The organism is Massilia sp. Masssp94 (assembly GCF_059491305.1).
On the sequence record NZ_CP168501.1, the window covers coordinates 2,449,149 to 2,506,819 of the forward strand.

At 69.1% G+C, this 57,671-nt stretch carries 41 protein-coding genes (2 of these 41 cut by a window edge); 17 read left to right on the plus strand and 24 right to left on the minus strand.

Going from position 1 to position 57,671, the window contains the following annotated elements; translation table 11 throughout:
• The 8 genes from ACEN9G_RS10820 to ACEN9G_RS10855 all read left to right on the plus strand — a co-directional run.
• Positions 1-692, plus strand: partial view of an ABC transporter permease gene (locus ACEN9G_RS10820; protein ID WP_413338242.1) — the 3' portion only. Its footprint begins 544 nt before the window's first position; only the last 692 of its 1,236 coding nucleotides appear in the window; the start codon falls outside the window, past its left edge; its stop codon occupies positions 690-692.
• Between the two features lie 24 nt (positions 693-716).
• Positions 717-2,051: a sigma-54-dependent transcriptional regulator gene (locus ACEN9G_RS10825; protein ID WP_413338240.1), complete on the plus strand. Its 1,335-nt coding sequence runs from the start codon at positions 717-719 to the stop codon at positions 2,049-2,051.
• On the plus strand, positions 2,048-3,379 hold the full coding sequence (locus ACEN9G_RS10830; RefSeq protein ID WP_413338238.1) for a sensor histidine kinase: 1,332 nt from the start codon (positions 2,048-2,050) through the stop codon (positions 3,377-3,379). Before ACEN9G_RS10825 ends, ACEN9G_RS10830 begins: the two co-directional genes overlap by 4 nt.
• A gap of 231 nt (positions 3,380-3,610) precedes the next feature.
• A complete protein-coding gene (locus ACEN9G_RS10835; protein ID WP_413386073.1) occupies positions 3,611-3,991 on the plus strand; it encodes an energy transducer TonB in 381 nt (126 codons plus the stop codon).
• Positions 3,991-4,761: a spermine/spermidine synthase domain-containing protein gene (locus ACEN9G_RS10840; RefSeq protein WP_413338234.1), complete on the plus strand. Its 771-nt coding sequence runs from the start codon at positions 3,991-3,993 to the stop codon at positions 4,759-4,761. Before ACEN9G_RS10835 ends, ACEN9G_RS10840 begins: the two co-directional genes overlap by 1 nt.
• Positions 4,762-4,801: 40 nt before the next feature.
• Positions 4,802-5,314: a GNAT family N-acetyltransferase gene (locus ACEN9G_RS10845; RefSeq protein WP_413338232.1), complete on the plus strand. Its 513-nt coding sequence runs from the start codon at positions 4,802-4,804 to the stop codon at positions 5,312-5,314.
• Positions 5,315-5,416: 102 nt separating this feature from the next.
• On the plus strand, positions 5,417-6,514 hold the full coding sequence (locus ACEN9G_RS10850) for an NAD/NADP octopine/nopaline dehydrogenase family protein (protein ID WP_413338230.1): 1,098 nt from the start codon (positions 5,417-5,419) through the stop codon (positions 6,512-6,514).
• Entirely contained in the window at positions 6,507-7,826 is a 1,320-nt protein-coding gene (locus tag ACEN9G_RS10855) for an AMP-binding protein (protein WP_495605539.1), read from the plus strand. The genes ACEN9G_RS10850 and ACEN9G_RS10855 overlap by 8 nt, the downstream gene beginning before the upstream one ends.
• On the opposite strand, the gene ACEN9G_RS10860 is transcribed toward ACEN9G_RS10855, so the two are convergent.
• The 10 genes from ACEN9G_RS10860 to ACEN9G_RS10905 form a co-directional block, all read right to left on the minus strand.
• On the minus strand, positions 7,807-8,835 hold the full coding sequence (locus ACEN9G_RS10860; RefSeq protein WP_413338226.1) for an MBL fold metallo-hydrolase: 1,029 nt from the start codon (positions 8,833-8,835) through the stop codon (positions 7,807-7,809). The genes ACEN9G_RS10855 and ACEN9G_RS10860 overlap by 20 nt on opposite strands.
• A gap of 72 nt (positions 8,836-8,907) precedes the next feature.
• Positions 8,908-10,422 (minus strand): hypothetical protein, encoded by a 1,515-nt coding sequence (locus tag ACEN9G_RS10865; protein ID WP_413338224.1) that lies wholly within the window; start codon positions 10,420-10,422, stop codon positions 8,908-8,910.
• Complete coding sequence (locus ACEN9G_RS10870) at positions 10,419-12,407, minus strand: hypothetical protein (RefSeq protein ID WP_483126639.1); 1,989 nt, start codon at positions 12,405-12,407, stop codon at positions 10,419-10,421. The genes ACEN9G_RS10865 and ACEN9G_RS10870 overlap by 4 nt, the downstream gene beginning before the upstream one ends.
• Positions 12,391-13,260, minus strand: a complete 870-nt coding sequence (locus tag ACEN9G_RS10875; RefSeq protein WP_483126640.1) for a BatA domain-containing protein — start codon at positions 13,258-13,260, stop codon at positions 12,391-12,393. The genes ACEN9G_RS10870 and ACEN9G_RS10875 overlap by 17 nt, the downstream gene beginning before the upstream one ends.
• On the minus strand, positions 13,257-14,141 hold the full coding sequence (locus ACEN9G_RS10880; protein WP_483126641.1) for a DUF58 domain-containing protein: 885 nt from the start codon (positions 14,139-14,141) through the stop codon (positions 13,257-13,259). The genes ACEN9G_RS10875 and ACEN9G_RS10880 overlap by 4 nt, the downstream gene beginning before the upstream one ends.
• 3 nt (positions 14,142-14,144) lie before the next feature.
• The gene (locus tag ACEN9G_RS10885; protein ID WP_483126642.1) at positions 14,145-15,140 is read right to left on the minus strand and encodes an AAA family ATPase; all 996 of its coding nucleotides are present in this window, start codon (positions 15,138-15,140) and stop codon (positions 14,145-14,147) included.
• Positions 15,141-15,143: 3 nt separating this feature from the next.
• Positions 15,144-15,764: a DUF4159 domain-containing protein gene (locus ACEN9G_RS10890; RefSeq protein WP_413339020.1), complete on the minus strand. Its 621-nt coding sequence runs from the start codon at positions 15,762-15,764 to the stop codon at positions 15,144-15,146.
• A 5-nt stretch (positions 15,765-15,769) separates the two neighbouring features.
• Positions 15,770-17,407, minus strand: a complete 1,638-nt coding sequence (locus tag ACEN9G_RS10895) for a TldD/PmbA family protein (RefSeq protein ID WP_413339022.1) — start codon at positions 17,405-17,407, stop codon at positions 15,770-15,772.
• A 46-nt stretch (positions 17,408-17,453) separates the two neighbouring features.
• Entirely contained in the window at positions 17,454-18,791 is a 1,338-nt protein-coding gene (locus tag ACEN9G_RS10900; protein WP_258853648.1) for a TldD/PmbA family protein, read from the minus strand.
• Positions 18,792-18,808: 17 nt separating this feature from the next.
• Positions 18,809-20,446 carry a TldD/PmbA family protein gene (locus tag ACEN9G_RS10905; RefSeq protein ID WP_413339023.1) on the minus strand — a complete coding sequence of 546 codons (1,638 nt, stop codon included), beginning with the start codon at positions 20,444-20,446 and terminating at the stop codon, positions 18,809-18,811.
• A gap of 373 nt (positions 20,447-20,819) precedes the next feature.
• Here ACEN9G_RS10905 and ACEN9G_RS10910 point away from each other — a divergent pair, with 373 nt between their 5' ends.
• Together ACEN9G_RS10910 and ACEN9G_RS10915 are read left to right on the plus strand one after the other, a co-directional pair.
• Positions 20,820-22,373: a S1C family serine protease gene (locus ACEN9G_RS10910; protein ID WP_413339024.1), complete on the plus strand. Its 1,554-nt coding sequence runs from the start codon at positions 20,820-20,822 to the stop codon at positions 22,371-22,373.
• Positions 22,373-23,287, plus strand: a complete 915-nt coding sequence (locus tag ACEN9G_RS10915; protein WP_483126643.1) for a hypothetical protein — start codon at positions 22,373-22,375, stop codon at positions 23,285-23,287. The genes ACEN9G_RS10910 and ACEN9G_RS10915 overlap by 1 nt, the downstream gene beginning before the upstream one ends.
• Before the next feature lie 123 nt (positions 23,288-23,410).
• On the opposite strand, the gene ACEN9G_RS10920 is transcribed toward ACEN9G_RS10915, so the two are convergent.
• A complete protein-coding gene (locus ACEN9G_RS10920) occupies positions 23,411-25,033 on the minus strand; it encodes a serine hydrolase (RefSeq protein ID WP_413339029.1) in 1,623 nt (540 codons plus the stop codon).
• 93 nt (positions 25,034-25,126) lie between these two features.
• On the opposite strand from ACEN9G_RS10920, the gene ACEN9G_RS10925 reads away from it, so the two are divergent.
• Positions 25,127-25,702, plus strand: coding sequence for a TMEM165/GDT1 family protein (locus tag ACEN9G_RS10925; protein ID WP_413339035.1), 576 nt, complete (start codon positions 25,127-25,129; stop codon positions 25,700-25,702).
• Here the strand turns inward: ACEN9G_RS10925 and ACEN9G_RS10930 are convergent.
• The gene (locus ACEN9G_RS10930; RefSeq protein ID WP_413339031.1) at positions 25,699-27,336 is read right to left on the minus strand and encodes a CehA/McbA family metallohydrolase; all 1,638 of its coding nucleotides are present in this window, start codon (positions 27,334-27,336) and stop codon (positions 25,699-25,701) included. The genes ACEN9G_RS10925 and ACEN9G_RS10930 overlap by 4 nt on opposite strands.
• Before the next feature lie 56 nt (positions 27,337-27,392).
• Positions 27,393-35,423 (minus strand): glycoside hydrolase family 94 protein, encoded by an 8,031-nt coding sequence (locus ACEN9G_RS10935; RefSeq protein WP_495605540.1) that lies wholly within the window; start codon positions 35,421-35,423, stop codon positions 27,393-27,395.
• Positions 35,424-35,475: 52 nt separating this feature from the next.
• On the opposite strand from ACEN9G_RS10935, the gene ACEN9G_RS10940 reads away from it, so the two are divergent.
• The gene (locus tag ACEN9G_RS10940; RefSeq protein WP_495605541.1) at positions 35,476-35,670 is read left to right on the plus strand and encodes a hypothetical protein; all 195 of its coding nucleotides are present in this window, start codon (positions 35,476-35,478) and stop codon (positions 35,668-35,670) included.
• A gap of 87 nt (positions 35,671-35,757) precedes the next feature.
• On the opposite strand, the gene ACEN9G_RS10945 is transcribed toward ACEN9G_RS10940, so the two are convergent.
• Entirely contained in the window at positions 35,758-37,680 is a 1,923-nt protein-coding gene (locus ACEN9G_RS10945) for an aminotransferase class V-fold PLP-dependent enzyme (RefSeq protein ID WP_483126645.1), read from the minus strand.
• A 152-nt stretch (positions 37,681-37,832) separates the two neighbouring features.
• On the opposite strand from ACEN9G_RS10945, the gene ACEN9G_RS10950 reads away from it, so the two are divergent.
• The 3 genes from ACEN9G_RS10950 to ACEN9G_RS10960 all read left to right on the plus strand — a co-directional run bounded on the left by ACEN9G_RS10950 (position 37,833) and on the right by ACEN9G_RS10960 (position 41,408).
• Positions 37,833-38,318 (plus strand): Lrp/AsnC family transcriptional regulator, encoded by a 486-nt coding sequence (locus ACEN9G_RS10950; protein WP_413343381.1) that lies wholly within the window; start codon positions 37,833-37,835, stop codon positions 38,316-38,318.
• Between the two features lie 68 nt (positions 38,319-38,386).
• Positions 38,387-39,520, plus strand: a complete 1,134-nt coding sequence (locus tag ACEN9G_RS10955; protein ID WP_413343376.1) for a branched-chain amino acid ABC transporter substrate-binding protein — start codon at positions 38,387-38,389, stop codon at positions 39,518-39,520.
• Between the two features lie 79 nt (positions 39,521-39,599).
• Positions 39,600-41,408, plus strand: coding sequence for a DUF885 domain-containing protein (locus ACEN9G_RS10960; RefSeq protein WP_413343378.1), 1,809 nt, complete (start codon positions 39,600-39,602; stop codon positions 41,406-41,408).
• On the opposite strand, the gene ACEN9G_RS10965 is transcribed toward ACEN9G_RS10960, so the two are convergent.
• From ACEN9G_RS10965 to ACEN9G_RS11000, 8 genes are read right to left on the minus strand one after another with little or no spacing between them, the layout of a single operon-like run.
• Entirely contained in the window at positions 41,409-42,743 is a 1,335-nt protein-coding gene (locus ACEN9G_RS10965) for an ATP-binding protein (RefSeq protein WP_483126646.1), read from the minus strand.
• Complete coding sequence (locus ACEN9G_RS10970) at positions 42,740-43,408, minus strand: response regulator (RefSeq protein ID WP_483126647.1); 669 nt, start codon at positions 43,406-43,408, stop codon at positions 42,740-42,742. Before ACEN9G_RS10970 ends, ACEN9G_RS10965 begins: the two co-directional genes overlap by 4 nt.
• Positions 43,409-43,432: 24 nt before the next feature.
• Positions 43,433-44,095, minus strand: a complete 663-nt coding sequence (locus ACEN9G_RS10975; protein WP_483126648.1) for a cytochrome b/b6 domain-containing protein — start codon at positions 44,093-44,095, stop codon at positions 43,433-43,435.
• 54 nt (positions 44,096-44,149) lie between these two features.
• A complete protein-coding gene (locus ACEN9G_RS10980) occupies positions 44,150-45,820 on the minus strand; it encodes a PQQ-dependent sugar dehydrogenase (protein WP_413342166.1) in 1,671 nt (556 codons plus the stop codon).
• 18 nt (positions 45,821-45,838) lie between these two features.
• Positions 45,839-47,527, minus strand: a complete 1,689-nt coding sequence (locus tag ACEN9G_RS10985) for a M14 family zinc carboxypeptidase (RefSeq protein WP_413342168.1) — start codon at positions 47,525-47,527, stop codon at positions 45,839-45,841.
• Positions 47,528-47,586: 59 nt separating this feature from the next.
• Positions 47,587-49,167 (minus strand): sensor histidine kinase, encoded by a 1,581-nt coding sequence (locus tag ACEN9G_RS10990; protein ID WP_413342170.1) that lies wholly within the window; start codon positions 49,165-49,167, stop codon positions 47,587-47,589.
• Positions 49,164-50,129 carry a hypothetical protein gene (locus tag ACEN9G_RS10995; RefSeq protein ID WP_413342172.1) on the minus strand — a complete coding sequence of 322 codons (966 nt, stop codon included), beginning with the start codon at positions 50,127-50,129 and terminating at the stop codon, positions 49,164-49,166. The genes ACEN9G_RS10990 and ACEN9G_RS10995 overlap by 4 nt, the downstream gene beginning before the upstream one ends.
• A gap of 44 nt (positions 50,130-50,173) precedes the next feature.
• Positions 50,174-50,824 (minus strand): response regulator, encoded by a 651-nt coding sequence (locus ACEN9G_RS11000; protein WP_229412145.1) that lies wholly within the window; start codon positions 50,822-50,824, stop codon positions 50,174-50,176.
• 260 nt (positions 50,825-51,084) lie between these two features.
• On the opposite strand from ACEN9G_RS11000, the gene ACEN9G_RS11005 reads away from it, so the two are divergent.
• Together ACEN9G_RS11005 and ACEN9G_RS11010 are read left to right on the plus strand one after the other, a co-directional pair.
• The gene (locus ACEN9G_RS11005) at positions 51,085-51,753 is read left to right on the plus strand and encodes an energy transducer TonB (RefSeq protein WP_413342174.1); all 669 of its coding nucleotides are present in this window, start codon (positions 51,085-51,087) and stop codon (positions 51,751-51,753) included.
• Positions 51,754-51,780: 27 nt separating this feature from the next.
• Positions 51,781-54,057 (plus strand): M28 family peptidase, encoded by a 2,277-nt coding sequence (locus ACEN9G_RS11010; RefSeq protein ID WP_483126649.1) that lies wholly within the window; start codon positions 51,781-51,783, stop codon positions 54,055-54,057.
• A 217-nt stretch (positions 54,058-54,274) separates the two neighbouring features.
• Here the strand turns inward: ACEN9G_RS11010 and ACEN9G_RS11015 are convergent, their stop codons facing one another.
• Positions 54,275-55,279, minus strand: coding sequence for a hypothetical protein (locus tag ACEN9G_RS11015; protein ID WP_413344812.1), 1,005 nt, complete (start codon positions 55,277-55,279; stop codon positions 54,275-54,277).
• A 63-nt stretch (positions 55,280-55,342) separates the two neighbouring features.
• Positions 55,343-57,671, minus strand: the 3' portion of a protein-coding gene (locus ACEN9G_RS11020) for a hybrid sensor histidine kinase/response regulator (RefSeq protein WP_483126650.1). The gene runs 287 nt beyond the window's last position; 2,329 of the gene's 2,616 nt are visible here — the last part of the coding sequence; its start codon lies beyond the right edge, outside the window; its stop codon occupies positions 55,343-55,345.

Here is a 57,671-nt window from a genome sequence, read left to right on the forward strand (position 1 = left end):
CCGTCGGCAAGACCATGTACTTCGGCACCGGCAAGGATGCCCGCGGCGTGCAGGTGGTCGGTGTCGTCCAGGCCCTGATGAGCGCCCACGGCGAAGTCGGCGAACGGGGCGAGCAGTCGGTGATCATGCCGGCGCGCCTGTACGGCAGCGAACCGGTGGTCCTGTACGCGATCCGTACCGAACCTGGCCAGCGCGACCGGGTGATGAAGGAAGTGGAAGACGCGCTGCGCAAGTCGTCGGCCACGCCGATGATCACGAAGATGAAGACCGTCGACGACGACCGCAAGGACCGCTACCGCGCCGACGTCGCGCTGCAGTGGATGCTCGTCACGGTGAGCGTGCTCCTCCTCCTGATCACCGCCAGCGGCATCGTCGGCATGGCCAGCCTGTGGGTCACCCAGCGCCGCAAGCAGATCGGCGTGCGGCGCGCGCTGGGCGCGAAGAAGACCGACATCCTGCGCTACTTCATCACGGAGAACTTCATGATCACGAGCGCCGGCGTGTTCGGCGGCGTGGCGCTGGGCCTCGCGTTGAACCAGCTCCTCGTCAGCAAGCTGGAGATGGCGCGCCTGCCGGCCGGCTATCTCGTGTTCGGCGCCCTCGGCTTCTGGCTGCTGGGCGTGGCGGCGGCCTACGGTCCGGCATGGCGCGCGGCCAGCATTTCGCCGGCCACCGCGACGCGCAGCGTGTGACCCGGCAGTGATATGCTAGCGGGCATGCCTACCGTACTGATCATCGATGACAACGCCGCCGTCGGCATCGCGCTCGACGTCCTGTTTTCGCTGCACGACATCGGCTCGCTGCGCGCCGCCTCGCCCGAGGAAGGGCTTGCCCTCCTCGCGCGCGAGCCCGTCGATCTCGTCATCCAGGACATGAACTTCACGGCCGACACCACGTCGGGCGAGGAAGGGGTGGCGCTGTTCCGCGAGATCCGCAAGCTGTATCCGGACCTGCCGGTGATCCTGCTGACGGCGTGGACGCACCTGGACGCGGCCGTCGACCTGATCAAGGCCGGCGCCGCCGATTACCTGTCGAAGCCGTGGAACGACGACCGCCTGCTGGCGACGGTGACGAACCTGATCGAACTGGGACAGGCCAACCGCGCGCTGGGCCAGCGCCTGCAGCGCGAACGCCGCGCGCGGCGCGAACTGGAACAGCAGTTCGACCTGCGCGGCCTCGTGTGGGCCGACCCCGCGACGGAACGCGTGCTGAGCCTCGCCTGCCAGGTGGCGCGCGCCGACGTGCCGATCCTGATCACGGGACCGAACGGCACGGGCAAGGAACGCATCGCCGAAATCATCCAGGCGAATTCGATGGTTCGCGACGGTCCGTTCGTCGTGCTGAACTGCGGCGCGCTGCCGTCGGAACTGATCGAGGCGGAGCTGTTCGGCGCCGACGCGGGTGCGTACACGGGCGCCTCGAAGGCGCGCGAAGGCAAGTTCGAGGCGGCCGACGGCGGCACCTTGTTCCTCGACGAGATCGGCAACCTGCCGCTGGCCGGGCAGATGAAACTCCTGCGCGTGCTGGAGACGGGGCGCTTCGAACGCCTCGGCTCCAACCGCGAGCGCCAGGTGAAAGTACGCGTGATCAGCGCGACGAACGCGGACCTCGCGGCGATGATCCGCGCCGGCACCTTCCGCGAAGATTTGTATTACCGCCTGAACGTGATCGAACTGAAGCTGCCGGCGCTGGCCGCGCGTCCCGGCGACATCCTGCCGCTGGCGCACGCCTTTCTCCCGCGCGGCAAGACCCTGCATCCGGGCGCGGAAGCCGCCCTGCTCGCGCACAACTGGCCGGGCAACGTGCGTGAGCTGAAGAACGTGATGGCGCGTGCGAGCCTGCTGGCCCAGGGCGACGTGATCAAGGCGCCCGACCTCGGCCTGCCGCTGCCGGCCCATGTCGCGCTCGACGCGGAGCCGGACCGTGACGCCATCACGCAGGCGCTCGCACGCGCGGGCGGCGTGATCGCGCAGGCGGCGGCGGAACTCGGGCTGTCGCGCCAGGCCCTGTATCGCCGCATGGAGCGGTTGGGCATCGCCCGCACCGTATGAAATTCCGGCTGTCGCTCGTCACGCGCTGGTCGGCCCTCGTCGGCACGCTGCTGGCGGTCGGGATCATCATCGCGCTGGCGCTCGACCATCTGCTGCCGGGCCGTCCGCTCGCGGTGCTGGGCATCTGTTTGCTGTGCGTCGTGCCGATATCCATCATCACGCTGCGCTCGCAGGTGCAGCCGATCCTGTCGCTGTTCCGCGCGTTGGAGGGCACGGTCACCAGCTACCGCGACGGCGATTTTTCGTTCAGCCTGCACTGGCCGCAGAACGACGAACTGTCGGACCTCATCGCCGCCCACAACGCGCTGGGCGAAGTGCTGCGCGAGCAGAGACTGGACCTCGTGCAGCGCGAACTGCTGCTCGACACGATGGTGCAGAACACGCCCGTCGCCATGCTGCTCGTGACGGAGCCGCCGGGCGCCGCCGACCGCAATGTACGCGTTGTCGTCTACGCGAACGTGGCCGCGCGCCAGCTGCTGTTCGAGGGTCATAAGCTGGAAGGCCACGCGCTGCACGACGTGCTGCAAAAAACGCCGGCCCTCGTGGAAGCACTGGCGCGCGGCGGCGATGGCCTCTTCACGGCCGGCGACGGCGAAGAGGAAGAGGTCTATCACCTCGCCCGCCGCAACTTCAGCCTGAACGGCCGGCGCCACGAACTGCTGCTGCTGCGCCAGCTGACGGCCGAACTGCGGCGCCAGGAAGTGCAGACGTGGAAAAAAGTCATCCGCGTCATCAGCCACGAGTTGAACAACTCGCTGGCCCCGCTCGCATCGCTCGCCCATTCCGGCACGGAGCTCGTGCGGCGCGGCCAGACGGAGCGCCTGCCGCAGATCCTGCAGACCATCGGCGAACGCACGCGCCACCTGGAGAGTTTCATCCTCGGCTACGCGCGCTTCGCCAAGCTGCCGGCACCGCGCCTGGAGACGATCGCCTGGGCCGATTTCGTGGCCGGCCTGGCGGACCAGGTGGCGTTCCGCCTCGGCGGCGAACTGCCGGAATCTCCGGCGCACATCGACCGCGCGCAGATGGAGCAGGCCCTCCTCAACCTGCTGAAGAACGCGCACGAATCCGGCTCCCGCCCGGAAGACGTCGAACTGCACATCAAGCGAGTACAAGACGTCGTCCGCATCGACGTATTCGACCGCGGCACGGGCATGAACGACGCCGTGCTGACGAACGCCCTCGTCCCGTTCTACTCGACGAAGCGCAGCGGCACGGGCCTCGGCCTGGCGCTGGCGCGCGAAATCGCCGAAGCCCACGGCGGCCGCATCACCCTCGGTAACCGCGAGGGCGGCGGCCTGGCCGTCACCCTGATCCTGCCCGCCTGAACTCGACACTTCGGGGTCAGAGCCCGGTTTTAGGAAATTGCTCAGATTCGGGGTCAGGTCCCTTTCTTCCGGCGCCGTCCCGCGCATTGATCGCCGTTCCTCGTACTTACCCGCACAATAGGCGACGTTGAGCGCATCGACCATTTATAATGTGCTCTGACCCCGAATTTGCCGCGAAAGCGCACGATCGTGCGATACTCCCGGTTTCGTCGACGTTGGAGTACGCGAAGAATGATCCGACTACCTTTGTTTTGCATGACCGCGCTGGCGCTGTTGGCCGGCTGCGTCCAGTCCCCTGCCACCCGTACGGCCTCCGCGCCCGCGCAGCCGCAGCAACCGCCGCAGCAGCAGGTGCCGGGCCAGCATTGCGCGCCGCCCGTCTATCCGCAGGAAGCGCTGCAGGCGCGCATGAGCGGCGTGTCGATGATGGCCTTCCTGGTCGGCAGCGACGGCACCGTGCGCGAATCGCGCCTGCTCAAGTCGAGCGGTTACGCGATCCTCGACCACGCCGCCGAAGCCGCGCTCCGGCTGTGCCGCTTCAAGCCCGCGCTGAAGAACGGCCATACGGTCGCGGCGTGGCAGCCCGTCCAGTACGCGTGGTCGCTGCCGTAATGACCAACGCCAGGGATCCCCGCTTCGCCCGGCCCGGCCACCCGCCGGCCACGATCACTGAATTCGAAGGCGTGCGCTCGCTGCACCTCGGCACCTCGTGGGTGCAGGGCGCGATGCGGCTGGCGCGCCCCGATGCGATCGAACTGGAATACGTCCAGATGATGATGATGTGGATGCTGTTCCTGCCGAATCCGCGCCGTATCGTGCAGCTGGGCCTCGGCAGCGCCGCGCTGACGAAGTTCTGCCACCAGCGCTTTCCGCAGGCGCGCGTGACTGCCGTCGAGCTGAATCCGAACGTGATCGCCATCTGCCGCGAACACTTCGGCCTGGGGCCCGACGACGACCGCCTGGACGTGCGCGAGATGGACGCGCTGGACTTCGTGATGGACGACGCCAACCACGGCACGGTGGACGTGCTGCAGGTCGACCTGTACGACGAGGAAGCGCGCGGCCCCGTGCTCGATACGCCCGAGTTCTACGCCGCGTGCGCCGCCTGCCTGAAGGATGGCGGCATCATGACCGCCAACGTGTTCGGCGATTTTTCCAACTACGACAAGAACCTCGATGCGATGCGCGACGCGTTCGACGCCGTCGTCTGGCTGCCCGAGGTCCACGACGCCAACATCGTCGTCGTCGCGTTCAAGGACGCGCCCCTGATCGACTTCGCCGTGCTGTACGAGCGCGCGGCCGACATCAAGCGGCGCTACAACCTGCCGGCCAAGGGCTGGGTCAACGGGTTGAAGGAGTGGATGCGCGACCACGCGGGCTGATCGTGCGCCGGCCCCGGCCCGGCTCGGGCTAGCATGGGGCATGGCCACCGACATCTCGCTCCTGCGCACCGCGCGCCTGCAACTGGTCGTCCCGGCAGCCCGCCACGCGGGGGCATTCGCCGCCCTGCATGCCGACCCGTACACGATGCGCTACATCGGCCAGGGCCGCCCGCTCGACCGGACGGACGCCTGGCTGCACCTCGCCATGCTGATCGGGCACTGGCAGATGCGCGGCTACGGCGCGTGGATGCTCGAAGATCCCGCCGACGGCAGCTTCGTCGGCCGCGTCGGCCTGTTCCATCCGGCCGGGTGGGACGAAGCGGAACTGGGCTGGATGATCGTGCCCGCGCTGCGCGGACGCGGTCTCGCCACGGAAGCGGCGCGGGCCGTGCGCGACGTCGCGTTCGGCACGCTCGGCATGAAGTCGTTGATCAGCCTGATCAAGCCCGGCAACGAGGCGTCGCGCCGCGTCGCACTGAAAGCCGGGGCCATCGCCGCCGAAACCGTCAGCTTCCCGGACGGCCCCCTCCAGACCTACCGCTACCGCAAATAGTTCCCTCATGCGCGGCGCATACGACTGAGCCAGCGCAACTCAACCAAAAGAGTAATGGGCATTGTCATGAAACGTCATCGACGATTCTGATGAGGCTCAAGCATGAACGTGTTAATGGTTGGCGCCGGTAATGCCGGCTGCGCGCTCGGGGCCCTGCTGGCGCTGGATGGCCACCGTGTCGCCCTGCTCAAGACGTCGCGCGCGCTGCATGACGAGAACTTCGACGCGGTCGCCGCAACGCGCACGATCACGGTGAACGGCAGGGCCGGCGCCGGCACACCGCGGACGGCCGCACTGGCACTCGCCACACGCGATCCGGACGAGGCCTTCGACATCGCGCCCGACGCCGTCGTCGTCACCACGCAGACGCAGTGCCACCCGCACGTCGCCGCGCTGATCGGCCCCCGGCTCGACGGCCGCCCGCTCGTGCTGCTGGCGCCCGGCTACCTGGGGTCGTTCCACTTCCTGCCCTGGCAGGCCCGCGCCGGGTTCCTGCTGGCGGAAGGCGAAAGCCTGCCGTACGACGCGCGCCTCGTCGCCCCGGGCACCGTCGACATCCTGTTCCGCAACGTGCGCAACGCGCTGGCCTTCGTGCCGCGGACCCGCGCGGCCGAAGGTCTCGCCCGCGCGGCCCGTTTGTTCCCGACCTATGTCGCGACCCGCACCAACGTGGTCGAATCCGCGCTGCACAATCCGAACCTCGTCGTGCACACGATCGGCACGCTGCTGTCGGCCAGCCGCATCGAATACGCGGAAGGCGAATTCTGGATGTACCGCGAAGCGTTTACGCCCTCGGTCCTGCGCCTGCTGGCGCGGCTCGACGCTGAAAAGAACGCCGTCATCGCGGCCACGGGCGGGCGGCCGTCGCCGTATTTCGACGAGTGCCGCTTCCGCAACGCCGACGACCTGGACGAACCCGCGCTGGCCGTGTTCCGCCGCTACGCGCGGGAAGGCGGCCCGAAAGGACCGGCCAGCATGGAGACGCGCTTCATCACGGAAGACGTGCCGATGGGCCTCGCCCTGCTGTCCTCGATCGGCCGCCTGATGGACGTGCCGACGCCGGTGGCGGATGCGCTGATCGTGATCGCCGAAGGCCTGCTCGACCGCGATTTCCGCAGCGACCCCGAGGCGCGCACCTTGGCGAGCCTCGGGCTCGGCGACGCGTCGCCGGCCGACTTCCGGCGCCTGCTCGATGCTTGAGCGCGCCGCCCTGTACGGCTGGCTGGCGCGCCGCTATTACGCGTGGCGCCCGTATCTTCCGGCCCGCCTGCTGTACCACCCGGACTATTTCCGCCTGCGCGCACTGCTCGCCGGCGACGCCGCGGCCGTCGATACACTCGCGCGGCGCCGCCTGCGCCGCATCCTCGTGCACGCGCTCGCGCACGTGCCGCACTACCGCCGCACCGTGCGCGTCAGCCCCGCCGAGGCGGCGCACGAACCGCTCGCCGAGGTGCTGGCCGCCTTTCCCTGGCTGACCAAGGACGAAGTGATGGCGCGGCAGCGTGACTTCCTCGACAGCCGCCTCGACCCGCGCCGGCTGCTGTACGCGACGAGCGGCGGCTCGTCCGGCCAGGGCATCGGCATGTGGCGCAACAAGCGCCTGGCCGACATCGAAAAAGCCTTCTTTGCGCACGAGTGGGGGCGCTTCGGCTTCTCGTTCGACAAATCGCGCATCCTGCGCATCGGCGCCGATGCACGCCGCCACGCGCACGAGCCGCCGGTGCGCGTGGCCGGCAACCGCCTGATGCTGTCGCCCTACCACGTCGGCGCCGCGCACCGCGCCGCCATCCTCGATGCGCTCGACCGCTTCCGCCCGGACTACGTGCACGCGTATCCCAGCTCCGCGGCGGCGCTGGCCGAACTGCTCGATCCCCGCGACCTGGGTTTCCGCGTGCGCGCCGTGCTGCTGGCGTCCGAGCCAGTCACGCCCGCGCAACTCGCGGCGCTGCGCCGGCTGTTCGATTGCCCCGTCTCGCTCAACTACGGCCTGTCGGAGCGCACGAACCTGGCCTTCGCCACGTGCACCGGGCTTGCGGGCGCGGACTATCGCTTCCAGCCCCTGTACGGCTGGTCGGAAAACCGCTGGGACGGCGAGCGCGCGGAAATCGTCGGTACGTCGCTGTGGAACGACGTGATGCCGCTGATCCGCTACCGCACGGGCGACTACGGCGTGATCGACGCGGGCGGCCGCTGCGCCGCCATCGACGGGCGCGCGCAGGAATTCCTGATCGACCGCGCCGGCAACCGCATCCCCGGCCTCTCCATCGTCATCGACGAAGCCACGTGGGACGTCGTGCGCCTGTACCAGGTGCGCCAGCGGCGGCCCGGCGAGATCGTCCTCGCGGTGGTGGGACGCCACGGCCCGCTCGATGCCGCCCAGCGCGCATTCCTGCTCGACGCCCAGCGGCGCCGCGGGGGCGACCGGTTCGACATCACCTTGCAGGAAGAAAGCGATATCCCGCTGGCGCCGAACGGCAAGCGCAAGCTGGTGGTCAGCGCGCCGGGTGCGTGAGCGGCAGGGCCGGCGCGGGCATCGCCTCGCGCCACCAGTCGGCGCCTTCCTGCGGCTGCGCGAGCGCGAGGCGCTCGCCCATCATCGGCGTCGCCAGCTTCACGCCGGCCGCGCGCGCAAGATCGGCGATGCGCTCGAACGGTTCGTACCACGGGTGCAGCGCCAGGTCGAACGTGCCGTTGTGGACGGGGACCAGCCAGCGCCCGCGCAGGTCCAGGTGCGCCTGCAGCGTCTCCTCGGGCAGCATGTGCACCTCGGGCCACATCGCGTTGTAGGCGCCGTTTTCGACAAACGTCACGTCGAACGGGCCGAAACGCTCGCCGATGGTCTTGAAGTCGTCGTGGTAGCCCGTGTCGCCGCTGAAGAACAGCTTCAGTCCGGGCGCCTCGATCACCCACGACACCCATAACGTGCGGTCGCCGTCGCTCAGGCTCCGTCCCGAGAAATGCCGCGACGGCGCCGCCGTCAGGCGCAACCCTTCCACGTCGGTCGACTGCCACCAGTCGAGCTGGCGCACCTTCGCCGCGTCGACGCCCCAGCGCACGATGCGGTCGCCCACGCCCAGCGGTGCGATGAACTGGTCGGCCTTGGGAATCAGACGCTTGATGCTGTCGTAATCCAGATGGTCGTAATGGTCGTGCGACAGGATCACGCCGGCGAGCTGCGGCAGCGCCTCGATGCCGATCGGCGGCGCGTGAAAACGCTTCGGACCGGCCCACTGCACCGGCGCCGCGCGCTCGGAAAACACGGGGTCCGTGAGCCAGTAGCGGCCGGCGAGCTTGAACAGCATCGTCGAATGGCCCAGGCGCCACAGGCTCGCGTCGGGCGCGGATTCGATGTCGGCCCTTGTCACCGGCTGCACGGGCAGCGGCTGGTCGGGCACCGCCGTCTTCGGCTTCGTCGTCGACACTTTCCAGAACAGCGCCAGCATCTCCATGATGCCCTGGCGGCGGCGCGGGACGACGTTGCGGAAACGGCCGTCGGGGTGACGTGGGGCGGATTCAGACATGGCGGCAGTGGCTCGAAGGACGATGAACGATCATCGCACGTTCCCAAAAATCCTGCCGACGGGTTGGCAAATTCAGCGCCGTTCGCGCCACCACAAGGCCAGCAGCGCCAGCGCGAACACGACGCCGAACGGCCACACGGGCATCCGCTGCGTGCCCGGCGCGACCGGCGCCGGCGTGCGCGCCGCATAATTCTCCGTCGCCGCACGGCGTTCGCTGCGTTGCCACAATGGCCAGTCGCCCGGCGCATACACGTACACCTGGCCGTCGTTCGTGCCCGTCTGCACATGCAGCCAGCCGCTGGCCGCCGGCCACACGGCCACGCAGGCGGCATCCACATATTCTGGGCGGCGCTGCCAGGCGAGCGTCTGTTTCAACTCAGCGATGGTCACGGTGCCGCTCACGCCGCGCGCGCAGACTGCCAGGCGCCGGTGCGGCAGCGGCATCTCCTCCGGATCGAGCCATGCGACGTCCGCGCGGCGCTGCACGCGCAGGCGGTCGAGAACGTCCTGCCACCACAGCGCCAGTTGGCGCGGCTGCGCGATCGCATGACGGTGCCAGTCGCCCACGCCCAGCCAGGCGATGCGGCCGTCTTTCCAGTCGCGCGTCCACAAGCCGTCCTTGCCGGTCCACTCGCCGATGCGGTCACCGGCCGGATTCAAGCCGCCGGACGCCATCGGCAGCACCGTGCCGATGGTCTTGTTGGCCGGCTGCGGCGCCAGCGGCAATTGCACGCTGCGCGCCCACGTGCCGGCATCGCGTGCATTCGCGCCCAGCACGAGCAGCCGCGTACCGCCGGCCACGCGCGCCAGCAGCGCGTCGCGGGTGGCGGCGCCGGCCCGCTCGAACCAGGCCGCGTCGACGATCTCCAGCTCGGGCTTGTCCATCTCCGCGCGCGCCGTCTCGCCACGTTCCAGTCCTTTACCCAGTTCGACCTGCCAGTCGATGACGGCGCCGCTGGCCGCGAGCAGGTCGTCCAGCACGCGCAGGTCGAACGACGGCGCGCCGAACCGTCCCCGCACCTGCAGCGGCGCGGGATCCGTCACCGTGAACGGCACGGGCCCTTCGTCGACGACCTTGCCCGCGGCGTCCTGCAGGCGCGCCTTCAACACGAGCCGTTCCGCGACGGGCGGCAGCCATTGCACGGCGAGGTCCGTGTCTCCCTTCGCTTCGGCCAGTACTTGACCGTTCTCCGCCAGCAGTTGCAGGCGGCCGGGCGCGGACCACGAGCGGTGCACTTTCAACGTGAACACGCGGCCGAGCGCGATCGTGCGGGGGAAGTCGAGATCGATGGCCGGCGTATCCGGCTTTTTCCAGTCGAGCGGACGGGCCGGCAGGTCGTCCCATTCGGCCGCGCGCAGGCCGTCGCTGGACAGGAGCAACGTGCGCACGCCGGCCAGCGTGCGTGGCGGGTCGGCCGCATCGACCGTCAGCGTGGCCCCCGCCTCGCCCGGCAACGCGAATTCGCCGACCGTACCCGCCAGCGCCACGCCCGCGACCAGCGCGAGCACGGCATCGATCCAGCGCCGGCGCGCGGCATACGCGAGCGCGGCCAGCACGCCGATGAGGACAGCGGCGACGGCGCTCATCGTTCGCCTGCCCGCAGCGCCTTCGCGAACGGCGTCTCGACGACGGGCCGCGCCTGCAGCAGCACCGGTGCATCCGTCACGCCCCCGCGCAGCCACGCGGCCAGTTGCGCACGCGCGGCCGGCTTGCCGTCGGCCACGTCCTGGATCGCCCGCTGCGCCGCGAGCCGCTGCTCGTCGTCCGTGATCCGTTCGCGTACCCAGTCGTGCGCCGTGCGCGTCCACAGCGCGGGCAGCGGACCGTCGTGGCCGAGCGCCTGCACGAGGTCGCGCAGGTTCGCCGGCACGATCTCCGCGGCGCCGGCCTGCGCGCGCTTGTAGCTCGCCGCGCCGGCCATGTCGCCGCTCATGCGCTTGTCCTCCTTGATGGCCGGCGGCGCGAACGCCGTCTTGTGCAGATAGATGCGTTCCGACTGCTGCAATTCCTTGATCGCTTCCAGCGCCTTGTACTCGGGCGGCAGCGCGGTCTTCGGCGTGATGGCGCGCAGCGCCTTTTCCGCGTCCCACATCGCGGACAGCGCGCGCCGCAGCAGCTTTTTCGTCGCGTCGTCGAACAGGGTCGCGTTCTCGACCGAGTCGTGCGCGTGGCCGAACTCGTGCAGCACGTCGAGCTTGGCGCCCGCGCCGTGACCATGATCATCGTCATGATCGTCGTCCTTGCCGAACAACGTGGATTCCTCGCCGAGGAACTGGCCGTAGCGGCGGCGCAGCGCGGCCTGGTCGGACGCAATGCTTTCGCTGCGCTCGCGCACTTCATCGTCGCGCATCTTTTTCGACCGCATGTCGGCCACCAGCTGCTCCGTGTCGATGATCACCTGGCGCTGGCTGCGCAGGCTTTCCGGCTTGACGAGCGTGGGCAGCGCCGTCGTCTCTTCCGCCTGTTCCGACGGCGGCGCGGGCAGGCGCAGCGTGTAGGTGGGCGACTGCACCGTGTGCGGCCGCGCCGCGTTGTCGCTCGCGCGCACGAAGAAGTACAGCTCGTCGCCCGGCTCCATGCCGAGGTCCGTCAGCAGCCAGTCCTTCGTCCAGCTGCGCCGGCGCGGGTCGCTCGACGCGGGCAGCGGCAGTTCGCGGTCGCTGAAGCGGATGTTTTCGCCGCTGCCGCGCGCCAGCGTGAGGTGCAGCGTGGCCTGCTGGACGCGGTAGTCGTCGGTGACGGTCACCGCGATGGCTGCGCTCTTCGCATCGCGCGGCAGGTCTTTCGTCATGTCGTTCGGCTGCGTGACGGCGATTTCCGGCGGCTGGTCCGGGATCACCTTCAGGGTGTAGCGCGTGCCGCGCCAGCGCCAGAAGATGGATTCCGTCGCCGTCCAGCGCGCGCAAGCGGATCCCGCGTGCAGGGTCTGGCCGTCGCTCAGTTCGATGGTTTCATCCGCCTTCTGTAGGTCGTCCAGGCACCATTCGACCGCGGTCTGCTCGGGCACCTGCGCATCCTTCGGCGGAGACTCCCATGGCGCCACGCCCGTGTACGACGGCGGCGCCAGTTTCACGACCAGTCCCGCGTGCGTTGCGGCTGCCGCTACCGGACGGCCGGCCGCATGAGCGGCAGCTTGCGGACTGGCTGCATGCGGCAGCAAGGTCGAACCCCACGCCAGCCCCGCGAGCGCGAGATTCGCGAGCAACCACGTCCAGCCGAACGGCACGTGCGCGGCCACGATGGCGCGCACGCGGCGCGGCGGCAGCGCGGCATCGATGCGCTTCAGCAGGCGCCCGCGCTGCAGGCGCGCAACGGACGTTTCCGGTTCCTGCGCCAGCAGCGCGGCGCTGTCTTCCATCTCGGGCACGGCACCGTCGATCCAGTGCGTCCAGCCATGCGCCACGTGGCGTTGCAGGTGCAGGCCGTCCCACGCGCAGAACGCCGACCACGCCAGCAGGCCGGGGCCGGACCGCAGCAGCAGCCATGGCAGCGCGCCAACGACCCACAAGCCCGCGCGGCGCAGCAATGCGGCGCGCCACAAGCGCCGCGCGAGATCAACGGCGCCGGACATGGGTCACGATCCTTTCAAGTGCGAACAGCACGACGAGCGCGAGACCCAGCCAGTGGCGCAGCGCGCCGGACGCCGGGCCGGCCGGCGCAGCGGCGTCCGGCTCGAGCGCCTGCGCGGGCGCCGTGTAGGGTTGTACGCCGACATACCGGCGCTGCCACGCGGCGAACAGGGCGCGTGCGCCGTCGGCATCGTGCGGCGGCTCTGCGCGCCACAGCGGTGCGCGCAGGCCGGGCGGCGGCGCGTCGGGCCGGTCCCACACGACGAGTTCCGTGCGCGGGCCCGGCGCCGCATCGACGACGATATGCCACACGCCCTCGGCCGCCGCGAACAGCCGGTGCCACGCGTCGGCGCGGTCGCCGAAGACGGCGACGTGACGTTCGACCGGTGCCGCGGGCACCGCCGCGGTGCGCAACTCGACGGCGTGACGGAAGCGCGGCAGCACGGCGGGCATGACGGCGTCGCCGGCGACGACCAGGCGCGCACCCGGTTCGAATTCGCGCTCGTGCGCGTGCAGCCACGTCACCGCGTCGCGATCGGGCAAGGTGATGCGCTGCCCAGCCTCCTTGTCGACGACCGCCGGCGGCGTCCCCGGCACGACCAGCACCGTGTCCCCGCGCCACGCCAGCACGAGGTCGGCCAGCAGCGCGATCAGGGTCACCAGCAGCAGGCAGCGCAGCAGTAACAGGATCACGTCGTGCCAGTGCCACACGCGCTGCTGTTTCGGTTCCGCCGCCGGCAGGAAGCGTGCCGAGGCAAGGAAGGCCGTCTTCGCCTGTTCGCGTTTCTGGCGGTGCCACAGGATGGGCAGCAGCACGACGGGCAGCGCCCACCACCACAAGCTCATTCCGTTCATGCGGCCTGCGCCCTCCGTAACCACGCACGCAGGACGTCACCCGGCGCCTGCTCGATGCGCGCCTGGACCAGCGGCACGTCGTTCTTGCGGCACGCGCGCACCACCTCGTCGAAGTGCGCCGTGCGGTTGCGAACGTACGCTTCCTTCACGTCACGGCCGAAGCGGTAGACGGCGCCGCCGTGCTCGGGGTCGCGGTAAGCCGGTGTCGCGTCGAACGCGGCATCCACCTCGGCCTGCGTGTGCAGGCACAGGGCGCGCACGTCGTGGCGCATGCGGCGCAGCCGGAGCAGCGCGTCGGACAGCGGGGACGGCCAGTCGAGAAAGTCGCTGGCCGCGCACACGACGCCGGGCGCGCGGGAAAAATGCAGGCTGGCGCGCAGGGTGTCGGCGCCGGGCAGCACGCCGCCCGCCTCGACGCCGTTCAGGCGCGCCAGCACGCGCTGCAACTGGCGCGGTCCGCGCGCGGCCGGCGTGAAGTCGGCGCGCTCGCCGCGGCACACGATAAGGCCGAACGCATCGCCCTGGCGCTGCGCGATGGCGGCCACGCACGCGAGCAGCACGCGCGCATACTGCAGTTTCGTGAGCCCTTCGATGCTGCGGCTGGGTTCCGCCATCGACGCGGTCGCATCCAGCACGAGCCAGACGGCGACGTGGCTGTCGCGCTCGGCCTCGCGCACATAATATCGATCGGCGCGCGCGAGGAGTTTCCAGTCGACGCGGCGCCACTCGTCGCCGGGCGCATAGGCCCGGTATTCCGAGAACTCGACACCAGCGCCCCGTTCACGGCCGGCGTGGATGCCGTGGCCGAGCCCCGCCAGCACGTGGCGCACCACAAGGTCGAGGTTGGCCGCGTGTGCGATCAGCGACGATGAAGACAGCACGTTTTACTCGGTCCGGATGCCGGCGTGCAGCGCGGCGAGAATGTCCGCGATGGCGATGCCGTCCGCCTCGGCCTCGAAGTTGCGCAGCACGCGGTGCGCCAGTACGGGCAGCAGCATGGCGCCGATATCGTCGCGCGTGACGGCGAGGCGGCCACGCATCAGCGCGCGCGCCTTCGATGCCAGTACGAGGGCCTGGCCGGCGCGCGGGCCGGCACCCCAGCCGATGTGCTTGCGGATCGCTTCGACGGGCGAATCCGCCGGGCGCGTGGCGCGCACGAGGCGCGTCGCGTAGCGCAGCATCGACTCCGAGATCTCGATGTCGCGCACGAGCAACTGCAGGCGCAGCAGCGTCTCCAGGTCCATCGCGGGGTCGGCATCTGCCAGGCCGGCGTGCGTCGTCGCGCCGACCATCATCATCTCTTCATCTTCGGTCGGGTAGCCGACGTCGATGCGCAGCAGGAAGCGGTCGAGCTGCGCTTCCGGCAGCGGATACGTGCCGGCCTGTTCGATCGGGTTTTGCGTCGCGAGCACGAAGAACGGTTTCGGCAGCTTGTGGGTCTGGCCGGCGAACGTCACGCTGCGTTCCTGCATCGCTTCCAGCAGCGCGGATTGCGTCTTCGGCGGCGCGCGGTTGATCTCGTCGGCGAGCAGCACCTGCGTGAACACGGGGCCCGGCTGGAAGCGGAACACGCGCTGGCGCGTGGCCTGGTCTTCTTCCAGGATCTCGGTGCCGACGATATCGGACGGCATCAGGTCGGGCGTGAACTGCACGCGCCGGAACTGCATGTCGGTCGCCTGCGCCAGCGATTTCACGAGCAGCGTCTTGCCGAGGCCCGGCACGCCCTCGACGAGCGCATGGCCGCCGCCCAGCAGGCACGTCACCAGCAGGTCGATCACGTCGCGCTGGCCGATGATCACGCGGCCCATGCTCGCCTTGAGCGCGTCCACCTTTGCCGCCAGGTCGGCGATCTCGTTCTCAGTCCATGCAGCTTCAGCCACTTGCTACGCTCCTAACGCATATTGAATGATGTTCACCGCGAAGCGGGTGTTGTCGACCGCGAGCCAGCGCTTGTTGCGGAAGTCGTAGTCCCACTCGCAGCCGTAGTCCTTGTTCGAATACAGCACGCCGATGCGGCCACCCACCTCGATGGCGCGCAGGTATTCGTGCACGAGATCGTCGCCCCAGCCGTTCAGCTCCACCGACGTGTTGGGCGGACCGTCGAAGTGGAAGAAGCTGGAATACAGGCGGTGATCATTCGGGATCTTGTGCAGCGCCTTCGGGCCGAAGATGCGCGCCATCTCGGCCTCGAAGGATTTGGCGAACAGGCCGTCGATGTCGTGGTTGCAGTCGTCCACGAACACGAAGCCGCCGCCCTTCACGTAGCGCTCGAAGTTGCGCCGCTCGGCCGGCGTGAACTGCACGAGCTTGTGTCCGGCCAGGTAGCAGAACGGCGCTTCGAGCATCTTCGGATCCGCCAGGGCGACGATGCGCTCGGCGGTATCCACCCGCAATGTCGTGTACTCGACGAGCGAGTTCAGGACGTTGCTGGGCATGCGCTGGTCCACGTCCCAGTCGCCCGACTCGTACGTCAGCCGCGTGAAGTAGAAGTCGTACGTCGCCATTCTCTTCAGCCGATCCTGCGGCCCGTGTTGATCACGTTGATGCCGTTGAAGCGCGCCGTCGACGTGCCGTGCGAGACGGCGCTGACCTGGCTCGGCTGGCCCTTGCCGTCGAAGAAGGAGCCGCTCATGCGCCAGTCGCGTTCATCGCAGATCGCCGTGCACGCATTCCAGAAGTCCTGCGTGTTCGACTGGTACGCCACGTCTTCCAGCATCTGGCCGATCTTGCCGTCCTTGATCTCGAAGTACAGCTGGCCGCCGAACTGGAAGTTGTAGCGCTGCTGGTCGATCGAGTAGGAGCCGCGGCCGAGGATGTAGATGCCCTTCTTGACGTCCTTGACCATCTCGTCCGGGGTCATCTTCTGCGTACCGGGGACGAGCGACACGTTCGGCATGCGCTGGAACTGCACGTTGCTCCAGCTGTCCGCGTACGAGCAACCGTGCGATTCCTTTTCGCCGATGATGTGCGCCTGGTCGCGCGTGGCCTGGTAGTTGACGAGGATGCCGTCCTTGATGATGTCCCAGCGCTTCGCGGGCACGCCTTCGTCGTCGTAAGCCACGGCGCCCAGCGAACCCGGCGCCGTCTTGTCGCCCGTGAAGTTGACGATCTTCGAGCCGAAATTGAAGTTGCGCGACTCCCACTTGTCCAGCGTGCAGAAGCTCGTGCCGGCGTAATTCGCTTCGTAGCCCAGCACGCGGTCCAGCTCCGTCGGGTGGCCGACGGATTCGTGGATCGTCAGGAACAGGTTTTCCGGCGCCAGCACGAGGTCGTACTTGCCCGGGTCCACGCTCTTCGCCGTGAGCTTTTCGCGCGCCTGGCGGCCCGCGTTCTTCGCTTCCTCGACGATGTCGTAGCCGCCGTTGTACAGCGTGGCCACGCCGCCGGCCGCGCGCACCTTGTGCGCCGCCTTCACGTCGAACCACTCGTAGCCCATGCCGACCGGCGGCGCCAGGCCCGCGCGCGAGCGGAATTTTCCCGTCGCCTTGTCGACCGCGGTCGCGTTGATCGGCGCCCACAGGCGGTGGATGTCCTGGTCGATGTACGAGCCGTCGGTCGATGCAAAATACTTCTGCTGGTTCACCTGGAACAGGTTCGCCGTCATGAAGCTGGCGCCGGCCGCGAGGCCCGCCTTGTTCGCGGCGATCAGCAGGTCGGCCTTGTCCTTCACGGGGACCGTGCGCCAGTCTGTTTTGATCGGCGTGGCCCACGCGACTTCGCCCACACCTTTCACGGGTGCGAGCTGCACGGGTTCCGTCTGCAGCTTCGCGTTGGCCTTCGCGATGGCCACGGCTTGTCTCGCGGCGCCGGCGACGGCATCCGGGGTCAGGGAATTCGTGGCGGCGAAGCCGTAGGCGCCGGCGGCGATCACGCGTACGCCGATGCCCGTCGATTCGGTATTCGTCACGCTCTCGACGTTCAGGTCGCGCGTGGTGATGTACTGGTTCAGGTAGCGGCCGATGCGCACGTCGCAGTACGAGGCGCCCGCTTTTTTCGCGGCGTCCATCGCGGTATCGGCCAGCGACTTCTTGAAGCTCAACGCGAGGGGATTGAGCAGTTCCTCGGCGGCGATCGCGTTGCCGAACACGGGGACCAGCATGGCGCCGGCCGTGCCGGCACCGATTTTGAGGAAGGTACGGCGTTCCATTGTTTCTCCATTGCGCAGGGCGGGCACGGCGTGCCCGCCCAACACATCAAACCGCGTCCGACAGCGACGTGAAGTTGAAGTCGCGGACCTTCATCGGCGGAATCAGCATCTGGAACGGCACCTCGTCGCCACCGATGACGACCGGCTTGCCGATCTCCTCGATATTGTTGAGCATCGTGACCGGGCTCTCGTTGAAGCGGAAGTTCTTGATCGGGTACTTGATCTTGCCGTTCTCGATGTAGAACGTGCCGTCGCGCGTGAGGCCCGTCAGCAGCACCGATTGCGGGTCGACCATGCGGATGTACCACGTGCGGGTCACGAGCACGCCCTTCTTCGTGTTGGCGATCAGCTCCGCCGTCGACTTGTCCGTGCCGGCCATGATGATGTTGCCCGGCGTGGCCGTCGCCGGCACGCCCTTCTTCTTGGCCCAGTACTGCGAGTAGTTCAGCGCATTGACCTTGCCGTCCTTGATCAGGTCCATGCGCTTGCGCGCGATGAGGTTCTCGGTGTCCCACGGCAGCACCGGCACATCCGGGTTCCACGGGTCGGCCCAGATGTTGACCTGCTGGTCGAACAGCTTGTCGCCCAGGCGCGAGGCGCCGCCCTTCTTCGACAGGAAGCTGCGGCCTTCGTCGGTCTGGCGCGCATCGAAGCCGAACAGCATGTAGCCGAGCAGCTCGGACGTGGCGGCCGGTTCCAGGATCACGGTGTAGCGGCCCGGTTCCAGCGCCTTCGCGTCGACGGAGCGCAGCGCCTTCTCGATCGCGACGTCGGCCGCCTCGCGCGCGTCGAACCTGTTCGCGTCGGTGGCCGAGCGCTTGACCCAGCCGGAGCCGCGGCCGTCTTCCGTGCGCACGGTGCAGGTGAAATCGAGGCTCGTCTGCTGCTGGTGGCCGTACACACCGTTCGAGTTGGCCACGCTGGAGAACTGGTTACCGTCCGTGAAGAAGCCGGCGGCGACGAGCTTGTTCTTCTTGCAGGCTTCGATCGCGTACGCCGCGGTCTGCGCGCGGAATTCCGGATCGATGGCGGCCGTCTTCGCGCTGAAGGTCTGCGACGCCTTGTAGTCCTGCTTCGACACGGCCGGCATGAATTCCGGATTCTCCGGCGCCAGGCGCGCGAGGTCCTCGGCGCGGCGCACGACTTTTTCCAGCGACTTGTCGTCGAATTCGTTGATGGTCGCGGTGCCCTGGCGCTTGCCGAAAGCGACCGTCACCGAGATGTTGGTGTCGTCCGCGAGGCCGGCGGTGGAGACCTGGTTGCGCGCGAAGCGGATGTTGCCGTTGCGGCTGCCGCTCACGGTGACGATGCATTCGTCGGCCTTCGAGAACGAGAGGACGCGGTCGGTGATGTGTTTGGTCTGTTCCTGGGTCAGGATGGTCATGGTCGTAGGTCCCTGCCTTAGCCGATCTTGCGGGCGGTGTTGATGACGTTGATGCCGTTGAAGCGCGCGGTCGACGACCCGTGCGACACGATGCTGATCTGCGGAGGCTGGCCCTTGCCGTCGAAGAAGGAGCCGCCCATGCGCCAATCGCGTTCGTCGCAGATCGCCGTGCACGCATTCCAGAAGTCCTGCGTGTTCGACTGGTACGCCACGTCTTCCAGCATCTGGCCGATCTTGCCGTTGTTGATCTCGTAGAACAGCTGGCCGCCGAACTGGAAGTTGTAACGCTGCTGGTCGATCGAGAACGAACCGTCGCCCACGATGTAGATGCCCTTCTTGATGTCCTTGACCATCTCGTCCGGCGTGAGCTTCTTCTTCCCGGCCTGCAGCGAGACGTTCGGCATGCGCTGGAACTGCACGTTGCTCCAGCTGTCCGCGTACGAGCAGCCGTCCGATTCTTCCTTGCCGATGATGTGCGCCTGGTCGCGCGTGGCCTGGTAGCTGACGAGGATGCCGTCCTTGATGAGGTCCCAGCGCTTGGCCTTGACGCCTTCGTCGTCGTAGCCCACGTTGCCCAGCGAGCCCGGGGTCGTCTTGTCGGCGACGATGTTCACCAGCGGCGAGCCGTACTTGAACGACTTCGACTCCCATTTATCCAGCGTGGCGAAGCTGGTGCCGGCGTAGTTCGCCTCGTAGCCCAGCACGCGATCGAGCTCGGTCGGGTGGCCGACGGATTCGTGGATCGTCAGGTACAGGTGTTCCGGCGACAGCATCAGGTCATATTTACCTGGCGTGACCGACTTCGCGGTCAGCTTGCGCTTGGCGTCGCGGCCCGCGGCGCGCGCGTCCTCGACGATGTCGTACGATTTCGTGTACAGCGTGGCGACGCCGCCCGCCGCCTTGATCTTGTCTTCCTTGCGGGCGTCCAGGTATTCGTAGCCCATGCCGACCGGCGTCGACAGGCCGCTGCGCGAACGGAACTTGCCGCTGCCCTTGTCCACCGCGGTGGCGGAGAACGGCGCCCACAGGCGCTGCAGGTCCTGGTCGATGTACGAACCGTCGGTCGATGCGAAGTACTTCTGCTGGTTCACCTGGAACAGCATCGACTGCATGAAGCTCGCGCCGGCATCCATGCCCGCCTTGTTCGCCGCGATCAGCAGTTCGGCCTTTTCCTTGATCGGCACCGCGCGCCAGTCCTTGACGATCGGGGTCGCCCACGACACCTCGCCCACGCCCTTGACCGGTGCGAGACGCACCGGCTCGGACTGCAGCTTCGCGTTCGCCTTGGCGATCGCCACCGCCTGGCGCGCCGCGCCCGCGATGCCGTCCGGGGTCATGTCGTTGGTGGCGGCGAAGCCGTACGCGCCGTTGACCACCACGCGCACGCCGACGCCGGCCGATTCCGTGTTCGTCACGTTCTCGACGTTCAGGTCGCGGGTGATGATGTACTGGTTGAGATAGCGGCCGATGCGCACGTCGCAATAGCTCGCGCCGGCCCTGGTGGCGGCGTTCAGCGCGGTGTCGGCCAGCGCCTTCTTGGCCGCGATGGGCATCGCGGTGAGCAGCTCCTCGGCGGCGATGGCGTTGCCGAAGACGGGTACCAGCATGGCACCGGCGGTCCCGGCACCGATTTTAAGGAAGGTACGGCGTTCCATGGGTTCTCCTGAAATCACACACTTCTTTTTGGTCAGCGGCCCGGATTGCGGGCCGCTCCTTTTTTTACTGCGGGGTCGTGAAGCCGATGCACCTTAGCAGCAAGTTGACGTTTTGAATAGGCAATGTTCATGCCACGTGGCAGGCGGCGGATTTGCACGCGTTCCGGCGTTTTTCGGTGTCCGCGACTGTCCGCCCGGTGTCCGCGACAGGTGGGCCGGACACCTCGCATATGCATGCGTCATTACGCCTGGATACAACACGAGATTACTGAATGGTTACGCGTGAGAATTCGTGCATTTTTACAGTTACGCACCGTGTATATTGCGACGGCAACGTTTGCATGTCACATTTGCACACCAAAACAGGGATTCCATGAAGATCGTTCGCCTTGCGGCGGCCGCCGCAATCGCGCTGGCCAGCTGCACGCTCCAGGCCCAGGAAGTCAGCTTGGCCACCGCCCCGCCGACCGCACCGTCGACCGCAGTACTGCCCGTATCGCCTGCCGTCGAGAACTCGGTCGTCAAGATCTTCAGCACCCTGCGCCGCCCGGACCCGTTCAAGCCCTGGACCAAGGCCACGCCGCAAGAGATCACGGGATCGGGCGTGGTCATCGAGGGCAAGCGGATCCTCACCAACGCCCACGTCGTCGGCTACGCCAGCCAGGTGCAGGTGCAGGCGAGCCAGGACGGCGACAAGGTCGGCGCCACCGTCGTGGCCATCGCGCGCGGCATGGACCTCGCGCTGCTGAAACTGGACGACGAATCGTTCTTCGACAAGCACCACCCGGTCAAGCGCACGAGCGTCCTGCCGGACGTGCGCGAAGCCGTGATGGCCTATGGCTATCCGATGGGCGGCACGTCGCTGTCCGTCACCAAGGGCATCGTCTCGCGCGTCGAATTCGTCCCCTACGGCTACGGCAGCGCAGGCCTGCGCGTGCAGATCGACGCGCCCATCAACCCCGGCAACAGCGGCGGTCCGGTGATCGACGGCGACAAGATGGTCGGTCTCGCGTTCTCGGTGGCGGCGAATGCCCAGAACATCGGCTACGTGATCCCGAACGAGGAAGTGGAACTGTTCCTGCGCGACGTGGCCGACGGCCGCTACGACGGCAAGCCGCTGCTGCTGGACGATATCCAGACGCTGGAGAATCCGGTCCTGCGCCAGTACCTCAAGCTGGACAAGTCGGTCGACGGCGTCGTCGTGCACCGCCCGTACCGCAGCGATGCCGCGTATCCGCTGAAGGAATGGGACGTCATCACGCGCATCGGCGACTACCCCATCGACGATCAGGGCATGGTCAGGCTCGGGCCCAACCTGCGCGTGCGCTTCCAGTACCGCGTGCAGCAGGTCGCGAAGAACGGCAAGGTACCGCTGACCATCGTCCGCGGCGGCAAGACCATGCAGGTGCAGGTGCCGGTGAACGGCCCGCGTCCCCTGCTGATTCCCCCGCTGGACGGCGACTATCCGTCGTACTTCGTGTACGGCCCGATCGTGTTCTCGCGCGCCACGGCCGAATACCTGTCCTTCATCAGCAACAACGCGCACCTGCTGAACGCCTACAGCTTCAACGCCAGCCCGCTTGTCACGCGCCGCGGCGACGAGCCGGACGCGCAGCGCGAAGAACTCGTCGTCATCAGCTCGCCGTTCTTCCCGCACAAGCTCGTGACGGGCTACAGCAACCGCTTCGGCTCCGTCGTCGAGTCGATCAACGGCGTTCCGGTACGCAGCCTGCGCCATTTGGTGGCCGTGCTGCGCGACCTGAAGGACGACCTCGTCGTGCTGCGCTTCGACCAGCGCCTGGGCGAGACGATGGTCCTGCCGCGCCAGGCGCTGGTCGACGCCACCGAGGGCGTCCTGCAGGACAACGGCATCCGCTCGCAAGGCTCGCAAGACATGCTGGACGTCTGGAACGGCAAGAAGAATTGATGGCGTCTGCATTTTCGTTACGCCGCGCCGCATTGGGCGCGGCCGTGCTGTCCGCCTGCGTGCCCTGCCTGGCCGCGGCCGCACAACCGTTACCCACGCCGGCCCAGCTGGCCGCGCTGGCCTTTCCCGGCTGGAGCGAGAGCGCGGCCGGCCGCGTGCACAGCGCGGCCTTGCCGCCGCTTCCCGGCACCGGGCACGGCATCTACGCCGGCTGGAACGTGGGGCAGAACCGCGTACTCGTCGAACCGAAACTGGTGCTGCGCACGGACCCCACACACCTGACCCTCATCGCGGGCCTCGTGCCGGCCGGGGACGACGGCCGCTCCAGCGCCGTCCACGCGACGCCGCTGGCACTGGCTGCTTACCAGTTCGAACAGCATGGCGGCACGTGGGGCGTGAGTGGACGCCAGGGCATCTTCGCGCTGCGCGGCTTTTCCGGCGCCGCCGCCGTGCGCGAAGTCGCGCTGGCCGCGCGCCGCCCGGCCATCGCGGTGGAATACGGCAGTTGCTGGCAGGGTTACTGCGGCACCTGGCTCGCCGTGTACGAAGTGGGCCGCGACGCCGTCCGGCGCGAGCCGGCCGTGGAGCTGGCACTGTCCGGCATCAACGTCGACAGCGCGGCGGATTGCCAGCGCCGCCTGGCTCCGCTCGTGAAGCCGCACGCGCAGGACCCCATCGCACGCGACGACGGCGGTGCGCCGGACACGCACGACTGCTATGCGATCGAGAGCAGCTGGAGCATCGACGCGACGCATGAGCGGCCGGGCGACCTGACCATCCGCTACCAGGGGGCGATCAGCCGCGCGGAGTCGTATGCGGGGCCGCCGGCGGCGATCGACCAGAAGCAGGTGCTTCGGTACGGGAATGGGAAGTATCGGGCGATTTCAGGGTACTCGCCGGTGCCGGCGATATAACCTGTGACGTAAAAACCGTCGCCCCTGCGAAGGCAGGGGCCCAATTTTGCGTGCGTGGCCGCTCAAATGAACTTGGATCCCCGCCTGCGCGGGGATGACGATGCGAGCCGCGCGGACGACGTTTTATGGCGCGGTCTTTTTGACCGGCGTGAAGTTCAGGTCCTGGAAGTCATAGCTGAAATCCGTCTCCGTCGAGATGGGCTGCATCCGCATCCGCTCGATGCTTCCGTCCGGGTTCAGTGCGAACGTGACGTACGCATCCGCATTGAAGTTGCGCTCCTTCCAGCGCACGATGAACGTGTCGTGCTGGTAGTGTTCCAGTTCGCCCGTCAGGTCCGGCGTGCGCGACATCGTCAGGATCTGCCGGTTGCCCTCGTGCCGGATTGTCGCGATGCCGTACCAAGGATCCTGGTACTCGCCGTCGTACGCCGTGCGCGCCAGCGACGGTTGCGACTTCGCCGCGCGCGCGGCGTTCGCCTTGCCTATGCGCGCCAGTTCCTTCGCGTGGTTCTCGTCCTCGACGGCTTTCACGATGCCGATCCAGTCGGTCGCCGCGGCCGGGTTCAGCATGCGGTCGAGCAGCTGGTACTGCAGCGCGTTCAGCGAACCGCCGCTTTCCGCATTGGTCAGGATGGCGATGCCCAGCTTCGCATCCGGCACGAGCACCACCTTCGAATAAAAGCCCTGCAGCGCGCCGCTGTGCATCGCGACCAGCCTGCCCTGCCAGTCGCGCAGCTGGAAGCCGAGGCCATACGCGAGGAAGTTCGGGCGCGTGGCGGCCAGCTTGGGATCGGGCTCGCTGATGCGCATCGGCGTCTGCGCCGTCCACATCTCGCGCGCCTGCTTCGCGCTGTACAGGCGGATTTCCTTCCCGTTCGCGTCCGTGCCCACCTTGCCGCCCGCCAGCAGCACGTTCATCCAGCGCGCGATGTCCTCGGCATTCGTATTGATGCCGACGGCGCCCACGGCGTTCGGCACCGGCATCGCCTTCACGGCCGCGATCCTGTCGTTGATCTTGCTGTGGGCATTCGCCACGTCCGGATTGCCCGCGCTTTCCGCGAGGCTCGTCGTCGTGGAGACCATGCCGACCGGCGCGAGGATGCGCTCGTGGATCGTCTCGCCCCACGTCTTGCCTGACTTGGCCGCGATGATCTTGCCGGCCACGATGTACAGCAGGTTGTCGTACGCATAGCTGCTACGGAAGCTCGTGGCGGGGCGGATGAAGCGCAGCTTGTGGATGATCTCGTCGGTCGAGAAATTCGTCGTGGGCCACCACAGCAGGTCGCCGGCGCCGAGCCCCAGGCCGCTGCGGTGCGTGAGCAGGTCGCGCACCGTCATCTCGTGCGTGACGTACGCGTCGTACATCTGGAAGTCCGGCAGGTGCTGCGTGACCGGATCGTCCCACGCGAGCTTGCCTTCGTCGACGAGCATCGCCAGCGCGGCCGCCGTGAAGGCCTTCGAGTTCGACGCGACTTCGAACAGCGTCTTCGCATCGACCTTGTCCGGCGCGCCCAGCTTGCGCACGCCGAAGCCCTGCGTGGCGACGACCTTGCCGTCCTTGACGATGGCGATCGCGATGCCGGGCACGTCGAACAGCTTCATCGTGCGTTCGACGTCGGTGGCCAGCCGGGCGTTCAGGGCTGAGGCATCCTGCGTAATGACAGATGCGGCGGGGGCGGTGGCGGGTGTCTGCGCCAGTGCGGCGCCGGAGAAAGCGAGCAGGATCGCTGCTGCGATGCGGGTCATGGATTGCACTCTTGGATTCCTCGGATGGTGGAAGCGCGGGGCAGGATAGCATGTTCGCGTCGGCGCCACACCTCTGCTATGATCCGCCTTTCCATGGATGCCTTCCTCGTTTCCACCGGCATCGTCGCCCTCGCCGAAATCGGCGACAAGACGCAGTTGCTGGCCTTCCTCCTCGCCGCACGCTTCCGCCGTCCGCTGCCCATCGTGGCCGGCATCTTCGTCGCGACCGTCGCCAACCACGCCTTCGCCGCCGCCGTCGGCGCGCTCGTGAGCCGCCTGCTCGGCCCCGACGTCATGCGCTGGGTGCTGGGCATCGTCTTCCTCGGCATGGCCGCCTGGATCATGGTGCCGGACAAGGTGGACGAGGACGAGACGCCGCTGGCGCGCTTCGGCGTTTTTTTGACCACCGTGCTCGCGTTCTTCGTCGCCGAGATGGGCGACAAGACGCAGGTCGCGACCGTCGCCCTGGCGGCGCGCTACTCGTCCGCCGTGGCGGTGGTCGCCGGCACGACGCTCGGCATGATGCTCGCGAACGTGCCGGCCGTGTACTTCGGCGACCGGATCGCCGGACGTGTGCCTCTCAAGCTGGTGCACGGCCTGGCGGCGCTGATCTTCGCCGTGCTGGGCATCGCCACCCTGTTCGGCGCGGGACGCAGCCTGGGCTTCTAGGGCTGCTGCGTCACCCAGACCGGGGCCGACCACAGGATCTTGCCGTCGTCCTGCGTCACCTTCGCATAATAGAAATGCGCGCCCGGCGAAGGCGCCGTCGTGACGTCGGCCTTGTCGGACAGCTGGCTCACGTCGCCGTTGCGTCCCGGGACGCCTTCGATGATCGCCACCGTCGCGGCCTGCCGTCCCGCCGCGCTGGCGTAGGCGACCTGCAGCCGCAGCGCACCCGTATTGTCGAAGCGCTCGCCCATCAGGTGGCCGTTCGCGGTGAGGACCACCTGCGCATCCTTGTCCATCGTCGCGAACACGCGGCGCGCGCGCACGGCCTCGAGGAAGCTGGCGCGCGTCAGCGGCACGCCGTCCGGGATCAGCACGGCGCTGCGGTTGCTGTACGACGCGCCCCAGTTGGCGCAGTGGTTGTCCTGGTTGCTGCTGAACGCCACGTGGTAACCCGCTTCCAGCAGCTTGTTGCAGGCCTGCTCGAAATTGCTGCGCCGCGTCTCGCCCTCGTTCTCGCTGACGGAAAACGCGGTGCTGTTGACCACTTCGCACAAGGCCATCACGGCGTCGCCGTCGGGCGTGTAGGCGAGCGGCGTGCCGTTCACGGTGAACTGGCCGGTCGGCGCGGGATGGTTGAACTGGCCGGTCAGGCCGCGCTGGCGCATCAGGGCGTACAGCGCAGCGTAGTCGCTCTTGGCCGTTGGAGTGTCCGCAAGCAGCTCGCCCTTCCCGTTCTTTTCCCAGCCGAGCAGTTCGTCGCTGTCGAAGATGTTCAGGTGACCGCCGTTGCCGATCACGCCCCATTCCATGCCGTACAGCGCGAGGAAGCCCGGATTCGCATCCGAATAATCGCGCGCCGTCTTCAGGCCGGCGTGGTACAGCGCCTTCGCTTGCGCGGGATCGGCATCGAGGTTCGTGCCGTCCGAGCCGTCGTACATGTGGTTGTGCTCCGAGACCATCAGGATGTCCAGGCCGTGCCTGCGCGCATACGGGTAGGCGACATCCGGACCGTAGGGCGCCGTCTGCGGGTCCTGCGCGCCGTGGCAGTTGTCGACGGCGCCGCCGCCGTCGCTGTCGCGCGTCTGGCTGTGCAGGTTGCCGTAATAGACCGTGTACGGCAGCGCGCCCGGCGCCGGCATGGCCATCATGGGTGCGCGTCCCGTCGGCAGCGGAGAGAACGCGGGCAGCGCGGGCGCCGGCACGGTGCCGACGGCGATGTCCCAGCCCTGGTCGGCCGTCTCGCTGCCGCTGGCGGCATGCAGGCGCACGCGGTAGATGCCGGATGCGGGCTTACGGCCGGCGAGCATGCCCTGCCAGCGCACGGCCACGACACGCGACTGTGCACCCGGCGGCGTACCGCCCAGCGCGAGCCGCCCCTGCCATTGGGCGACGCGGCGGCCGGACGGCGCGACGAGTTCCAGGCGCCATCTCACGGGACGACGCGCGTGCAGGCCAGGATAGTTGAACGACAAGGTGAACGAGCGCGCATCGCGGACGTCGCCGCGGTACGGCGCGAGCAGGGTCGCATCGAACTCGTTATGGTCGAGCGTCGCGGCCGACGCAGAGCCAAACCAAGGGTTGAACACGCCGGCCGCGGCCAGCACCAGGGAGAGAGTGGGGATCGAGGTTTTCATGATGCAATTTTTGCAATTGCATGCATGTCGGCCTTGATCCGCAACTCATAAAATTGTCAGTTAGACATTAACTTATTGACAAAATTTAAGGGTTTATCCATTTGCATGTCGTCGTGGCGGGAAGCCACGTGCAGTTCCACCTCGTGCGTCCGGCCGTCGTCCACCAGCGCGATCGTATTGCCCTGCTGCGCCACCCCGTCCACGTGGAGCAGCGGCTCGTCCGCGCGCCGCACGGCGATCGTGTACTGGCTGCCGCGGTAGCGGTAGTGTAGACGGAAGCCTTCCCAGTTGGCGGGCAGGCGTGGCATCAAGGTCAAGGATTCGCCGGCTCGCGTCACCCCGAGCAACGATTCGACGATCAACCGATACATCCAGCCGGCCGAACCCGCGTACCAGCTTGCCGTCATCACGTACGGCGCCGTGTGCTCGGCCGGAACGAGCATGCGCGCCAGTGCCCACGCGCGCTCGGTGTCGCCGAGGTGCGCGAACGCCATCGCCGCCCAGATCGCCGCCTGCGTGTCCTGGGCGCCGCCGTCGTCGCGCACGAGATGCGCGTCCACCGCCTCCATCGCGATGCGCGCGCGGTCCGGGTCGGCCGCGCCGGACAGCACGGCCCAGCTTTGCGTGGCCGCATCGATGCCGCTGGCGCTGTCGTCGCCATACGCGCGCCGGTACCAGGCGCCGTCCCACGCGTTGCCGTCGAGGTTGTGCGCGAGGACCTGGGCTGCGCTGCGGCACGTCGTGCAGAAGCCGTAGTCGCCGCGGCGGTCGGCGAGTTCCGCGAAGCGGCACAGCACGTCGTACAGGAAGAACCCGAGCCGGACGCTCTCACCAACGCCACCCGCGCCCGGCGGCAGCCCGTGCGGCCCGAACACGAGGGCACGGCGCAGCGCGCGCACGCAGTGTTCGTAGATGCTGGCCTGTTCCTGCGAACGCTCGGGCAGGTCGCAATACGCCGCCTCGTCCTGCCTGAGCGCGCGGCCTTCGATGAACGGCGCGATCTCGTCCAGCAGCGCGTAGTCGCCCGTCACGCCCACATAGCGGTGCACCGCGAGCGGCAACCACAGGGCGTCGTCCGTGCAGCGCGTGCGCTCGCCGCGGCCCGTCGGCGGATGCCACCAGTGCTGCACGTCGCCTTCGACGAACTGATGGCCGGCGAACAGCAGGATGTGGTCGCGCAGCAGTTCCGGACGCACGTGCACGGCCGCCATCGCATCCTGCAGCTGGTCGCCGAAACGGTACGCGCCGACCGACTGGTCATGGCTCGTGCGCGCCCACATGCGGCACGCGATCGCCTGCACCATCAGCCAGCCGTTGACGAGAACGTCGAACGCCGGTTCCGGCGTCTCGATGCGGACGGCGCCCAGCGTGTCGTCCCAGAAGTCGCGCACGCGCGCCAGGTCGGCGGCGGCGGTCACGGCACCGCTGTGGCGCTGGACCATGCCGGTGGCGTCCAGGTTGCGGCGCCCGCCCACGCCCAGCATGAACACGAGTTCCTGTTCTTCTCCCGGCGCCAGGTCGACGACGGTCTGCAGCGCCGCGCACGGATCGAGCGCGGCGCCGCCGCGGCCGGACAAGGTCGTGCGCCCGAGCGCGGCCGGATTGGCGAGACTGCCGTCGCGGCCGATGAATTCCGCGCGGTCGCAGGTAAACGCCACGTGCTCGGCATCGAGGTGGAAGAACGCGACGCGGCCCGCGAAATCCCCGTTCCACGCACTCCGGGCAAACAGCGCGCCGCTGACGGGATCCTGCTCCGTCACCACGTGCGGCGCTGCGTCCGCGCGCAGCTCGCCCAGCACCCACTCCACGTAACCCGTGACGGACAGGCGCCGCGCCGTGGTCCCGTCGTTGCGCAGCTTGAGCACGATGTGTTTCAGCGGCGCGTCCAGCGCCACATACGTCAGCAGCTCGCTGTGGATGCCGTGCGCCGCGTGTTCGAACACGCTGTAGCCGAAGCCGTGGCGCATGACGTAGTCGGCGCCGGAGGGTGCCGGCAGCGCCGTCGGCGACCAGAACACGCCCGTCTGCTCGTCGCGCAGATAAAACACTTCGCCGCCGCGGCCGGCCACGAGGTCATCGTCCCACGGTGTCAGGCGGAATTCATGGGCATTCTGGTTCCAGCTGTACGCCTGGCCGCTTTCCGAGATCACCGTGCCGAACATCGGGCTCGCCAGCACGTTGACCCACGGCGTGGGCGTGTGCCGGCCCGGGCCCGTACGGATGACGTATTCGCGCCCGTCGGCCGTAAAGCCGCCGGTGCCGCCGTCCTGCGCGAGTTTCTGCGCGGCCGGCGCGGTCTCTTCGTCCAAGCCCGGCGCCGCGGTCGGCACGAGCGCGGGCGGCAACTCGGCCTTGCGCGCGGCCGCGCGGCGCAGTTGTTCGGCGAGGCTGCCCTGGTCGTCCGCCAGGACCACGCGCGCCACTGCCTGCATCAGCATGCGGTCTTCCAGCGACAGCTGCTCGGACGTGCACACGTACACGCCGCCCGCGCCGGGCAGCCGCATGACCTCGTCCTGCAGCGCCGCCGGGCCGTCGCACCAGGCCACGAGGTTCGCGGCGAGTCCTTTCGCGCGCCACCACGCATACGCCTGGACCGCCTGGCGCGCGAGGCCGAGGTTGGCGGCGTCGCGCAGGTGCAGCAGCACGAGCGGACGGTCGCCCGGAATGCCGAGGGCTTCCAGGTCGGCGCGGCCGTACTGGTTGCGCGCGATGACGGCCGGGTCGGCGCGCAGCGCGGGCTGCGGACACAGCACGCTGCCGGCCAGGCGCGCGTACAACTGGGCGTCCGCCTCGCTCGCGTTCAACTGGCGCAGCATGACCTGGCCGTGCGTCCATGCGAGTTCGGGCACGCGGTCGGCCACCTGGCGGTCGCGGTATTTGTCGATCAGGCGCAGCGCGTGGTCGCGCGTCTCGGCCACGCCCAGCACGATGTCGACCGTCGCTTCCTGGTGCGGTGCCAGCGTCAGGATGCGGCGGATCGCCAGCGCCGGATCGGACACGGCGCCGTCCAGGCCGTCCAGCGGCGCGCGGGCCTCCAGCGCGGCGGGATGCGCCCTGCTCCGTCCGCGGCCGATGAAGTGCGCGCGGTCCGTCCCGAACTGGGCCCCGGGCGCGTCCGCGCCGTGCACCGTCATCACGTTCAGCAGCCATGCCTGCCCATGCGCGCACACGAGCGCGTCGCGCTCCGCCAGTATCTCCATTTGCACGGTGGCCGGCGCCACCTCCGCGTAGCTCGTCAGCTCCATCGTGCGCGTCGTGCCCGTCCGGTTGGCGATGCGCAGGCGGCGCAGTTCGACGTCGTCGTCGGGCGCGACGACGATCTCCGTGTGCAGTTCGATGCCGTGGTCGCGCCGGCGGAATGCCGCGCGGCCTTCGGAGAACCGGGCTTCGTCATGCTCGGGCCGCGCCAGCGTGGGCCGCCACGTGTTCGACCACACGGCGCCGCTGTCCACGTCGCGCACGTAGCAGACATGGCCGCTGTCGCCGGCGGTCGGATCCGCGCGCCAGCGCGTGACGGCCAGGTCGCGCCACGCGCTGTAGCCGGCGCCGCTCGCCGTCACCAGCACGTGGTAGCGGCCGTTGGACAGCAGTTGCACGTCCTGCGGCGCGGCGTCCGGCTGCGTCACCGTGCGCGCCGCCGCGGCGGTGTCGGGTGCGCGCGGACGCGTGTCGTCGACCTCCACGTGGCGCCCCGCGGCGGCGCGCGGCACCGGTTCCTGCAGCAGCGGCAACGCGGCCTGGAACTGCGGTTCGGCGGCGAAGCGGCGCTGCATCGGCCGGTCGTGCAGCAGGCAGGACAGCGCCAGCAAACCCATGCCCTGGTGGTGCGCCATGAATGCGCGCACGATCGCATGGGCCTGGCCCGCGGGCCGCCGTGCCGGCGTGTAGTCGACGGCTTCATAGAAACCGTAGCGGCCCGTGAAGCCCAGCTGCGCCATGCGTTCCAGGTTGGCGCACGCGCGCTCCGGCTCGACCATCAGCGCCAGCAGCGCGGCATACGGCGCGACGACGAGGTCCTCGCCCGATACCCGTTGCGTGCAGCGCCGTGTACCCACCTCGGGTATGCCGAAGGCGCGGTACTGGTAATGCAGTGCGGCGTCCATCGCGTTGTAGCCGGATGCCGCAAAGCCCCACGGCACGTCGCGGCGGCGGCCGTATTCCGCCTGCGCGCGGACGATGCCCCGGTACGTCCGGTCCAGCAGCGTGTCGCGGTACGCCGGCATCACCAACAGCGGCGCCAGGTAGTCGTCCAGCGCGCCGTCCAGCGACAGCAGCACCGGGTGGCCGTACGCGCGGCACATCTGGCGGCCTAGCGCGGTCCAGTGTTCCTGCGGCAGCTGGCCGCGCGCGATGCCGGTGAAGCTGGCCAGGCGGGCATTCGATGCGAGCAATCCCGTGTCCGCGTCGGCCAGCAGACCGAAATCCATGTCCGCGCGCGCACGCGCGGCGCGGGCCAGTTGCGCGATCTTCTGCAGGCGCACCCGCGCGTTCGTGCTGCCTTCCTCGACAAGCCCGGCCAGCAGCAGCTGGCGCGTGCGCTCGTCCGGTTCCAGGTCGTCGCCCGGCGCCTTCATGCCGAAGCCGGCCAGCTCGCGCACCGTCGGGATGCGGGTGAGGCTCGAATCGATCACGTATTCCTGCACGACGCGCATCCACGGCGCCATCGCCAGCAGGTCCGCCTGCGCGGCCGCCGTTTGCCGCGCCAGCCTGCCGGTCCAGTCGCGCAGCTGCGGATCGGCGTCGTCGGGCACGGCGGCGCACAACGCCTCGGCGTCGCGCGCCAGCGTCTGCAGGCAATCGGCGAGGCCCGGCAAGGTGCCCGCATTGCGGCAGCGCTCCGGCGAGAGGTGCAGGCGCAGCGCGGCGATCGCCTCGCGCACGGCGGGCACGGCGTGTTCGTCGGCGACGTCGAGCGTGTCGCGGATGCCGTCCAGTGCGCGGCTGGAGGCGATGGGCTCATCGGCCAGCCGCTCCAGGCCGGCGGCCAGCGTGAGCAGGTGCGCCGCCAGGTTGCCGCTGCCGGCGATAGCCGTGGACAGCGGCTCCAGCGTGCGCGTATCGTACGCGTCGTGGAAGTGGCCGCGCTGGCGTTCCAGCCGGCCCATCGTCTGGAGTGTCGCGCGCGTGCGCGCCAGCAGGTCGCCCGTGGGCGCGTAGCCGAAGTCCCATGCCGTCATGTTGGCCAGCAGCGCGAAGCCCATGCTTGCGGGCGACGTGCGATGCGCGACGACGGGGGCCGGGTGTTCCTGCAAGTGGTCGGGCGGCAGCCAGTTGCTCTCCGCCGTGACGTGGTCTTCGAAGAATGCCCACGTGCGGCGCGCCGTCGTGCGCAGGAAGCGGCGCTGCGCATCCGCCAGGTGCGGTGCGTGACGCGCGGCCGGCAGGCTGACCCACCATGCGACCACGGGCGACAGGAACCACAGCAGCAGCAGGGGCGCTGCCGCGAACAGCGCGAGCGGATTCGCAAAGCTGAGCAGCACGGCGACGCCGACCGCGAACGCGGGCGCGAACCACATGTTCTGCCAGTTCGACTCCATGTCCGTGCTGGAGCGCGACAGCGTGGGCGCGCGCCACTCCAGGCGCAGCCGTTTCGACACGAGCATGCGCCACGCGCCGCGCGCGATCGCGTCCACGCTGTAGCTGGCCTCGTGCGGCAGGAAGGCCGTGTCCAGCAGCGCGTGATAGAGGCCGATGCGCGCATCGTGCGCGCAGTGCCGCAGGTGCGCGCCGGGGGCGACGTCGTGCGGCTTGTCGGCCAGGGCGACGAGCGTGCGCAGCGCGAACGGCACGAAGAACACGGCCAGCACGGCCGCGGTCCAGAACGCGGGCGCCGGCAGCAGCGCCCAGCACAGCACCAGCAGGATGCACAGCGTGGGCGCGACGAGGCTGCGGCGCAGGTTGTCGAACAGCTTCCAGCGCGCCAGCGGCGGCAACGGATTCGCTTCGCGGCTGCCGTCCGCCCGCGGCACGCGGTCGCGCAGCCAGCCGGCCAGTTGCCAGTCGCCGCGGATCTGGCGGTGGCGCCGGGCGACGTCGTCGCTGTAGCGCGCCGGGCATGGCGTCACGAGGTGGGCGTCGCCCAGCAGGCCGGCACGCAGGTAGCTGCCTTCCAGCAGGTCGTGCGACAGCACCCGGTCGTCCGGCAGGCGGCCGCGCAGCACGCGGTCGGCCACCGCCACGTCGTAGATGCCCTGGCCCGCGAACGTGCCTTCGCCGAACAGGTCCTGCTCGATGCCGGGTGCGCCGCCGCACAGGCGTTCGTAGCGCGACGCGTGTTCCGGCGGCAGCGCGGCCGTCATGCGCGGCTGCAGCAGGCCGTGACCGGCCACCACGCGCCGGCCACCATCATCGAGCACGGGGCGATTGAGCGGATGCGCCATCGCGGCGACGAAAGCGCGGGCGGCGTCGCGCGGCAGCCCGGTGCCGGCGTCCAAGGTGATCACGTAACGGATCTCGTCCACGCCGTCGACGGGCCCCTCGATCACGGCGAACGGCGCGCGCTCGCCGCGCAGCAGGAACGCGTTCAGGTCTTCCAGCTTGCCGCGCTTGCGGTCGCGGCCGATCCACGCGCCCTCGCCTTCGCTCCACGTGCGCTGGCGGTGCAGCAGCAGGAACGGCCGGCACTTCCCATACTTCGCATTCAGCGCGGCGATGCCGGCGCGCGCCTGTTCGATCAGGTCGGCGTCGCCGTACACCTCCTGCCGCGGCGCGTCGGCCAGGTCGGTCAGGAGGCAGAAGCGCAGCTGCGGATCGCGGTTGGCGAGGTAGTGCACTTCCAGTGACTCGACGAGGGCCGCCACGTTGTCGCGGCCGTACAGCAGCGCGGGCACGACGACGATGGCGCGCGCGTCCAGCGGGATGCCGGCCCCGAAATCCATGCGCGGCAGCGGCGCCGGTGCGACGAGCCGCGCGGCCATCAGGTCGACGAGGGCCAGCGCCAGCCGGCTCGCACCGAGGGCGCCCAGCAGGCCGATCGCGACGAGCAGTGCAGGACTGGCGCCGTCCTGCGCCGCATGGACCACGGTGGCACCCGCGAACAGCGCGGTGCACGCGCCGACGGCGCCCAGGTAGGCCGGCAGCGCGCGCACGCGCCCGGGGCGCAGGTTCAGCCGCTGTTTCAGCTGCGGCAACCCGTCGCCGGCCAGGTAAAAGCCGACGTGGCGCCCGCGCGCGTCATGCCCTTCCGCCGCCAGCGCCAGCGCTTCCGTCGCCACTTCGATCTCGCGCCGGCCGGCTTCCCGCGCGAGGCGCCCGACCACGTGGCGGTAATGGTCGCGCGTGGCACCGTCCATGCGGCCGTAGACGCCCGCCGGGTCGCCGCGCAGCGCCTGCTCGACGGCGCTCATCGTCTCGGTGAATTCGCGCCAGTCCATGCTGCCCAGCAGGCGCAGGCTGGCGATGGAATTCGTCACCGAGACGTCGTCGGCGGCCTGCTGCGTCACGTCGGCCTGCATCGCCTGGTCGATCGTGCGGCCTTCGTCCGCGAGGCGCGTGGCAATCCATTGCAAGGCCTGGGTGAGCGGGCCGCCGCGTCCCTGCAGCCGGCGCGCGAGTTCGGCCACGAAGCCGGAGCTCATCGGCTGCACGTCGCGCACCATGTCGGCCACGACGAGGATCAGGTCACCGGGACGCTCCTCGGCCCGCGCCGTCATGCGGTCGGCCCAGCGGTTGGCCTGCACGCGCTGGCGCCGTGTGTCCGCCTGGCGCATGGCGAGGCGGCGCAGGTTTTCGATCAGCACGAGGCGCAGCATGGCCGGCAGCGCCGCCAGTTCCGCCAGCGCCAGCGGCGCGCCTTCCTGGTAAGCGGCGACGAAGCGCGCGAGGCTTTCCGCGTCCAGCCGGCCGTCGCCATGCGCGATCACGTCCAGCGCCAGCTGGTACACGCGCGGATTGCCCGGCGCATCGGCGTCCTGCAGGCAGGGCAGCGCGCAGCAGTCGTCGTCGGGGAGGTGGCGGCGCGCGAGGCGGACGTGGTCGTCGATCAGCCAGGCATGGTCGAGCAGCGCGTCGGCTGCCGGCGGCAGGCGCACGCCCGCGCGGGCGTGCGCGCGCGAGGCCGGCGCAGGCGTCGGCGATGACGGCGGCATTGTCGTCCAGGCGGTCCAGCAGGCGGTCGCTGCCCGGCGCGTCGGCCAGTTGATGGCGCGCGGCGAGGCGGCGGCCGTGGACGGCCATCTGGGCGGCGGAAAACAGTTCGGCGCGCAGCGGGGCGTCGTCATCGGCGAAGCCGGCTGCGGGCGGCAGCGCTTTTTCTTCTTTCAACAGGAACCTCGTGGTGGCGTGCGCAATCGACCGCCGGCTGACGCGGGACGCGACCATTCGGATGAAGCGTGAGACGAGGGCGCACGGCTGCCGCCATGCTAAGCAATCAGGTGCCGGGAAACTGTGCGTTAGCGAACGCTCATTGACGATCGGTATGTTTTACGCGAGCGCGAGCCCACCCACGAGGGTCCACGCCTGCGCATGCCCCGCCCGGCGCAGGCACAGGGCGGCCTTCGCGCTACGGTTCCCACTGCGGCAGACGAACACGATCGGCCGTGCCGGATCGGACAACCATGCCGGCATATGCTCGGCAAGGCGCGACAGCGGCACGTGGTGCGCCGCGCGGCCGTGCAAGGTCATTGCGCCGGCCGCGGTTTCACCAGCTTCGCGGACGTCGACGAGCAGCGCGTCCGCGTGGCGGCGCAGGAAGACGTCCAGCGTGTCCGGGTCCAGCTGGCCCGGCACGCCGGCTGCGCGCAGCGCGTTCACCGTCGTACAGGCCAGGCCATCGACGTCGGTGCCGTGGCAGATCACGGCGGCAGCGTGTGCGACCTGCGTCAGGCGGGACGCATCGATGGCGCCGAAGACCTGGCGCACGGCCGTGCGCGGCAAGCGGCCGTCTTGCGCCTCGCCCAGCAGCCAGCCGCCCGGCACACGGGCCAGCACGGCGCCGCCGATGGGCATGCAGGGCGCATGGCTGCCGTCGTCCAGCGCGACGGTGGCGCGGTCCGCCGCGTCAAATTCGGTCAGGCGCAGGCCCGCGTCACGCGCCAGCGCGGCGATGCGGTCAACCTGCCCCGGCGGCGGATCGATCGCGACGCAGGTCCCGGCATCGAACACGATCCAGCCATGCCGCCCGTCGCCGCTGACCTGCATCACGCCTGGATTGCCGCCGCTGAGCGGCGACGTGCGCAACGCGTCTCCGCAGCGGCGGAGACGCGCGCAGGCGGCGTCGATGAATGCGTCGTCCGCGAGCGGCCCGATCGACAGGCGCACGGCGCCGCCGCTGCGCCACAGGGGCAGGCCCATCGCATCGAGGACGTAGCTGGGCGCGGCCTTGGCGGCGGAACAGGCCGAGCCCGCGCTGACGCGCACGCCGGCCGCGTCGAACAGGTCGAGCAGGTCCTTGCTGGAGACGCCGGGCACGGCGACATTCAGCGTGGTCGGCAGCGTGTGTTCGAACGGCGCGTTGAAGACGATGCCGGGAAATGCGTCGCGCAATGCGGCCGCGAGTCGGTCGCGCATGGCGGCCAGCTCGGCGTGGGTACGGAACGTCGTGCCCTCTTCCAGTGCGGCCAGCACGGCGCCGAGCGCGGCGATGCCGGCCATGTTTTCCGTGCCGGAGCGCTGGCCGTCTTCCTGGCCGCCGCCGATCATCAGCGGCGTGTACGGCGCGCCGTCGCGCACGTACAGGATGCCGATGCCTTTCGGCGCATGCAGTTTATGGCCGGAGAACGGCGCGTAATCGATGCGCGTGTTCGCGAGATCCAGCGGCAGCTTGCCCAGCGCCTGCACGCAGTCGACCATCCAGTAGGCTGTCGATCCGCTGGCGCGCAGCACGCGGGCGATGCCGTCCAGGTCCGAGATGGCGCCCGTCTCGTTGTTGGCCGCCATCGTACAGACCATGGCCGCGCGCGGCGCCAGGTCGCGCAGGACGTCCAGGCGGTGGCGGCCGGCCGGGTCGACGGGCAGCGGCTGCAAGGCAAGCCCGGTGCCGAGCAGGCGGTTCCAGTGCGCGAGGCTTTCCGACACGGCCTTGTGTTCGGTGGCGCCGTAGACCAGCAGGTCACCGCAGTCTTCCCCGGCCGCGCGGCGCTCGCGCACGGCGACGAGGGCCGACAGCACGGCGGTCTGGATGCCTTCCGTGGCGCCGCTCGTGAACAGCACGCGTCCCGGCCCGGCACCGAGCACGCGGCGGGCGCGCACACGGGTCGTGTCGAGGATGCGTTTGGCGCGCAGGCCGGTGGCGTGGCTGCTGCTCGGATTGCCGAACGAGGCCTCCATCGCCTCGACCGCGGCGGCGATCGCGGAAGGCAGGACCGGCGAAGTGGCGTTTGCGTCGAGGTAGAGGTCGGGGGCCATAAAATAATTGCTAAAAGTCCAAAAATAAATGCGCCAGCAGCGCGATTGTTGAGTAATATGTTACGGTTTGGTGCCGAAAATGACGTACTAAAGAATCTTTGATTTTTCCTGGCCTGAAGAACGAACATTCTAGAGACCGTGCGATGGACAAGATGAATTCACTCGACAAATACGACTGCGCGATCCTGGCCGCCCTGCAGGCCGACGCCACGCTGTCGATTTCCGGCCTGAGCGAAAAGGTCGGGCTCTCCAGCACCCCCTGCTGGAAACGCGTCAAACGCCTGGAGGAAGAGGGATACATCGAGAGCCGGGTCAGCATCGTCAACCGGCACAAGGTCGGCCTGCCCGTGACGGTGTTCGTCAGTGTGCGCACCAACGAGCACGACGAAAAATGGCTGGAGCGCTTCGCTTCCGCCGTCGTCGCGCTGCCGGAAGTCCTGGAATTCCACCGCATGAGCGGCGACGTCGACTACCTGCTCAAGGTCGTCACGACCGACATCGACGGCTACGACCGCTTCTACAAAAAACTGATCCGCACCGCGCAGCTGTCCGGCGTCTCCTCCGCGTTCTCGATGGAGCAGATCAAGTGCACCACCGCGCTGCCGCTGGATCTGATCACGCACGGGCTTCCGGCGTAAGCAAGCTGTTTGCACGCCCGCGCGATCGTGCGATGATGGCGCCCGTTGACTACAACGGAGACAAACGAATGGCATCAACCATCAAAACCCTGGCGCTGGCGGCGATCCTGCTCGCGACCGGGACGACCGCGCGCGCCCAGGACCAGGTCGTGCGCATCGGCGTGAGCGGCCCGCTGTCGGGTTCCAACGCCTTCGCCGGCAAGGACGACGAGAACGGCGTGCGCCTCGCGGTCGAGGAACTCAACGCGCAAAGGCTCAAGGTGGGCGGCAAGACGCTGAAATTCGAACTGCTGTCGGAAGACGACCAGGGCGACCCGAAAGCCGGCGTGAGCGTGGCGCAGAAGTTCGCCGACGCCGGCGTCAAGTTCGTGCTCGGCCCGTACAACTCGGGCGTGGCGATCCCCGCCTCGCGCGTCTACAACGATGCCGGCATCCTGATGTCGACCGTGGGCACGAGCCCCAAGATCACGCAGGCGCGCTACCCGAACGTGTTCCGCATCGTCGCCAGCGATTCCCAGGTGGGCGCATCGATGGCGTCGTACGCCGCCAGGGAACTCAAGATTAAAACCGTCGGCGTGATCGACGACCGCACCGCGTTCGGCCAGGGCATCGCCGACGAATTCGCGAAGCAGGCGCGCGCCTCGGGCGTGACCGTCGTCGGCCGCGAATTCACCAACGACAAGGCGAGCGATTTCTCCGCCATCCTGACCGCGTTCCGCGCGAAGAAAGTGGACGCCATCTTCTTCGGCGGCTATGCGCCGCAGGGCGCACCGATGGCGCGCCAGATGAAGCAGCTGGGCATGGCGAACGTGCGCCTGCTGGGCGGCGACACGCTGTGCAGCCCCGAGATGGCCAAGCTGGGCGGCGATGCCGTCGGCGGGAACGTGATGTGCGCGCAGGCCGGTGCGACGCTCGACAAGCAGGCCAACGGCCCCGCGTTCAAGGCGAGATACAAACAGCGCTACCAGCGCGACCCGGACGTGTACGCGCCCGCGTTCTACGACCAGACGATGTTCATCGCCCGCGCCATGCAGGCCGCGAATACGACGGACGCCGCGGCCGTCGGCAAGCAGCTGCACACGATGAACTACCAGGGCGTGGCCGGCACGTACGGCTACGACGCGAGCGGCAACCTGAAGAAGACGGCCGTCACCGTGTACACCTTCAAGGGCGGGCAACTGGCGCCGCTGGCCAATTACTGAAGCGGCCCTTGTAAAGACTGGGCCTCCGGCGGCGCAAGGCGTATCCTTGGCGCCGCTTCTTTTACATCGTTCAAACATCATGAAACAGACCCTTACCCTGGGCACCATCGCCGCCGCCTGCCTCATCGCCTGCGCGCCGGCCCTCGCCGCCGACACCGCGGCCAAGCCCACCGCCGGCGCCACGAACGCCAGCGCCGCATCGAAACAGCTGAACAAACTGGCCGACGACTACTGGGACGCGGAAGCGCGCTTCGATCCCGTCGCCGCCGGCGAAAGCGGCGACAACCGCTTCCCCGACCAGATCGGCATGACGATCGCACCGAAGAACATCGCCCACCAGTACGCGCTATACAAGGGCTACCTGAAACGCCTGCACGCGATCCCGCGCGACGGCTTGTCCCAGCGCGACCAGACGAGCTACGACATCCTCGACTACGAGCTCAAGACCGCGCTGCGCTTCGAGCCGTTCCCCGAGTACCTGCTGCCGCTGGACCAGATGGACGCGCTGCCGATCACGCTCGCGAACTACAGCAGCGGCCAGCAGGCGCAGTCGCTCGTCACCGTGAAGGATTACCAGGCCTACCTGAGCCGCCTGAACCAGCTCGGCCCGTGGATCGACCAGGCCATCGCCAACATGCGCGAAGGGATGAAGCGCGGGATCGTGCAGCCGAAGGCGATCATGGAAGCCGCCCTGCCCCAGTTCAAGCAGCTGGTGGCGAACAAGGCCGAGGACAGCATCTACTACTCGCCCGTGAAGAACTTCCCGGCGGGCTTTTCGGAAGCCGATAAAAAGAAACTCACGGCCAGCTATCGCAGCACGATAGCCGGCAAGTTGAACCCGGCGTTGAAACGCCTGGCCGACTTCATCGAGCACGATTACCTGCCGGCCTGCCGCACGAGCACGGGCTGGAGCGCGCTGCCGCAGGGGATGGACTGGTATCTCGCGCGCGTCGCGAGCCAGACGACGACCGACCTGCAGCCGGAACAGATCCACCAGATCGGCTTGCGGGAAGTCGCGCGCATCCAGGGCGAGTTCGCGCGCATCGGTCCGAAGATGGGCTACGACGGCCCGCCGGCCGGCCTGCCGGTGTGGGTGTCGGAACAGGCGAAGTACAAGCCGTTCAAGACCGAGGGCGAGATCATCGACGTCTACCGCCACCTGAACACGGTGCTGCAGGCGAAGCTGCCGGCGCTGTTCTCGCTGCGGCCGAAGACGCCGCTCGACCTGCGCCTGGAACCGGAACTGTCGCGCGCGACCGCGTCCGACCACTACACGCCGCCGGCCGTGGACGGCTCGCGTCCGGGCGTGTTCTGGTCCGTCGTGAACGACCCGAAGCAGTACGGCAGCACGGGCATGGTCACGCTGTTCCTGCACGAAGGCCAGCCGGGCCACCACTTCCACATCGCGCTGATGCAGGAGCTGGGCCTGCCGAACTTCCGCAAGTTCGGCGGCAACAACGCGTTCACGGAAGGCTGGGCGCTGTACGCCGAGACGCTGGGCAAGGAGATGGGCCTGTTCGACAAGCCCGAGGATTACTTCGGCCACCTGAACGACGAGATGCTGCGCGCCGTGCGCCTCGTCGTCGACACGGGCATGCACGCGAAGGGCTGGACGCGCGAGCAGTCGATCCAGTACATGCGCGAGACGCTGGGCTACACGGAAGCGGACGCGCGCAATGCGACGGAACGCTACATGGCGTGGCCGGCGCAGGCGCTGGGCTACAAGATCGGCGCGCTGAAGATCCAGGAACTGCGCGCCCGCGCGGAAAAGGAACTCGGCCCGAAATTCAGCCTGCCGAAGTTCCACGAGATCGTGCTGGGCGAAGGCACGCTGCCGCTGGCGCTGCTGGAAAAGAAGGTCGATCGCTGGATCGCCGAGAGCAAGTAATCACCCGAACGTGACGGCAACGGCGAGGCCTCCCAGCCGTTCCGACCGCCGCACCGCGACCCGTGCGCCATGCACGGCCGCGATGCGGCGCACGATCGACCATCCGAGTCCGCTGCCGGCCGCCCCGTTGCCGGCCACGCGATAAAACCGTTCGCCGAGCCGCGCCAGGTCGGCGTCGGCCAGGCCCGCGCCGCCATCCTCGACGTCGAGCACGACCTCATCCCCTTCGCGATGCAGATACACGCCGATGGCGGCCCCCGGCGGCGCATAACGCACCGCGTTGTCGACCAGGTTGCGGACCAGGACCGCCAGCAACAGCGCATTCCCGCGCACGACGTACGTCCCCTGCGCATCCAGCTCGAGGCGCTGCGCCTTCGCCAGCGCGGCCGGCGCCAGCTCGGCCATCACGCCGCGCGTGACGCCCCCCAGTTCGACGCCGGCAATCTCGGGCGCCTGCGCAGACTCGACGCGGGCCAGCGTCAGCAGCTGGTCGATCAGACGCGCCGCGCGGTCGCAGCCGGCGAGCAGGCCGTCCAGCGCGTGCGCGCGGGTCGCGTCGTCCGTCGCGGCCCGTGCCACCTGCGCCTGCATGCGGATGGCCGCGACCGGCGTGCGCAGCTCGTGCGCCGCGTCCGCCGTGAAGCGCCGCTCGTTCGCGAGCAGATCGGCGATGCGCCCGAGCAGACCATTGAGCGACGCGGCGAGCGGCAGCATTTCCGCGCTCATGCCGTCGAGCGCGACGGGGTCCAGCGCGTCCGGACGGCGCGCCGCCAGCGTGCGTCCCATCCGGCGCAGCGGCGCGAGGCCGCGCCGCACGGTCCACCACGTCGCGAGCCCCAGCACGGGCAGCGCGAGCGCCAACGGCCACGACACGCCGCGCAGCACCGCGGCCAGGATCTCGCCGCGCGCATCGAGCCGCTCGCCGACGTACACCTGGCGCCGGCGCGCGTGATCGTAGGCGGCGAACACGCGCCAGCGCGCGCCCGGCGCGTCGACGAACGCAAAGCCGTCGCGCCGCGCGGCGGGACCGAACGGCAGCGCGGGCGCGTTGGCGGAACGCAGGACGAGGCGTCCATCGCGCCACACCTGGAAGGCGACGCGCGGCGCGTAGCGATGGAGGATCGGTGCGTCGGGCGCCGCGACGTCCTCGTCGGCATCCGCGTCCTGCACGAGCAGCAGCGATGCCGACTGCGCGAGGTGCGCGTCGAGCAGCTCGTCGAGTTCGTGGCGCGTGTCGGACAGGGTCAGCGCGAGCGTCGCGGCCCACAGCGCCGCGAGCACGCCGAACATCAGCCCGAGCAGGCGGAGCTGCAGCGAGGGGGCCGCGCGGGTCATGGGGTCGCGGGATCGCGCAGCACGTAGCCGACGCCGCGGACCGTCTGGATCGACGCGCTCCCCAGCTTGCGCCGCAGGTTGTGCACGTGCACCTCGACGGCATTGCTCTCCACTTCCTGGCCCCAGCTGTACAGGTGTTGCTCCAGCTGTTCGCGCGTCAGCACGCGGTTGGCATTCAGCATCAGCGCATGCAGCAGGTCGAATTCGCGCGTCGACAGCGTCACCGGCGTTTCTCCCTTGCGCACGGTGCGCGCGGCGGGATCGAGTTCGACGTCGCCCGCGCGCAGGCGGTCGCGCGGCTGTCCGTGCGCGCGCCGCACGAGGGCACGCAGGCGCGCGGCCAGTTCGTGCAGGTCGACGGGCTTGACCACGTAGTCGTCGGCGCCCGCGTCGAGGCCGCGGATGCGGTCCGGCACGGCGTCGCGCGCGGTCAGCACGAGCACGGGCGTGGCCAGCCCGGCGGCACGCACGGCCGCGAGCACGTCCATGCCGTCCCGGCGCGGCAGGCCCAGGTCGAGCACGGCCGCCGCGTAGTCCTGCGCGCGCAGTTCGCGCTCGGCCGCATCGCCGCTCTGCACCCAGTCGACCTGGAAGCCGAGCTGGCGCAGCCCGGCGCGCAGGCCGTCGCCGAGCAGGGGATCGTCTTCCGCGAGAAGGATGTGCATGCGCTCATTCTCCCACGCGGCGGGTCAGTCGTCACCGTCTTCGCCATGGGCCTCGGCCGCCGCGACGGCGCCCAGGCCGGCGGCCGGATGGCTCAGCTGCCAGCCCCAGAACCCGAGCACGGCCGCCAGCAGCACGATGCCGAGACCGCGCCGGGGCGTGGCGATGCCGTCGGCGGGCGCACCGCGCTTGCGGCCGCTGAACATGGCCGCGACGAGGTTCTCGCGGTGCAGCCAGCCCGACACGACGACCGCCGCCACATGCAGCCCGACGAGGCCCAGCATCAGGTTCGCCAGCGCTTCGTGCACCTCTTCGTACGCGTCGCCCAGCGTGTACGTCGCCAGGCCGGCGGCGGCGGCCGTCACGGCCAGCGCCAGCAGGGCCACGACCGCAAGGCCGCCGGCAGGGTTGTGGCCGGGGTAGTGCTGCGGCTGGCCGCGTACGAGGCCGCCGAGATAGCGCATGGCGGCGCGCGGCCCGCGCACGAAGTCGCCGAAGCGGGCGTGGCGCGTGCCGACGAGGCCCCACGCGACGCGCAGGACGGCCAGCGCCAGCACGGTGCAGCCGAGGGTCACGTGCACCAGCATCCAGCGCTCGTGCCCGGCCGTCAGCCAGGCGCCGGCGAAGCTGGCCGCCAGCAGCCAGTGGAATACGCGGACCGGCAGGTCCCACACAAGAACGTTTTTCATGCTTGCCTCCTGACCCTCATCATCGGCAAGCCTGCTTAAGGTTTTCTTATCGCCTCACTTGGCCGGGACGATCCGCCACACGACGCCGCCGCCGTCATCCACGACGAGCAGCGCGCCGTCCGCCGCCACCGTCACCGCGGCCGGGCGGCCCCACACGTCGCGGTCGGACAGCACCATGCCGGTCATGAAGTCCTGGTACTGGCCCGTCGGCGCGCCGTTCTTCATCATCACGCGCACGACCTTGTAGCCGGTGCGGATGCCGCGGTTCCACGAGCCGTGCAGCGCCAGGAAGATGTCGCCGTCGTACTCTTTCGGGAACGCGTGCTTCGCGCCCGCCGGGGCGTGGTACACGGTCATGCCCAGCGGCGCGGAGTGCGCCTGGATCAGCGTGTCGGGCACGGTAATCTTGTCCTTCAGGTCCGGGCGGACGCCCTTCAGGCGCGGGTCTTCGTGCGCGCCCAGGTAGTACCATGGCCAGCCGTAGAAGCCGCCGCGCTTCACGCGCGTGACGTAGTCCGGGGGCAGGTTGTCGCCCAGTTCGTCGCGCTCGTTGACGCTGCAATACAGGTCGCCCGTGTCCGGATGCACGAACATGCCGACGCAGTTGCGCAGGCCGTTCGCGTAATTGCGGCGGTTCTTGCCGTCCGGGTCGAACGCGAGCACGGTGGCGCGGTCGGTCTCCTGGTTCCACGTGCCGCCCAGGCCGTGCGCGGCTTCCCATTGCGCGAGCGGCTGCGGCGGCGTGGCGCCGATGCCTTCGCCGACGTTGGTGGCCGAGCCGACCGAGACGAACAGCGTCTTGCCGTCCTGCGAGAACGCGAGCGAGCGCGTGATGTGGTTGCCCAGGCCGTCGACGATCTTCTCGACGATCGTCTCGGGCTTGCCCTTCGCCTTCAGGTCGCCCGCGGCGTAGGGGAAGCGCACGACCGAATTCGCGTTGGCCACGTACAGGTATTTCGGATTCGCGGCCGGCCACAGCGCGAGGCCGTACGGGCGCGACAGGTCCGTTGCGAATACGCTGTCCGTGCCCACCTTGGCGCCGTCGGCCGACAGGCGCAGGATGCGGACTTCACCCTTGCCCGAATCGGCCAGGAGGATGTCGCCGTTCGGCGCACGCAGCGCGTAGCGCGCCTTGCCCGTGTCGGCCAGCACGCTGACCTTGAAGCCTTTCGGCACGGCCGGCAGCGCGCCGTCCGGACGCTTCGCGAGCTTGGGGCCATTGCCCGCGCTCTCGCTGGCAAACGGTGCGACGAGCTGGTCGACCGTGATGTGGTGCACGTCGCCCGGCTTGTCGTCGGTCCAGGCGCCGGTACGCGCGCCTGTCGCGGCGGCGGTTTTCGGTGCCGCCGATTTGCCGCTTTGCGCGGCGAGATAGTCGATCACGGCACCGCGTGCTTTTGCGTCCGCGATCCCGATCGGCATCGCAGTGCCCGGCACATCCTTCGTCGGGTCGCGCAGGAAGACGTCGAGCTCCGCGCGCGTCCACGTCTTGCCGGCCGCACCGGCCTTCGACAGCGCATCCGTGTAGTTGTAGCCCGGTGCCGAACCGGCCTTGCGGCCCACGACGTTGAACAGCGGCGGACCCGCGCGCGAGCCCATGGCGGCATCGGCCGTGTGGCAGCTGGCGCAGTTCTGTTCGAAATAGGTCTGGCCCGCGGATGGTGCGGCCGACGCCGCGGAGGCGGCGCCCAGCAGCGCCAGTGCGGCGGCGATCTTGTAGTTCATTTTTTCTCCCCAGGTGAATCAGTCGATCATGAAGACCGGATAACGGCGCCACTCCGGCTCGCGCCAGCGCGCGCAGTGCGCAAAGATGAAGTCGAGCACGGCACCCTGATCCCGCAGCAGGTCCGGATTGGCGGCCTTCCAGGCGCCGAACTTCGCGGCCAGGTCAGGCTCGGCAGCCAGCAGGCGCTCGGCCTCGTCCTCGAACACGTAGTCCGAATACGCTTCCTTCTTTTCCAGCACGCTGTTGAAGAAACCCCAGCGGAAGAAGCTGTCGTGGGCCTGCGGTTCCAGCGTCTCGACGGCGTAGCGGACCTGGTCCTGGTCGAGCGGGACGAGGTAGTCGCCGGCACGGATGGTCACGGTCTCGCGCACGCGCTCCAGCTGCACGTCGTCGTGGAACATGTGGCCTTCGTAGGCGTGCGGGCGCGTCGTCAACGCGGCGATGCGGTAGACGGACACCTCCTGCGTGCGCTCGGCCTCCACCCGCTCCAGCCTGACGCCGTTCCAGCGCAGGCGCTCGATCGCTTCGCGCCACTGCTGCGGCACGACATAGGCCTTCGGTGCCGGCACGACGACGTCGGCCGGGAAGCGGTTGTAGTGCGCGATGTCGCGTTCGAACGGCTCGTTGCGGTCGTAGTACAGGCGCTGGTAGTCGCCGAGGACGCTCGCCTTGTACTTCGCCGCATAACCCTTGAAGCGGAACGTGGACGGATTGGCTTCGTCCATCGCCCAGTGCACGGGCCATTCGCGGCGCGTGTGGCCGGCCGCGCGGGCGGCGCGGCGCATCTGCACGATCCTGGCGCCGTTGGCGATGGTGAAGTCGAGCGCCGTCTCGACGAGCGCGCGCATCGAGTGGTAGCGGTCGGCGAAGGGCTTCAGCATGTGCGTCTCGGGCATGAAGCCGATCGTGTCGTGCAGCGCCGCATAGCCCGTCGAGAAGCGCGCCGTCTCGAGGAAGTCGGCGATACCGTCATCCGGGCTGTCCTTGACGGGGTTCACGTACGGGCACATGGGCCAGCCGCGCTTGTCCATCTCCGCGTACATCGCGGGCAGCATGGTATCGCGCAGGAACGTGCCGAGGTCGCCGCCCAGTTTGTCGGCCTGGGTCGGGATCAGGGTCATCGTGTAGCTGTAGTCGGCGCCGTTGGACGTGTGCGTATCGACCATCACGTCCGGATCCCATTCCGTGAACAGTTTATTGAAGGTCTGCGCCGTCAAGGTGTCGCACTTGACGAAATCGCGGTTCAGGTCGAGGTGGCGGCTGTTGCCGCGAAAGCCGAACGACTCCGGGCCGTCCTGGTTCACGCGCGACGTATTGGCGCGGTTGAACGCGCCGTCCACGTTGTAGAGCGGGACGAACAGGAACACGGTTTGCCCCAGCGCCGCAAGGCGGTCCGGCTGCTGGCAAAAGTCGCGCACGAGCGCCATGCACGCATCGACGCCTTCCGGTTCGCCCGGATGGATGCCGTTGTTGTTGAAGAAGACGGGACGGCCCGCGGCCTTGATCTGCGCGCGGTCGAACACGCCGTCGGCCGAGATGACGCCGGCGTGGATCGGCACGCCCGCGTCGGAGGTCCCGACCACGGAAAAGCGCAGCACCCGGGGGTATTGGTGCGCGAGGTTTTCGTACCAGGCGATGCAATCGGACCAGGTCGTGGTCTGATTCTGGTTGCCCTGCTCGAAAGGCGTCTGCAATGCGTTCAGCATGGTGTCGTTTGCTATCTTGTGGAAGTCTGAGGTCGCTACTCTACCTCAGATGACTGCGCTCAGGCAGCCGCCACGTCCGACAGCGGGAGGGTGATGGCGACGAGGGTGCCCTCGCCGGGATGCGACTGCACGTGGATGCTGCCGCCGAGGGCGAACACGCGCTCGCGCATGCCGATGATGCCGATGCCTTCCGACGCCACGGCCGGATCGAAGCCTTCGCCGTCGTCCTGCACTTCGATGTGCAGCGCCCCGTCCTCGTCGGACAGCGCGAGACTGACGCGCGCGAAGCCGGCCTGCGAGTGCTTCATGATGTTCGACAGCGCTTCCTGCACGATGCGGTAGGCGGAGATCGCAAGCTCGTTGCCGATCTTGGAAAAATCGCCCTGCGATTCGAATTCGAAGTGCACGCCGGAGCTGCGGTAGTGGCTGACCATCTCCTCGACGGCACCGTGCAGGCCGAGCATGTCCAGCACTTCCGGACGCAGCCGGCGCACGAGGCGGCGGCCGTTCGCGTACAGGTCCAGCGCCAGCTTGGTGATGGCCTGGGCCTTGGCGCGGATCTGGTCGATTTCCTCGCCCGGCGTGGCCTTGGCGGCGAGCTGCTGGATCGTCTGCGATTCCAGGCGCACGGCGATCAGCGAGGCGTTCAATTCGTCGTGGATCTCGACGGCGATGGATTTTCTCTCGTCCTCGATGATGCTGTTGACCTTCTGGATCAGCTTGCGCTTGTCGGCGTCGGCGCGCAGCGCCTCGTTGCGCGATGCAAGCAGGTCGCGCGTGCGCTCGGCCACCTTGTTTTCCAGGTCCTGCTTCGATTGATCCAGCGCCACCGACATCTCGCCGATCGACGCCTGCAGTTCGCCCACCTCGCCGCCCGTCGTGACGGGCAGCTGCACGCGGTAGTTACCGCCGCGGATGCGCCGCAGCACGGAGATCGCCTCGCGCAGCGGCACGGTCAGGCTGCGCGCGAGGATGTACGCGAGCGCGCCGCTGGCGGCCAGTGCCAGCGCGGCCATCGCCAGTTCGACGCGGAAGCGGTGCAGCTGCTTGGCCAGCATGTTCGTGGGCGACATCGTCACGCGCACGAGGCCCACGACCTCCGTCGTCAGCGTGGGCGGACGCGTGTCGCCAGCGGCGGAGACGTGCGGCGTGCCGTTGTCCGAGAACAGGTTGAACCACACGACCTGCTTGCTGATCTGCGCCTCGAACGAGCGGCTCTCCGCCTCGATCGGGTGTTCGGACGCGACGGAGACGGGGGTCTGGCCGTTCATGTCGACGACTTCGATGCGGTACACGCTGCTGTCCGACTGCACGAGGCCGTTGATGGTCAGGCGCAGGTCGGACAGGTTGCCCGAGATGACGTTGTATTCGCTGGTCTCGGCGAGCGCGCGCGCGAGGATGCGGCCGCGCTCCGCCAGTTCCTCGTCGACCTGGGCGCGGTGCGCGTACCACGAATACCAGACGAAGGACGTGAACAGCAGGGTTACGGGCAGCATGGTGATGAACGCCATGCGCAGGCCGATGCTCCAGCCGCGCCAGAACTGCAGCGCGCCGGGCCGCAGCCTGGCGGGCCGCAAGGTGACGGAGCGCAGTTTGGCGGCGCGCAGCGAGGCGTCGCGGAGGGCGGCGGGGCGTTTCATGGCTGGCGTGGCGGCACGGGCCGGGCAAAGTGGCGCACGTTGTCCGGCACCTCGACGTCGAGCGAGCGCGCGACGCCCTCGTTGACGATGGTGTGGAAGTAGCGCGGGAACTGGGGCGCCGGCAGCTCGCCGCCGGCCACATAGCTGGCCACGATCTCGGCCACCTGGGCGTTGATATCCTCGACCTCGGAATACGTCGTCGCCAGCGCGCCCGCCTTGACCATGTCGGCCGAGAAGCCGATCACGCCCTGCTTGTGGCGGTAGGTCGAGAGCAGGATGTTGCGGAAGTGTTCCGGATTGTAGACGGCGCTGTCGGGCAGCGCCAGCAGCACGTCGGTCTGTCCGATCTGGCCCAGCAGGCGGTTGATGTCCGCGTCCGGATCGGCCTGCAGCACGTTCACGTGCTCGTTTTCCAGCATCGGCTTGAGGAATGCGGTGTCCGGGCCGAGGATGGCTGCCACGCGCACGGGACGCCGGTACAGCAGGGCCACGAGGCGCAGTTGGTCGGCCGGCGCCGGCTCCGCGTACACGGCCGTGAACATTGCTGCGCGCGCCGGCGGCAGGGTGCCGAGGATGGAGCGCACGACCTGGCTCGACGTGAACGTGGAGACGACGACGCAATCGCAACGGCGCTGCGCCACTTCGCGCAACGCGGCCGGGCCGACCGTCACGTACAGCATGCGCCGGTGCTGGGCCAGTTCGGTGCGGAACACGGAGAACACGGGCACGAGGCGGCGCGTGATGTCGTCCACGATGCGGCGCGTGATGGCGCTGTCGTCCGTCGTGACGATCTGGAAGCGGTAGCCCTGCACGGGCTCCGGCTTGATGTCGCGGGTGGAGAACGCGTGCGCGGACGTCGTCAACATCAGGGCGGCCAGCGCCAGCACCACATTGGGTCCCTGCCTGCGCGGGGACGACGTGCCGACGCAGGCACCGTCGTTCCCGCGCAGGCGGGAACCCAAGTTTGCAAACCGGAGCACGGACGACAACACGGCAACGAAACGGGTCAGGGCTCGATCAAGCCATGCTTGACGGCGAGCTTGGTGATGTACGCCTGCCGGTGCACGCCGAGCTTCTCCTTCACGGACTGGCTGATGTTGCTGATGGTCTTGGTCGACAGGTTGAGGCGCTCGGCGATCTCCATATTGGTCAGGCCCTCGGCCATCAGCTTGAAGATCTCCAGGCTGCGCTCGTCCAGCTGCGACTGCGGCGAGACGTCGCCGCGCACGGCCAGGCTGGCCAGGCGCTCCGCGATCTGCGGCAGGAAATACAGCTTGCCCGCGTGCGCGTGGCGCACGGCATCGGCCAGGTCGGCCGGGTCGCAATCCTTCGTCACGAACGCGTGCGCGCCCAGGCGGTAGGTTTCCTTGATCAGGCTGTCCTGGTCGAACTGGCTGAGGAACACGATCTTGGCCTTCGGGTCGGTCCGGAGGATGTTCTGCGCCGCGTCCATCCCCGTCAGCTCGGTACCGAAACGGATGTCGAGCACCGCCACGTCCGGCTTGAATTCCGCATACATCGCGGCCGCCTCGCTCGGGCTCTTGGCCTGGCCCACCACTTCCATTCCCTGCGCCGACAACGACATCGCGAACCCGGTCATCACGATCGGGTGGTCGTCCGCCAGCATCACGCGGATCGGCTTTTGCTCTTTCTGCACGTTCGATTCTCCAGGCTACTTCTGCTTTCAGGCGAAAGCACAGAGACGATTATTCCACACAACAGCACCGGGCGCGAGGCGGCAAGCATTCATTTTCCAAATTGTCAAGACGGCCACGGCAATAAAGTGGAATGATACATTGCCATGAAATCGCTTTGCCGATTGCTAGCAAATAGCATATATTCATTCCGTTCGATGGATTTTCCGCTTCACTCCGTTTTACCTCCGGCAATGCCGGTACAACAACAAGGAGGATGGCCATGCAATTCACGAGTCTCCCGGGCGGCAACCGCCCCGATGCGAAAGCCGCGAAATTCGTCCTCGTCGCCGCCCTGCACGTGGCACTCGGCGCCGTGTTCATCCACAGCATCAACACGAAGAAGATTTCCCTGTCCAGCCTGCCGGAACAGGTGCTCGTCATGATCGAGCCGGAGCGCCCGGCGCCGCCACCGCCGCCCGAGCCGCCGAAGCCCACGCAGCAACTGGCGCCGCCGGACGTCGTGGTGCCGAAGGTCGAGGTGGATGTGGCCCCGCCGCCGGTGCCGAGTCCCATCCAGGCGACCACGGCGTCCGACCCGTCGCCGTTCCCGGCCATGCCGTCCGACCCCGTGCCGGACACGCCGGCCACGCCCAGCGCCAACCCGGGCCAGATGCGCACGGCGGTGCTCGCGGACGCCAATGGCTGCGCCCTGCCCGACTATCCGGCCGCGGCCGCGCGCCGGGGCGACACCGGGACCACGACCCTGGCGCTGCTCGTGGGCGCCGACGGCCGCGTGAGTTCCTCGCGCATCGAACAATCGAGCGGGTCGCGCGACCTCGATCGCGCCGCCATCAATGCCCTGACGCTGTGCAAATTCAAGCCCGCCACGAACAACGGCGTCGCGGAAGCCGGCTGGGCGAAGCTGGCCTTCGTCTGGAAGCTCGACTAGTTGGTGGCGAACAAAGGGAGACGCACGATGCGTCACGTACCTCGACCGGCCGTATGGGCGGCCTGCGGCCTGGCCTTCCTCCTCGCCTGGCTCATGCTGCAGCCGCGCGCGGCGCCGGTGCCGACCGGCCCGTTCGTCCCCGGGTTCAACGCGGCGCGCGCGCAGGCGCACGTGCAGGTGCTCGCGCGGGCGCCGCGTCCGGCCGGCAGCGTCACGAACGCCCGCGCCCGCGAGTACCTGCTGGCGCGCATCCGCGCGCTCGGCCTCGAACCCGAGGTCCAGGTCGACACCGTGTCCGCGACGTCGTGGGACTGGATGTCGCATGGGCAGAGCACGATGGCGACCGCGCGCAACATCGTCGTGCGCAAGCGGGGCGGCGCGCGCCATGGCGCCGTGCTGGCCATGGTCCATTACGATTCCGCCGCGCCGACGCCCGGCGCGGCCGACGGCGGCGCGTCCGCCGCCGCGCTGCTGGAAACCATGCGCGTCCTCCAGGCCGGGCCGCCGCTCGACAACGACCTGCTGTTCGTCTTCACGGACGCCGACACGGTGCAGGCGATGGGCGCGCGCGCCTTCATGCAATCGCACCCGTGGGCGAAGCAGGTGCGCGTCGCCCTGCGCTTCGACAATGCCGGCAACCGCGGCCCGCTAGAATTGATCGACGCGGCGCACGCGGACGGTTTTGCGCTGGACGCGTGGGCGCGCGCGGCGCCGCAACCGCAAGGCTCGTCCTTCATGGCCGAGCTGTACGACCGCCTGCCGCAAAGCGGGGGCGCCGCACCGCTGGCGACGGACGCCTTTCCCGTGCTGCACTTCGCGACGACGCAGGGACCGCTGGGCCGGGAAGGCATGCACGACGTGCCGCAGCGCCTGTCCAGCGCGAGCCTGCAGCACGAGGGCGAGACGATGCTCGCGCTGCTGCGCCGCCTCGGCAACGCCAACCTGGCGCTGGTTTCTCCCCCGCACGGCCAGGTGTATTTCGCGCTGCCGCTCGCCGGCATGGTCCACTACGATGCCCGGCTGACCTGGCCACTGGCGCTGCTCTGCTGCGCGCTGGGCGCCTGGGCCTGCCGCGCGGCCCTGCGCAACCGCATCTCCGCCACCGACATCGTCGACGCCATGTTCAGCGTCCTGTTCATCACGATCTGCGCCACCTTCGCCGCGTACCTGTGCCGCGAGGCGCTGCCGGTGCTGCAGGCCCGCTATCCGGCCGCCGTCCTCGCCGACGACGGCGGCGTGCGCTGGCAGCTGGCGGCCTTCATGCTGGTGCCGGCCGCCGTCTTCATCGCGCTGCAGCGGCGCCTGCAGCGGCGGCTCGGCGTCGCGGCGACGGCGCTGGGCGTGCTGCTCGCCGCCGACGTCGCACTCGTCGCGACCTGCGTACGCGCACCCGGCGCCAGCTACGTGCTGGCGTGGCCGCTGCTGGCCGGGCAGGTCGCATGGCTCGTACTCATGGGCGCACGCACGTGGGCGCCGGCCCGGCGCGCGGCCATCGCGGTCGCCGGCGCGCTGCCGGCCCTCCTCCTGCTGCTGCCGGCGGTGTGCGCGAGCTTCGCGTTCTTCACGCCGGCCTGGCTCGTGCTGCCCTCGAGCCTCGTGTGCCTGCTGGCGGGGCTGTGCGGCATGGCCCTCGATGCGCTCGCGCGGCGCTGGCTCGTACGGCCGCTGCTGGCCGGCGCCGGCGTCTCGTTCGGCATGGCGTATGCGGCCGTGCCGCAGGTGCCCGATCTGCCGGCGCCGAACCGGCTCGTGTACTACAAGGACACCCCGAGCTGGCAGGCGTTCTGGCTGCATCCGGCCGGGCCGCTCGATGCGTGGACGCGGCAGGTCTTCCCCAACACCATGCATCCGTATCCGCTACCCTACCTGTTCGGGCCCGACGCGGATCCCGTGTGGTACGCGGCGGCGCAGAAGGACGACAGCATCGCGTGGCCCGGCCTCGTCATCGACAAGGACGAACGCAGCCCCCGGCGGCGCCACGTGGAATTCACGCTGCGCTCGAAGAACCGCGCGCCCGACATCGTCGTGCGCGTGCAGGGTGCGTGCCCGTGGCGCACGAGCGTCAACGGCCGCGTGCTGACGGAGAAATCGTGCTTCAGCTGGCGTCTCGCCTTGCACGGCATGGGCGACGAGACGCTGCGCTTCGCGTTCGACTTCCAGGGCGATCCGCCGTTCCTCGTGTACGTCCAGGAACGCATCCCCGGCCTGCCCGCCCGCGACCTGCCGCCCCGTCCCGCCGGCCTGCCGCCGCTGCTGCCGCTGTCGGGGACCACGGTGGCGGCCGACGTGCTGCGGTTCCCCTGAGCGGCGCCTGCTCTACAATGCGGGTCCCGACAACGACTCCGGGCCGCAGGGTGGCCGATGCGCCGGCCACGCCCGCGTGGAAGAAGGGCGACCAGTTCGGGAAGACCAGGGTGACGGCGAGCCGCTAGCGAAGGGTTCCCCTCGCACGCCTTGAGGCATGCGTATCGCTGTTCTTGTCGGACTCGGGGACCGCGCCGTCCCAGCCCCACCGGTGGGGTCACATCCGCGAGACGGTGGGACGCAGCTGTTCCAGCAGGCCGGCCTCGGACGAGCAGCCGAATTTTTCGTAGACGGCCTTCACGCAATCGCGCAGCACGGCGTCGCTGACTTCCATGTTGGCGCGCGCCGATTCGCGGCCGCCGCCGACGCCCATCCAGAACGCCACCTCGGCCTGTTGCGGCGACAGCTCCACGGAGCCGATGGCGCGCCAGATGCGCAGCGGCAGCGGCACGACGAATTTCATGAAGATGCCGACCGTGCGGATGTACGCCGGGTCTTCGGCATGCAGCGCGGCCGCGCCGCCGGCGCTCATCCACTGCGCGCGCGCCTCCAGCACGCCGCCGGCCATGGCGAGGGTCCCGAGCGGCAGCAGCCACGGATAGCGGTCGCCGTGCGCGACGGATTCCACGAGGCGCAGGCAGAACGGGGGCAACGTGCGGCGGTTGAAGGCCTGGCGTTCCTGCGCCGCCAGCTGGTCGAGCAGCGCGCCGGCCGAATCGCTCAGGTACAGGATCTGGCCGTCGACGGTGGCCAGCAGCATGGCCTCGTCCTCGACGACGCCGGCGCTGCCGGCCGCCAGTTCGGGCGCGTTGCGCAGCACGTGCTCGAAATACGTCGCCACGCGCTGCAGGTCTTCCTCGTCGTGGCGGTCGAACGCGGGGCCGTCGTGGCGCCACAGCGTGATCTCGCCCAGCCGGCGGCCGGCATGCGACAGCGGCACCTGCAGCGTGTGCAATGCGGGCGTGCCGTTCGCCGTGAAGCCGGCGTGGTCGCGGTACGCATAGCCGCTCGGCGGCGGCAGCACCGACACGTACGCGGGGTCGTTCCCGGCCAGCGGCGACGCCTCGGCCGGATCGACGCGCAGCGCCAGCTCGGCGCAGGAATTCGGCACGAGTTCGCGTACCAGGGTGAAGGCATCCTGGACGATCGTCATCAGGTCCAGTCCCGCGTAGCACAGGATGCGCAGGCGGGCCCATTGACGGCTGTTCTTTTTGCGGGACACGGTCGGCTGGATGAAATTGGGATAAGTCAGGCGCGGTAATACTGATCGTTATGACAACGGATGTCAACCTTCCATGGCCGGCTGGTTCGAAGCCTTTGCTGCCAGGATCTGCGCCAGCTTGCCGATTTCGACCGGCTTGACGAGGTGGTGATCGAAGCCCGCCTGGCGCGACAGCTCGCGGTCGCGCTGCTGGCCGTAGCCCGTCAGCGCGACGAAGACGGCCTGCGCGTGGCGCGCGTCGCGGCGCAGGCGGCGCGCCAGTTCGTAGCCCGTCATGTCGGGCAGGCCGATGTCGAGGATGAACACTTCGGTGGCGAGATCGGCATGCGCCAGCGTGCCGGCCGCGTCCTCGTGCACGTGCACCGTGTGGCCGTGCGCGCGCAGCAGCACCGCGAGCGACTGGCCGGCATCGCCGTTGTCGTCGACGATGGTCACCGTGAGCGGCCGCGCCGCCCCGCTGCCCTCGCCCGACCGCATCACCTGCCCCACCTCGGCCTGCGCGAGCGGCAGGGTGACGGTCATGGTCGTGCCCTGCTGCAGCCCGGCGCTGTGCGCGGCCACCTGGCCGTTGTGCATGCGGACGATGCTCTTCACGAGCGCGAGGCCGATCCCGAGGCCGCCCTGCGAGCGGTCCGGCGCGCGGTCGGCCTGCGTGAACAGGTCGAACACGTGCGGCAGCAGCTGCGCGTCGATGCCGGTGCCGTTGTCGCGCACCGCGGCCCGCGCCGCGCCGTCCTCGATGGTGACGACGAGGGCGATGCGGCCGCCCGGCGGCGTGTACTTGGCCGAGTTGTTGAGCAGGTTGACGAGCACCTGGATCAGGCGCGTGCGGTCGCCTTCGACCGGCACCGGCGCATCCGGCAACTCCACCGTGAGGCGATGCTGGCGCTCCTCGATGTGCGGGCGCGCCTGCTCCACGGCCGCCATCGCGACCTTGTTCAGGTCGAGGATCTCGTTCTCCAGTTTCACGAGACCGCGGGTGACGCGCGAGACGTCCAGCAGGTCGTCGACGAGCTCCGTCATGTGGCGCACCTGGCGCGAGATGATGTTGCTGGCTTTCAGGCGCAGCCCTTCGTTCACTTCGGGCAGGCGCAGGAGCTGGGCCGCGCTCGTGATCGGCGCCAGCGGATTGCGCAGTTCATGCGCCAGCATCGCGAGGAACTCGTCCTTCATCTTGTTGTGGCGCTCGGCCTCCGCGCGCGCCGCGCGTTCGCTGGACAGCAGCTGCTCGCGCTCCTCGGCCGCGCGCTGGGCCATGTCGTACAGGCGCGCGTTGTCGATCGCGATCGCCGCCTGCACGGCGAAGGCGCCGATCAATTCTTCGCTGCGTTCGCTGAACATCGCGGGCCGCGGATGGCCGAAGAACAGGCCGCCGATCACCTCGCCCGAGCGCGACACGACGGACGCGGCGAGATAGCTCACGACGGGCAGGTGCCCCGGCGGCATGCCGTGGTGCGGCGCCGACAGGCCATAGCGCGGGTCCTGGCGAATGTCGTCGCTGCGGATCGGCGCGCTGCCGTGGAACGTCGGCCCGAACACGGCGGTGGCGCGCGGCATGCCCAGGCGTTCGAACGCGACGCGCGGCGCGCCGGACAGCGCGTACAGCGAATACACGTCGCCCTTGTCGTCCCTCGCGTTGTAGAAGAACGCGCCGAATTCCGCGCCGACGAGCTGCGTGGCGGCATCCGTGATGGCCTGCATCAGCGGCTCGAGGGCGATGGTCGACGCCAGCGTCTCGGTCGCGCTCTTCATCAGTTCCAGCACGCGCGTCTCTTCGCGCAACGCCTCCTCGGCGCGGATGCGGCGCAGCGCTTCCCACATACGGCGCGCGGCGTCTTCCAGCAGGCGGACCTCGTCCCCGATGCGGCCCGCGTCGAGCGGCGCACGCAGCGCCAGCACGGCCGCCAGGCGGTCGCCGTCCATCAGCGGCACCGCGATGCCCGCCTTGTCTCCGACCGCGCCATCCGTCGACCACACGGTCTCGCCCTTGCACAGGCGTTCCGGCACGCCGAGCGCCAGCGCCGCCAGCGGCACGGTGCGGCCGGACTGCGGCGCGCGCGCGCCGCCGTCCCACTGTTCCAGGATCACGGCCGCATCCATGCCCGGCCTGGTCTCCGCATACGTCACGATGGCATCGTCGACGTACGCACCGACCTGGCGCAGCGCCGCCCGCAGCAGCGGACCGGACGCCGTCTCGCGGCGCAGGATGTCCGCCAGTTCGAGCTGGAAGGCGCGGCGGCGTTCGGCCAGCACCGTCTCCGTCGTCTCGACGAAGGTCACCAGCACGCCCTTGGGGTTCCCGTCGTCGCCACAGACGGGGCTGTACGAATAGGCGAAGTGGCAGGTCTCGAAATAGCCGTAGCGGTTGATGGTCAGGGCGAGGTCGCTCGAA

What these genes read in the sequence shown, in the direction of transcription:
- ACEN9G_RS10945 (WP_483126645.1), bottom strand. Translation starts at nt 37,680, where the DNA reads ATGGCCCCCGACCTCTACCTCGACGCAAACGCCACTTCGCCGGTCCTG.
- ACEN9G_RS10855 (WP_495605539.1), top strand. Translation starts at nt 6,507, where the DNA reads ATGCTTGAGCGCGCCGCCCTGTACGGCTGGCTGGCGCGCCGCTATTAC.
- ACEN9G_RS10990 (WP_413342170.1), bottom strand. Translation starts at nt 49,167, where the DNA reads ATGAAACGCCCCGCCGCCCTCCGCGACGCCTCGCTGCGCGCCGCCAAA.
- ACEN9G_RS10860 (WP_413338226.1), bottom strand. Translation starts at nt 8,835, where the DNA reads ATGTCTGAATCCGCCCCACGTCACCCCGACGGCCGTTTCCGCAACGTC.
- ACEN9G_RS10930 (WP_413339031.1), bottom strand. Translation starts at nt 27,336, where the DNA reads ATGAAAACCTCGATCCCCACTCTCTCCCTGGTGCTGGCCGCGGCCGGC.
- ACEN9G_RS10845 (WP_413338232.1), top strand. Translation starts at nt 4,802, where the DNA reads ATGGCCACCGACATCTCGCTCCTGCGCACCGCGCGCCTGCAACTGGTC.
- ACEN9G_RS10940 (WP_495605541.1), top strand. Translation starts at nt 35,476, where the DNA reads ATGGCGCGCGGCGAGGCGGCGGCCGTGGACGGCCATCTGGGCGGCGGA.
- ACEN9G_RS10985 (WP_413342168.1), bottom strand. Translation starts at nt 47,527, where the DNA reads ATGCTGAACGCATTGCAGACGCCTTTCGAGCAGGGCAACCAGAATCAG.
- ACEN9G_RS10865 (WP_413338224.1), bottom strand. Translation starts at nt 10,422, where the DNA reads ATGAGCGCCGTCGCCGCTGTCCTCATCGGCGTGCTGGCCGCGCTCGCG.
- ACEN9G_RS10980 (WP_413342166.1), bottom strand. Translation starts at nt 45,820, where the DNA reads ATGAACTACAAGATCGCCGCCGCACTGGCGCTGCTGGGCGCCGCCTCC.
- ACEN9G_RS10825 (WP_413338240.1), top strand. Translation starts at nt 717, where the DNA reads ATGCCTACCGTACTGATCATCGATGACAACGCCGCCGTCGGCATCGCG.
- ACEN9G_RS10900 (WP_258853648.1), bottom strand. Translation starts at nt 18,791, where the DNA reads ATGACCATCCTGACCCAGGAACAGACCAAACACATCACCGACCGCGTC.
- ACEN9G_RS10955 (WP_413343376.1), top strand. Translation starts at nt 38,387, where the DNA reads ATGGCATCAACCATCAAAACCCTGGCGCTGGCGGCGATCCTGCTCGCG.
- ACEN9G_RS10910 (WP_413339024.1), top strand. Translation starts at nt 20,820, where the DNA reads ATGAAGATCGTTCGCCTTGCGGCGGCCGCCGCAATCGCGCTGGCCAGC.
- ACEN9G_RS10965 (WP_483126646.1), bottom strand. Translation starts at nt 42,743, where the DNA reads ATGACCCGCGCGGCCCCCTCGCTGCAGCTCCGCCTGCTCGGGCTGATG.
- ACEN9G_RS10905 (WP_413339023.1), bottom strand. Translation starts at nt 20,446, where the DNA reads ATGGAACGCCGTACCTTCCTTAAAATCGGTGCCGGGACCGCCGGTGCC.
- ACEN9G_RS10915 (WP_483126643.1), top strand. Translation starts at nt 22,373, where the DNA reads ATGGCGTCTGCATTTTCGTTACGCCGCGCCGCATTGGGCGCGGCCGTG.
- ACEN9G_RS10950 (WP_413343381.1), top strand. Translation starts at nt 37,833, where the DNA reads ATGAATTCACTCGACAAATACGACTGCGCGATCCTGGCCGCCCTGCAG.
- ACEN9G_RS10970 (WP_483126647.1), bottom strand. Translation starts at nt 43,408, where the DNA reads ATGCACATCCTTCTCGCGGAAGACGATCCCCTGCTCGGCGACGGCCTG.
- ACEN9G_RS10890 (WP_413339020.1), bottom strand. Translation starts at nt 15,764, where the DNA reads ATGGCGACGTACGACTTCTACTTCACGCGGCTGACGTACGAGTCGGGC.
- ACEN9G_RS10960 (WP_413343378.1), top strand. Translation starts at nt 39,600, where the DNA reads ATGAAACAGACCCTTACCCTGGGCACCATCGCCGCCGCCTGCCTCATC.
- ACEN9G_RS11010 (WP_483126649.1), top strand. Translation starts at nt 51,781, where the DNA reads ATGCGTCACGTACCTCGACCGGCCGTATGGGCGGCCTGCGGCCTGGCC.
- ACEN9G_RS10870 (WP_483126639.1), bottom strand. Translation starts at nt 12,407, where the DNA reads ATGTCCGGCGCCGTTGATCTCGCGCGGCGCTTGTGGCGCGCCGCATTG.
- ACEN9G_RS10925 (WP_413339035.1), top strand. Translation starts at nt 25,127, where the DNA reads ATGGATGCCTTCCTCGTTTCCACCGGCATCGTCGCCCTCGCCGAAATC.
- ACEN9G_RS10875 (WP_483126640.1), bottom strand. Translation starts at nt 13,260, where the DNA reads ATGAACGGAATGAGCTTGTGGTGGTGGGCGCTGCCCGTCGTGCTGCTG.
- ACEN9G_RS10840 (WP_413338234.1), top strand. Translation starts at nt 3,991, where the DNA reads ATGACCAACGCCAGGGATCCCCGCTTCGCCCGGCCCGGCCACCCGCCG.
- ACEN9G_RS10835 (WP_413386073.1), top strand. Translation starts at nt 3,611, where the DNA reads ATGATCCGACTACCTTTGTTTTGCATGACCGCGCTGGCGCTGTTGGCC.
- ACEN9G_RS10830 (WP_413338238.1), top strand. Translation starts at nt 2,048, where the DNA reads ATGAAATTCCGGCTGTCGCTCGTCACGCGCTGGTCGGCCCTCGTCGGC.
- ACEN9G_RS10895 (WP_413339022.1), bottom strand. Translation starts at nt 17,407, where the DNA reads ATGGAACGCCGTACCTTCCTCAAAATCGGTGCCGGCACGGCCGGCGCC.
- ACEN9G_RS10935 (WP_495605540.1), bottom strand. Translation starts at nt 35,423, where the DNA reads ATGCCGCCGTCATCGCCGACGCCTGCGCCGGCCTCGCGCGCGCACGCC.
- ACEN9G_RS10975 (WP_483126648.1), bottom strand. Translation starts at nt 44,095, where the DNA reads ATGAAAAACGTTCTTGTGTGGGACCTGCCGGTCCGCGTATTCCACTGG.
- ACEN9G_RS10850 (WP_413338230.1), top strand. Translation starts at nt 5,417, where the DNA reads ATGAACGTGTTAATGGTTGGCGCCGGTAATGCCGGCTGCGCGCTCGGG.
- ACEN9G_RS11005 (WP_413342174.1), top strand. Translation starts at nt 51,085, where the DNA reads ATGCAATTCACGAGTCTCCCGGGCGGCAACCGCCCCGATGCGAAAGCC.
- ACEN9G_RS10920 (WP_413339029.1), bottom strand. Translation starts at nt 25,033, where the DNA reads ATGACCCGCATCGCAGCAGCGATCCTGCTCGCTTTCTCCGGCGCCGCA.